At 44.7% G+C, this 57,164-nt stretch carries 57 protein-coding genes and 1 other annotated feature (2 of these 58 running past the window's edge); of the genes, 15 read left to right on the top strand and 42 right to left on the bottom strand.

The genetic code is table 11. The features are described from left to right. The 4 genes from mbcS to CDO84_RS13985 form a co-directional block, all read right to left on the bottom strand. Positions 1-842, bottom strand: partial view of an acyl-CoA synthetase MbcS gene (gene mbcS / locus CDO84_RS13970; RefSeq protein ID WP_014664988.1) — the 5' portion only. It extends 748 nt beyond the left edge of the window; the window shows 842 of its 1,590 coding nt (coding positions 1-842); the start codon lies at positions 840-842; the stop codon falls past the left edge of the window. A 178-nt stretch (positions 843-1,020) separates the two neighbouring features. Then, positions 1,021-1,230 carry an alpha type acid-soluble spore protein SspA gene (gene sspA, locus CDO84_RS13975; protein ID WP_003223491.1) on the bottom strand — a complete coding sequence of 70 codons (210 nt, stop codon included), beginning with the start codon at positions 1,228-1,230 and terminating at the stop codon, positions 1,021-1,023. Between the two features lie 93 nt (positions 1,231-1,323). Continuing rightward, positions 1,324-2,529: a tRNA uracil 4-sulfurtransferase ThiI gene (thiI, locus tag CDO84_RS13980; RefSeq protein ID WP_014664989.1), complete on the bottom strand. Its 1,206-nt coding sequence runs from the start codon at positions 2,527-2,529 to the stop codon at positions 1,324-1,326. Positions 2,530-2,532: 3 nt separating this feature from the next. Beyond that, a complete protein-coding gene (locus CDO84_RS13985; protein ID WP_040082136.1) occupies positions 2,533-3,678 on the bottom strand; it encodes a cysteine desulfurase family protein in 1,146 nt (381 codons plus the stop codon). 201 nt (positions 3,679-3,879) lie between these two features. Here CDO84_RS13985 and brnQ point away from each other — a divergent pair, with 201 nt between their 5' ends. After that, the gene (gene brnQ / locus CDO84_RS13990) at positions 3,880-5,217 is read left to right on the top strand and encodes a branched-chain amino acid transport system II carrier protein (RefSeq protein WP_040082135.1); all 1,338 of its coding nucleotides are present in this window, start codon (positions 3,880-3,882) and stop codon (positions 5,215-5,217) included. 104 nt (positions 5,218-5,321) lie between these two features. On the opposite strand, the gene ezrA is transcribed toward brnQ, so the two are convergent. Continuing rightward, positions 5,322-7,025: a septation ring formation regulator EzrA gene (gene ezrA / locus CDO84_RS13995; RefSeq protein WP_040082134.1), complete on the bottom strand. Its 1,704-nt coding sequence runs from the start codon at positions 7,023-7,025 to the stop codon at positions 5,322-5,324. A 196-nt stretch (positions 7,026-7,221) separates the two neighbouring features. Here ezrA and hisJ point away from each other — a divergent pair, with 196 nt between their 5' ends. Further along, positions 7,222-8,028, top strand: coding sequence for a histidinol-phosphatase HisJ (gene hisJ / locus CDO84_RS14000; RefSeq protein WP_040082132.1), 807 nt, complete (start codon positions 7,222-7,224; stop codon positions 8,026-8,028). On the opposite strand, the gene refZ is transcribed toward hisJ, so the two are convergent. Continuing rightward, positions 8,025-8,648 carry a transcriptional regulator RefZ gene (gene refZ, locus CDO84_RS14005; RefSeq protein WP_040082131.1) on the bottom strand — a complete coding sequence of 208 codons (624 nt, stop codon included), beginning with the start codon at positions 8,646-8,648 and terminating at the stop codon, positions 8,025-8,027. The genes hisJ and refZ overlap by 4 nt on opposite strands. A gap of 126 nt (positions 8,649-8,774) precedes the next feature. Between refZ and CDO84_RS14010 the strand changes: the two genes are divergently transcribed. After that, positions 8,775-9,266, top strand: coding sequence for a GAF domain-containing protein (locus tag CDO84_RS14010; protein ID WP_014664995.1), 492 nt, complete (start codon positions 8,775-8,777; stop codon positions 9,264-9,266). A gap of 37 nt (positions 9,267-9,303) precedes the next feature. On the opposite strand, the gene CDO84_RS14015 is transcribed toward CDO84_RS14010, so the two are convergent. Then, on the bottom strand, positions 9,304-11,043 hold the full coding sequence (locus CDO84_RS14015) for a diguanylate cyclase domain-containing protein (RefSeq protein WP_040082129.1): 1,740 nt from the start codon (positions 11,041-11,043) through the stop codon (positions 9,304-9,306). 294 nt (positions 11,044-11,337) lie between these two features. On the opposite strand from CDO84_RS14015, the gene rpsD reads away from it, so the two are divergent. Further along, positions 11,338-11,940, top strand: coding sequence for a 30S ribosomal protein S4 (rpsD, locus tag CDO84_RS14025; RefSeq protein WP_014664997.1), 603 nt, complete (start codon positions 11,338-11,340; stop codon positions 11,938-11,940). 21 nt (positions 11,941-11,961) lie between these two features. Here rpsD and sr7p read toward each other — a convergent pair whose 3' ends face one another. The 3 genes from sr7p to acsA form a co-directional block, all read right to left on the bottom strand. After that, positions 11,962-12,090, bottom strand: coding sequence for a small protein SR7P (gene sr7p / locus CDO84_RS21845; protein WP_041521401.1), 129 nt, complete (start codon positions 12,088-12,090; stop codon positions 11,962-11,964). Between the two features lie 131 nt (positions 12,091-12,221). Then, positions 12,222-13,490, bottom strand: a complete 1,269-nt coding sequence (tyrS, locus tag CDO84_RS14030; protein WP_040082128.1) for a tyrosine--tRNA ligase — start codon at positions 13,488-13,490, stop codon at positions 12,222-12,224. A gap of 50 nt (positions 13,491-13,540) precedes the next feature. Beyond that, positions 13,541-13,778, bottom strand: a binding site (T-box leader). A gap of 54 nt (positions 13,779-13,832) precedes the next feature. Next, positions 13,833-15,551, bottom strand: a complete 1,719-nt coding sequence (gene acsA / locus CDO84_RS14040) for an acetate--CoA ligase (protein ID WP_014665001.1) — start codon at positions 15,549-15,551, stop codon at positions 13,833-13,835. A 159-nt stretch (positions 15,552-15,710) separates the two neighbouring features. On the opposite strand from acsA, the gene acuA reads away from it, so the two are divergent. The 3 genes from acuA to CDO84_RS14055 are packed head-to-tail and all read left to right on the top strand — an operon-like array spanning position 15,711 to position 18,174. Continuing rightward, positions 15,711-16,343 carry an acetoin utilization protein acetyltransferase AcuA gene (gene acuA / locus CDO84_RS14045; RefSeq protein WP_040082127.1) on the top strand — a complete coding sequence of 211 codons (633 nt, stop codon included), beginning with the start codon at positions 15,711-15,713 and terminating at the stop codon, positions 16,341-16,343. Positions 16,344-16,369: 26 nt separating this feature from the next. Further along, complete coding sequence (locus CDO84_RS14050; protein ID WP_014665003.1) at positions 16,370-17,014, top strand: acetoin utilization AcuB family protein; 645 nt, start codon at positions 16,370-16,372, stop codon at positions 17,012-17,014. Next, positions 17,011-18,174: an acetoin utilization protein AcuC gene (locus tag CDO84_RS14055; protein WP_040082126.1), complete on the top strand. Its 1,164-nt coding sequence runs from the start codon at positions 17,011-17,013 to the stop codon at positions 18,172-18,174. The genes CDO84_RS14050 and CDO84_RS14055 overlap by 4 nt, the downstream gene beginning before the upstream one ends. Before the next feature lie 10 nt (positions 18,175-18,184). On the opposite strand, the gene motS is transcribed toward CDO84_RS14055, so the two are convergent. The 13 genes from motS to CDO84_RS21455 all read right to left on the bottom strand — a co-directional run bounded on the left by motS (position 18,185) and on the right by CDO84_RS21455 (position 30,266). After that, on the bottom strand, positions 18,185-18,913 hold the full coding sequence (gene motS / locus CDO84_RS14060) for a flagellar motor protein MotS (RefSeq protein ID WP_014665005.1): 729 nt from the start codon (positions 18,911-18,913) through the stop codon (positions 18,185-18,187). Continuing rightward, complete coding sequence (gene motP, locus CDO84_RS14065) at positions 18,903-19,721, bottom strand: flagellar motor protein MotP (RefSeq protein WP_040082125.1); 819 nt, start codon at positions 19,719-19,721, stop codon at positions 18,903-18,905. The genes motS and motP overlap by 11 nt, the downstream gene beginning before the upstream one ends. A 62-nt stretch (positions 19,722-19,783) precedes the next feature. Further along, positions 19,784-20,788 (bottom strand): catabolite control protein A, encoded by a 1,005-nt coding sequence (gene ccpA, locus CDO84_RS14070; protein WP_014665007.1) that lies wholly within the window; start codon positions 20,786-20,788, stop codon positions 19,784-19,786. Positions 20,789-21,063: 275 nt separating this feature from the next. After that, positions 21,064-22,140, bottom strand: a complete 1,077-nt coding sequence (locus CDO84_RS14075) for a bifunctional 3-deoxy-7-phosphoheptulonate synthase/chorismate mutase (protein WP_040082124.1) — start codon at positions 22,138-22,140, stop codon at positions 21,064-21,066. A 236-nt stretch (positions 22,141-22,376) separates the two neighbouring features. Further along, positions 22,377-22,703 carry a bacillithiol system redox-active protein YtxJ gene (ytxJ, locus tag CDO84_RS14080; protein WP_014665009.1) on the bottom strand — a complete coding sequence of 109 codons (327 nt, stop codon included), beginning with the start codon at positions 22,701-22,703 and terminating at the stop codon, positions 22,377-22,379. A gap of 23 nt (positions 22,704-22,726) precedes the next feature. Further along, positions 22,727-23,179, bottom strand: a complete 453-nt coding sequence (locus CDO84_RS14085; protein ID WP_040082123.1) for a YtxH domain-containing protein — start codon at positions 23,177-23,179, stop codon at positions 22,727-22,729. 30 nt (positions 23,180-23,209) lie between these two features. Next, positions 23,210-23,632: a DUF948 domain-containing protein gene (locus tag CDO84_RS14090; protein WP_014665011.1), complete on the bottom strand. Its 423-nt coding sequence runs from the start codon at positions 23,630-23,632 to the stop codon at positions 23,210-23,212. Between the two features lie 161 nt (positions 23,633-23,793). After that, entirely contained in the window at positions 23,794-25,092 is a 1,299-nt protein-coding gene (gene murC, locus CDO84_RS14095) for a UDP-N-acetylmuramate--L-alanine ligase (RefSeq protein ID WP_014665012.1), read from the bottom strand. A gap of 249 nt (positions 25,093-25,341) precedes the next feature. Continuing rightward, complete coding sequence (locus tag CDO84_RS14100) at positions 25,342-28,182, bottom strand: DNA translocase FtsK (protein ID WP_040082122.1); 2,841 nt, start codon at positions 28,180-28,182, stop codon at positions 25,342-25,344. 159 nt (positions 28,183-28,341) lie between these two features. After that, complete coding sequence (gene ytpR / locus CDO84_RS14105; protein WP_014665014.1) at positions 28,342-28,947, bottom strand: YtpR family tRNA-binding protein; 606 nt, start codon at positions 28,945-28,947, stop codon at positions 28,342-28,344. 15 nt (positions 28,948-28,962) lie between these two features. Further along, a complete protein-coding gene (locus CDO84_RS14110; RefSeq protein ID WP_080478262.1) occupies positions 28,963-29,772 on the bottom strand; it encodes a DUF1444 domain-containing protein in 810 nt (269 codons plus the stop codon). A 14-nt stretch (positions 29,773-29,786) separates the two neighbouring features. Further along, entirely contained in the window at positions 29,787-30,110 is a 324-nt protein-coding gene (locus CDO84_RS14115) for a thioredoxin family protein (protein WP_014665016.1), read from the bottom strand. Positions 30,111-30,149: 39 nt separating this feature from the next. Then, positions 30,150-30,266 (bottom strand): hypothetical protein, encoded by a 117-nt coding sequence (locus tag CDO84_RS21455; RefSeq protein ID WP_156122882.1) that lies wholly within the window; start codon positions 30,264-30,266, stop codon positions 30,150-30,152. Between the two features lie 78 nt (positions 30,267-30,344). Between CDO84_RS21455 and CDO84_RS14120 the strand changes: the two genes are divergently transcribed. Then, positions 30,345-30,791, top strand: coding sequence for a YtoQ family protein (locus CDO84_RS14120; protein WP_040082121.1), 447 nt, complete (start codon positions 30,345-30,347; stop codon positions 30,789-30,791). 56 nt (positions 30,792-30,847) lie between these two features. On the opposite strand, the gene CDO84_RS14125 is transcribed toward CDO84_RS14120, so the two are convergent. Beyond that, entirely contained in the window at positions 30,848-31,921 is a 1,074-nt protein-coding gene (locus CDO84_RS14125; RefSeq protein WP_040082120.1) for a M42 family metallopeptidase, read from the bottom strand. A gap of 158 nt (positions 31,922-32,079) precedes the next feature. Here CDO84_RS14125 and CDO84_RS14130 point away from each other — a divergent pair, with 158 nt between their 5' ends. Beyond that, a complete protein-coding gene (locus tag CDO84_RS14130; RefSeq protein WP_014477682.1) occupies positions 32,080-32,397 on the top strand; it encodes a PepSY domain-containing protein in 318 nt (105 codons plus the stop codon). A 51-nt stretch (positions 32,398-32,448) separates the two neighbouring features. Here the strand turns inward: CDO84_RS14130 and CDO84_RS14135 are convergent, their stop codons facing one another. The 3 genes from CDO84_RS14135 to trmB all read right to left on the bottom strand — a co-directional run bounded on the left by CDO84_RS14135 (position 32,449) and on the right by trmB (position 35,788). Then, positions 32,449-34,149, bottom strand: coding sequence for an NAD-dependent malic enzyme (locus tag CDO84_RS14135; RefSeq protein ID WP_040082118.1), 1,701 nt, complete (start codon positions 34,147-34,149; stop codon positions 32,449-32,451). 82 nt (positions 34,150-34,231) lie between these two features. Next, positions 34,232-35,077: a YtnP family quorum-quenching lactonase gene (locus CDO84_RS14140; protein WP_014665022.1), complete on the bottom strand. Its 846-nt coding sequence runs from the start codon at positions 35,075-35,077 to the stop codon at positions 34,232-34,234. A gap of 69 nt (positions 35,078-35,146) precedes the next feature. Continuing rightward, positions 35,147-35,788 (bottom strand): tRNA (guanosine(46)-N7)-methyltransferase TrmB, encoded by a 642-nt coding sequence (trmB, locus tag CDO84_RS14145; RefSeq protein ID WP_014665023.1) that lies wholly within the window; start codon positions 35,786-35,788, stop codon positions 35,147-35,149. A 206-nt stretch (positions 35,789-35,994) separates the two neighbouring features. Here trmB and CDO84_RS14150 point away from each other — a divergent pair, with 206 nt between their 5' ends. Further along, entirely contained in the window at positions 35,995-36,273 is a 279-nt protein-coding gene (locus CDO84_RS14150) for a YtzH-like family protein (RefSeq protein WP_003237926.1), read from the top strand. Here CDO84_RS14150 and CDO84_RS14155 read toward each other — a convergent pair whose 3' ends face one another. From CDO84_RS14155 to thpR, 5 genes are all read right to left on the bottom strand, one after another. Then, on the bottom strand, positions 36,274-37,071 hold the full coding sequence (locus CDO84_RS14155; protein ID WP_009967993.1) for a phosphotransferase family protein: 798 nt from the start codon (positions 37,069-37,071) through the stop codon (positions 36,274-36,276). Between the two features lie 179 nt (positions 37,072-37,250). After that, the gene (gene pulA / locus CDO84_RS14160; protein ID WP_040082115.1) at positions 37,251-39,407 is read right to left on the bottom strand and encodes a type I pullulanase; all 2,157 of its coding nucleotides are present in this window, start codon (positions 39,405-39,407) and stop codon (positions 37,251-37,253) included. A 25-nt stretch (positions 39,408-39,432) separates the two neighbouring features. Continuing rightward, positions 39,433-40,362, bottom strand: coding sequence for a YegS/Rv2252/BmrU family lipid kinase (locus CDO84_RS14165; RefSeq protein ID WP_040082114.1), 930 nt, complete (start codon positions 40,360-40,362; stop codon positions 39,433-39,435). A 48-nt stretch (positions 40,363-40,410) separates the two neighbouring features. Beyond that, positions 40,411-41,325, bottom strand: coding sequence for a hypothetical protein (locus CDO84_RS14170; protein WP_040082112.1), 915 nt, complete (start codon positions 41,323-41,325; stop codon positions 40,411-40,413). A gap of 25 nt (positions 41,326-41,350) precedes the next feature. Further along, the gene (gene thpR / locus CDO84_RS14175) at positions 41,351-41,902 is read right to left on the bottom strand and encodes an RNA 2',3'-cyclic phosphodiesterase (protein WP_040082110.1); all 552 of its coding nucleotides are present in this window, start codon (positions 41,900-41,902) and stop codon (positions 41,351-41,353) included. 148 nt (positions 41,903-42,050) lie between these two features. On the opposite strand from thpR, the gene cysK reads away from it, so the two are divergent. After that, complete coding sequence (gene cysK / locus CDO84_RS14180; protein WP_040082108.1) at positions 42,051-42,986, top strand: cysteine synthase A; 936 nt, start codon at positions 42,051-42,053, stop codon at positions 42,984-42,986. A 33-nt stretch (positions 42,987-43,019) separates the two neighbouring features. Here cysK and pepV read toward each other — a convergent pair whose 3' ends face one another. Then, positions 43,020-44,411 carry a dipeptidase PepV gene (pepV, locus tag CDO84_RS14185; protein WP_040082107.1) on the bottom strand — a complete coding sequence of 464 codons (1,392 nt, stop codon included), beginning with the start codon at positions 44,409-44,411 and terminating at the stop codon, positions 43,020-43,022. Positions 44,412-44,507: 96 nt separating this feature from the next. On the opposite strand from pepV, the gene pbuO reads away from it, so the two are divergent. Continuing rightward, complete coding sequence (gene pbuO / locus CDO84_RS14190) at positions 44,508-45,806, top strand: hypoxanthine/guanine permease PbuO (RefSeq protein ID WP_014665030.1); 1,299 nt, start codon at positions 44,508-44,510, stop codon at positions 45,804-45,806. Positions 45,807-45,845: 39 nt separating this feature from the next. Here the strand turns inward: pbuO and CDO84_RS14195 are convergent, their stop codons facing one another. Together CDO84_RS14195 and CDO84_RS14200 are read right to left on the bottom strand one after the other, a co-directional pair. Further along, positions 45,846-47,003, bottom strand: a complete 1,158-nt coding sequence (locus tag CDO84_RS14195) for an ABC transporter permease (protein WP_040082105.1) — start codon at positions 47,001-47,003, stop codon at positions 45,846-45,848. Next, positions 47,000-47,710: an ABC transporter ATP-binding protein gene (locus CDO84_RS14200; protein ID WP_040082104.1), complete on the bottom strand. Its 711-nt coding sequence runs from the start codon at positions 47,708-47,710 to the stop codon at positions 47,000-47,002. Before CDO84_RS14200 ends, CDO84_RS14195 begins: the two co-directional genes overlap by 4 nt. 288 nt (positions 47,711-47,998) lie before the next feature. Between CDO84_RS14200 and CDO84_RS14205 the strand changes: the two genes are divergently transcribed. Next, a complete protein-coding gene (locus CDO84_RS14205) occupies positions 47,999-48,220 on the top strand; it encodes a DeoR family transcriptional regulator (protein WP_003152337.1) in 222 nt (73 codons plus the stop codon). A gap of 118 nt (positions 48,221-48,338) precedes the next feature. Here the strand turns inward: CDO84_RS14205 and CDO84_RS14210 are convergent, their stop codons facing one another. Then, the gene (locus CDO84_RS14210; RefSeq protein ID WP_040082103.1) at positions 48,339-49,058 is read right to left on the bottom strand and encodes a pseudouridine synthase; all 720 of its coding nucleotides are present in this window, start codon (positions 49,056-49,058) and stop codon (positions 48,339-48,341) included. Positions 49,059-49,126: 68 nt separating this feature from the next. Continuing rightward, on the bottom strand, positions 49,127-50,761 hold the full coding sequence (gene murJ, locus CDO84_RS14215; protein ID WP_040082102.1) for a lipid II flippase MurJ: 1,635 nt from the start codon (positions 50,759-50,761) through the stop codon (positions 49,127-49,129). Between the two features lie 202 nt (positions 50,762-50,963). Here murJ and CDO84_RS14220 point away from each other — a divergent pair, with 202 nt between their 5' ends. Continuing rightward, entirely contained in the window at positions 50,964-52,226 is a 1,263-nt protein-coding gene (locus CDO84_RS14220) for a BaiN/RdsA family NAD(P)/FAD-dependent oxidoreductase (protein ID WP_040082530.1), read from the top strand. Between the two features lie 189 nt (positions 52,227-52,415). Further along, positions 52,416-53,951, top strand: a complete 1,536-nt coding sequence (gene opuD / locus CDO84_RS14225) for a glycine betaine transporter OpuD (protein WP_014665036.1) — start codon at positions 52,416-52,418, stop codon at positions 53,949-53,951. A gap of 38 nt (positions 53,952-53,989) precedes the next feature. Here opuD and CDO84_RS14230 read toward each other — a convergent pair whose 3' ends face one another. From CDO84_RS14230 to rmgQ, 5 genes are all read right to left on the bottom strand, one after another. Further along, the gene (locus CDO84_RS14230) at positions 53,990-54,172 is read right to left on the bottom strand and encodes a sporulation protein Cse60 (RefSeq protein WP_003223398.1); all 183 of its coding nucleotides are present in this window, start codon (positions 54,170-54,172) and stop codon (positions 53,990-53,992) included. Positions 54,173-54,239: 67 nt separating this feature from the next. After that, entirely contained in the window at positions 54,240-54,908 is a 669-nt protein-coding gene (locus tag CDO84_RS14235) for a YesL family protein (RefSeq protein ID WP_040082099.1), read from the bottom strand. 20 nt (positions 54,909-54,928) lie between these two features. Next, positions 54,929-56,215, bottom strand: coding sequence for a Gfo/Idh/MocA family protein (locus CDO84_RS14240; protein ID WP_040082098.1), 1,287 nt, complete (start codon positions 56,213-56,215; stop codon positions 54,929-54,931). Between the two features lie 11 nt (positions 56,216-56,226). Further along, positions 56,227-56,730, bottom strand: a complete 504-nt coding sequence (rmgS, locus tag CDO84_RS14245) for a rhamnogalaturonan transport/degradation protein RmgS (RefSeq protein WP_082032953.1) — start codon at positions 56,728-56,730, stop codon at positions 56,227-56,229. Further along, positions 56,727-57,164, bottom strand: the 3' end of a protein-coding gene (gene rmgQ, locus CDO84_RS14250) for an unsaturated rhamnogalacturonyl hydrolase (RefSeq protein WP_156122881.1). It continues 684 nt past the right edge of the window; 438 of the gene's 1,122 nt are visible here — the last part of the coding sequence; the start codon falls outside the window, past its right edge; its stop codon occupies positions 56,727-56,729. Before rmgQ ends, rmgS begins: the two co-directional genes overlap by 4 nt.

The raw sequence follows: 57,164 nt of genomic DNA on the forward strand, positions 1-57,164 counted from the left end.
AAGCCTTCGACCTTCGCCATTAAGCGGTATTCTGTCGGCGTACAGCAGAAAACATTGATTTTGTAGCGGTTTAAAAGCTCTAAATATTTTTCTGCTTTGAATCTGCCATGATACACAAAACCCGTTGCTCCGCTGCCTAACACCGCTAAAAATGGACTCCACACCCACTTTTGCCAGCCAGGGGCAGCAGTCGCCCAGACGATATCCTTTTCAGAAATATCAAGCCAAGCGCCGGCAGAAGTTTTTAAATGAGCAAATGCCCATCCGTGTGTATGTACAACACCTTTCGGCTGACCTGTTGTCCCGGAAGTATAAGATAAGAAAGCCATATCATCTCTTGTTGTGTCAGCTGTTTTAAATTGGCTTCCGTCCGCTTCAATTGATAAGAGATTTTTCCAGCCGGCATCATTCTCACCAATAGACAGTGTAATCAGTTTGTCAGCCGTACTGACATCACGGAAAGCGCCGATAAATTCGGAATAGACAATGGCGCCTTTTACCTCTGCATGTTCAATTCGGTATTCAAGATCCTTCGCACGAAGCATTTCAGAGCACGGAATGACAACCATTCCAGATTTCAGGATAGCCAAATAAACTGCATAGGCTTCTAGCACCCGCGGAACCATTACAATCAGCTTGTCTCCCTTTTTAAAGCCAAGATCAGCTAAGACCGCTCCGATTTTATTTGTTTCTTCCATCAGCTTTTCATACGACCATGATTCTTGCTTGCCCGACTCGTCCTCCCATAGAAGAGCGGTTTTTTGTCCAGCGGCACTGAACTTTTCCATTTCATTCACTAAATTATATTGCATAGGGGCAATTAAATCTTCACGTTTTAACACGAACAACTCCTCACTTTCTCCACCCATTATACATAAATACAGGCTCTTTCCGTAAGGATATGCCTAAAAACAACCTCTGTAAACATAGATTTTATAGGCCGCTGGTCCTTTTTTATATGTAAAAAATGAAAAGGAGTGGGGATTCCCCCACTCCAAAGCCATTATGTGAAATTGTAAATTAGAATTGTCCTCCGCCCATGTTTTGTTGAGCAAAAGATACAAGACGTTTTGTGATCTCTCCTCCAACAGAACCGTTAGCGCGAGAAGTTGTGTCTGCTCCAAGGTTTACACCGAATTCAGAAGCGATTTCTAATTTCATTTGGTCGATCGCTTGAGCAGCTCCTGGTACTAAAAGGTTGTTGCTGTTACCTGAGTTATTGTTAGCCATGTGTCTCACCTCCTTGTGAGTATAGAATGTGTTAAAACACATGGCTTCATTCACAAAAACTTTGGTAATTGTATACAGGAGCTAGAAATGGCTTTAAAAGAGTTCAGCGAATTTATCGTTAGCCTCTTGTTCGCTATACAGGGTCATTGTCTCAATGTTATCAACCGCTTCTTGAATATACGGCTCGAAATCAACAAAGCTTTCAAAGTGTTCAATTTTCTCTTTTTTTGGGCGTGTTTTCGGGCTTGGCGGCGTAAAGATCGTGCAGCAATCTTCAAACGGCTGAATGCTTGTCTCATAAGTGCCGATTTCCCGTGATTTTTCGATGATTTCTGTTTTATCCATGGCGATTAACGGGCGCAAAATCGGTGTTGACGTCACCGCATTAATCGCATACATGCTTTCAAGCGTTTGGCTCGCTACCTGACCGAGGCTTTCTCCCGTAATGATGGCAAGCCCGTTTCTCTTTTCTCTGATTCTGTCGGCGATCTGGAGCATAAGGCGGCGGGTTGCCGTCATCGTGTAATTTTCAGGAATTTGTTTTTGGATGAGCTCTTGCGTTTTTGTAAATGGAACGATATGAAGCGTCATGCTTCCCCCAAAACGGGACAGGCATTTTGCCAAATCCATTACCTTTTGCTTTGCGCGCTCACTCGTGTATGGCGGGCTGAAGAAATGAACAGCTTCTACCGACAGCCCCCGTTTCATTGCATAAAAACCGGCCACAGGACTGTCAAAACCGCCGGAAAGCATGAGCATCGCTTTTCCTGCTGAACCAACCGGCAGCCCGCCTGCACCTTTTTCATCACGAATTGTCAAAAATGTTGCTTCTTCCCTGATTTCGATTCTGAGCGGGATGTCTGGGTTGCGGACATCGACCGTCAAGCCTTCTGTATTTCGCAAAATATGACCGCCGATTTCAGCGTTCATCTGGTTTGTATCTAATTCAAATTGTTTATACGCTCTCTTTGTCGCAACTTTAAACGTATCACCTGGTTTATACTGATCCTTGATAGCCTGCAAAGCAGTTGCCTTAATATCATCAAGGCGGCTGTCACACTTAATCGCCAGGCTGAAGCTTTGAATCCCAAACACCTGCTTTAAATGAGGAAAAAGAGCCTCAGGGTCCTCACCATTTAATGTAATCGTCATGCGATCCCTATTGGAAAAGTATTTCAAATTCGGATAGTCTTTCAAAACGAGTCTCACGTTTTGTTTTAAGCGCTCAATAAAGCTTTTTCTGTTTTTGCCTTTGGTCGAAATTTCCCCAAAACGAATTAATATATGATCGTAATTCATGTTCTACCTCATCATTTCCCTTAATTTTTTGATGCCAGGACGAAGCGCGTTTATAAACGGTTCTGCCACATCGCTAGTCTGGCTGTAATTTAAACTGATTCTGATGCTGCTTCCGGCAATCTGCTCTCCTTTGCCCATCTCTAAGAGAACCTTGCTGGGCTTATGTTCTTTTGCTGAGCAAGCAGACGTTGTGGAGACGAATATATCCTGTTCTTCAAGCATGTGTAAAAGCACTTCTGCTTTCATCCCCGGAACAGAGAAATTAATAATGTGCGGTGCGCTATTCATTTGAGGCGTGTTGATAACGACGCCCTCAATTTCACTCAGCCTTTTCATAAACAATTCCTTTGCGGCAGTCATCGTGTCAAGCCGTGCAGCAAAATCAGCAGCGGCAAGATTAATGGCCTTGGCAAGCGAAACCGCACCCGCAGTATGTTCCGTTCCGGCCCGTATGCCTTTTTGCTGAGAGCCTCCCGTTATGAGCGGAATAAGGCGTGTTCCTTCTTTTACAATAAGTGCGCCTGTCCCCTTTAGACCGTGAAATTTATGCCCTGATATTGAACATAGATCAATACCGGCCTTTTCAATTGCCAAGGGCACTTTATAGATGCCCTGCACATAATCAACGTGAAACAAAATGTTCGAGTGCTCTTTCAGCACTTCTCCTGCCTCTTCAATCGGCTGCACGGAACCGACTTCATTGTTCACATGCATCATGCTGACTAGGACGGTATCGGGACGGATGGCTTTTTTTAGTTCTTCAATAGAAACAAATCCGTCTTCATTCACTGAAAGATAAGTAACATCAAACCCGAACAACTCTTTCAACTGTTCTAACGATTCCGTAACGGATGGATGTTCAATAGAAGTGGTAATGATATGTTTGCCTGTTTTTATTTTTGACAAAGCGGCTCCTTTTAAAGCTGCATTATTGGCTTCTGTGGCGCCTGACGTAAATACAATATCATATTTTTTTAGGCCTAAGGACCTTTTGATTTGATTTTTGGCTGCCTGAAGCAGCTGTTCCGTTTCGGCTCCATATCGGTGCAAAGATGAAGGATTGCCAAAATATCGGCTGCTTGTCTGTTCATACACGTTCAAGACTTCATCATAAGGCTTCGTTGTTGAACTATTGTCTAAATATAACATCATTTTACTCCTTTAATATGAAAGCGATACAAAACTAATTTTATATGTTACCATAACAAATTACTGCTGAAAAAGTAAATAAAATTACTATTGACTTCTTCATGCATTCACCTATAATTAGATTTGTTACTTTCGTCATATTATCTGACAATTAATTGACAGAATATTCTACCATAGTAAAATTAGGAGGACTTATACATTATGAAATCATCACTATCAGCCAAGGAAACGATCGCGATTGGGCTTATGCTCTTTGCACTGTTCTTTGGTGCAGGAAATATGATATTTCCGCCGGAACTTGGACAAGCAGCCGGGGAAAATGTTTGGAAAGCGATGGCTGGCTTTCTCGTGACGGGTGTCGGTTTGCCGCTTTTAGGTGTTGTAGCTGTCGCTTTAACAGGGACGGATGCCAAAGGCCTTGCTGATAAAGCACATCCAGTCTTCGGAACAATTTTTACTGTCGTTCTTTATTTAACAATCGGACCGCTGTTCGCGATTCCGCGGACAGGCACAGTCTCTTATGAGATTGCCGCTGTACCGTTTGTAAGCGGGATACCTTCTTGGGTCGCGCTGCTTGTTTTCACATTTATTTTTTTCGCTATTACGTACTATCTGGCTTTAAATCCTACAAAGCTTGTTGACCGTATTGGAAAAGTTTTAACACCTATTTTGCTTGCTGTTATTGCTATATTAGTCATCAAAAGCATCGTAACGCCGATGGGGGACATTCGGTCACCGCTTGAAGCGTATGCTTCCGGATCATTGTTTAAAGGATTTTTAGAAGGCTATAAAACAATGGATGCACTTGCTTCTATTGTGTTCGGAATTGTCGTTGTCAATGCTGTTAAGGACAGAGGCATCACCAGCCGTAAATCAGTTGCTTCTGTATGTATTAAAGCGGGACTTGTTGCAGCAGCGGGACTCGGTCTAGTTTACGTTTCACTCGCCTATTTAGGAGCAACAAGTACAGATTCTGTAGGACTCCTCGGTTCAGGAAGCAAAATTTTATCTGAATCTTCACAGCACCTGTTCGGATCATTAGGAAATATCATTTTAGGCGTCGCTATCCTATTCGCGTGCTTGACTACAAGCATTGGCCTTGTCTCTTCATGCGGAAATTATTTCTCAAAGCTGATTCCTTCTTTATCTTATAAAGCCGTTGTAACGATTGTCACTGTGTTCAGCTTTATTATTTCTAACTTTGGGCTGTCAAATATCATTTTGTTCTCAGTTCCTATTTTATCAGCTATTTATCCGTTAGCAATTGTTATCATTCTGCTTTCATTTATTGAAAAATCATTTAAAGGCAGACGTGAAGTATATATTCTTTGTTTGATCGCAACTGGTATTTTTAGCATTATCGATGGCCTGAATGCCGCAAGCATTCCTCTCGGTTCTTTAAATAAAGTTCTCAGTCAATCGCTGCCGCTTTACAGCTTAGGATTTGGCTGGGTCCTACCTGCAATCATTGGAGGCGTTGCCGGTTATCTGATTTCTCTTGTTACAGGTTCGAATAAAAAACCAGCTAATATCAACTAGCGAAAACCAAAAAGCCTTATTGGATACACATCCAATAAGGCTTTTTTATATTCTGAATACATATAAAAGGCCGAGCATGTATGCGCCGGCCTTTTATATACTCTTTATTGGTATTGATGCTCTTTTGTCTTTTGCGATTCTATTTTTCGGACAGCACCCGGTGCGGCTTTTTCAACTGCGGCTGCTGCTATTTCATACGCTTCACTGTAATCATATTCGTAAAAACGTCTTTCCGCTTCTTTCAGCTGTTCAGATAAAATATGATTCTGGCTTCTGAACCGGTTTCCGAACTGAATGATTTTTTCAATGAGGATGACCTGCTCGACAAGTTCTTCTGATTCCCGGCTTGCCCTGTTGACGATATCTTCTGCTTGCTTCAAATGGGCTCCGGCTTCTTCCATATTTAATGGAAGTTCGTTTAGTTGATTGACTGTCTCTTGAATGTGATGATGCGCGTTCTCCAGCATCTCTTGAATATGGCCCGGAATGCCTGGAATGTTGCTAGTCTTCAGCAGTCTTGCTGTCTCAGAAATTGTTTTTTTCAAATTGCTGAGCGTCTCCCTCGCCTGAAGCTCTTCTTTTCTGAGCGCTTGCAGATTTTCACGATACTCGGCATGCTCTTTTTTCACTTCTTCAAGCTGCTTCTCTATTGAAGTAACTTCATCTACTAAAAGTGAGTAGGCGACATGCTCTGCATCGAGCTTATCTTTAACAGATGATAGCAGCTTGCCAATTTCATCAAGGCGCTTTTCAAAAGCCTGCTGTTTGCCGAGCTCGCCGGCTGTCAGCCTGTAGCTTTCCTTCACCAGCTCAGTTTCCGCCCTCGTATGCTCTTTCTCTTCTTTAAGCTTGTCATAAGCAATAATCAATTCAGGCATTTTGCTTAGTACAGATTGACCGGCTTCAACTTCGCCCTCCAGCTGCTGATAAACAGATTGAATATTTTCATCAATAAGCTGCAGAATTGCGGACGCTTCATCAATATCCAGCTCAGTCATCAGGACATGCTCCGCCCGTTTTAACTGATTTGACAGATTTTCTAATTCCTTATCAAGCTGGATATGTTCAAGCTTGTACCCTTTTTCTTTCATCTCGGCATAGCCGTCCTTAAGCTTTGCAATCTGGCCTGGCACCGTCTGCTTACAATCAGCTAACAGCTTCGGCACGTCATCTATGTATGACTGAAGCCGATCAAGATTGCGGTCCTGCTCAAGCAATACTTTTCGTGCAGTAATATAGTTTCCGCCTTCTGTTTCTTCTTCAAATTGTTTGATGCCGCTCCAAATTTCGTCCAGATCCTTTTCAAGACTGTCATAAAGGTCCCCGTAAAGGTGGCTGTATGCCAGCAGGTTTTTTCGAGATTTCGAATAGCGCTCCCTCACCTGTTCAATCTCTTCACGGCTCTTTCCCTCACTTGTGACAAGGTCGCTGATTTCCCGAAGAATCTTTTCAATGCTTGATTCCGCCGCTGTCAGCAAGTCGTCGATATGAACGAGCACTTGATTGGCCTTTTTAAACCGGTATTTGTCTGCATTTTCCTCGGCATCATAAAGGAGCTCTTCAACTTTCGGCATGTGGGCTGTGACAATCTCATCCCATTCTTCACGCCACTTCTCAAAGAACTCTTCTGTCTGACCCGTCATTTTTAAATGTTTAATTTTGGACATTTCTTCCACGATCGACCGATTCAGAATTTCAATCTTCCACGATTCCAGCCGGTCGATTTCGGCGTAGATTTTTTTCCTGAAAAAGTAGCCTGCCGCAAACAGCGCAAGCAGTACAATTAATAATCCAATGACAAACTCCATAATGAGCCCCCTTGCTGTTTACCTTAATCTGTCAGGGTGTTTTATTTATTCAGAAAGATTTCAGGATATGTATTGAGAAAAACTGTCGTTTTCATTGTTATTATGATACCATGTAACAAACATTTTTTGACCAGAAATCAAAAACTTTTTGTGCAAAATCGGCAGGATTTGACTATTTTTTCATGGGGTGACATCAATGCAAAAGCGAGACGGACATATTCACACACCATTTTGCCCTCACGGCTCCAATGACACACTCAGACAATATGCAGAAGAAGCCTTAAAAAAAGGGTTCGAATCGATTACTTTTACCGAACACGCCCCATTGCCGCCCTCTTTCACCGATCCCACCCCGCTGAAGGACAGCGCGATGGCGCAAGCTTCTTTGGAACGCTATATTCATGAAATTTCCGGATTAAAAAAAGAATATGGCGGACAGCTTTCTATCCGGACGGGGCTTGAAGTCGATTATATTGCTGGATTTGAAGATGAAATTACATTATTCCTGGATACATACGGGCCATATTTAGATGACAGCATCTTATCCGTTCATTTTTTGCGCACAGGCTCTTCCTATCTGTGCCTTGATTATGACGAGCATACCTTTAAAGAGCTGATTTCAGCCTGCGGAAGCATTGAAGCTGTATATGAACAATATTACCGGAGTATCTATTCTTCCATTGTAGCATCACTCGGCGTCTATAAGCCAAAAAGAGTCGGTCACATCACACTCGTCCAAAAATTCATCAAGCTGTTTCCGTATAGCATGTCAGAGCATATTCGCGGTATCGTTTCTGAGTGTCTGGATGCCATTGAAAAAAACGGAATGGAGCTCGACTTCAATACTTCCGGCTTAAGAAAAATGTACGCTGGCGGTATTTATATCGAGGATTGGATGCTGAATGAAGCGAAGCAAAAGAAGATCCCGCTTGTGTTTGGGTCTGATGCCCATCAAGCGGGAGATGTCGGATATGCGTATGAGGCGTTTTTGGAACGATGCTAATTGGTGAGCGCCACGTCTCCTGTCCGGAAGACGCTTTTGATCCAAATCTTGATCTCTTCAAAATACATTTTATAAAAATATGGCTCGTGCGGCTGCATGTAGAGCACTTCTGAAATATATTGAGGCTGGAGATAGGGCATCATCAAGAGAGATTTTAATTGAAGAATAAAATGAGGCAGCGGCAGTGTTAAATGTTCACGCTGTTTTTCTCCTTCCTCAATGATCAGCTGGAAGATATACTTTTCCTTCATTAAATATGTCGACATAATTTCCCTGATTAACGTGGAGTCAATTGTGACTTCCCGGTAGACAAAACGAGTTAATTGACGATGATTATGCTGATAGGATAAAATATCGAAAACCAATTGGAGAAGCTGTTCCTGCGTGCTTTGAGAAGAGATATTGCTTGCCGCTGTTTCAAGCGTTTTGCTGTAGCCTTCGTAAAACTCTGAAACTAAGTGTTCCATCAAGCCTCCTTTGCCTTTAAAATAGTAGGAGATGTGCGCAACATTTACATCAGCTGACTTTGCGATTTCACGGACAGACGTGCCAGAAAATCCTTTTTGGTTAAAAAGCATGACAGCAGATTCAATAATTTTGTCTTTGGTGCTTACTTTCATACGGCTCACTCCTTCCTCTTGATATTATTCAAGCAGGAAGCCGCTGTTCCTGTAAGAACTTATCGACAAATGCCGGCAGAAAAGCCGGAACTTTGTTTTATATTATAGAAAAAGTGAGGGTTTTCCATGTTCCATGTCGAAAAACAATCTGGAGATAAAGAAAAAGACTATCAGCTTCTGCTAAAACAGCTCGAAGCCATGACCGAAGACGAAACAGATCCAATAGCTAACTATGCAAATGCCTCAGCATTGCTGTATCATTCGCTCCCTGAGGTCAACTGGGCTGGTTTCTATTTTGCCAAAGAAGAGGATGGACAGCTTGTGTTAGGTCCATTCCAAGGCCTTCCGGCATGTGTTCGGATTCCTTTCGGCAGAGGGGTTTGCGGCACAGCGTACGCAAACGGAAAAGTGGAGCGTGTGGAGGATGTAAACGCGTTTCCGGGACATATCGCCTGCGATGCAGCGTCTCAATCAGAAATTGTGCTTCCGATTCGTGTAGACGGAAAAATGGTCGGCGTCTTAGACATCGACAGTCCAGTGAAAAACCGTTTCGACGAAATTGATGAAAAATACTTAACTCAATTTGCCGAAAAGCTAGAAAAAGCGTTAGCGCAGTAATATAAAAGCCCAAAACTGACATCGTTTTGGGCTTTTTTCATTTTATTGAATTATGAATCATCAAGCGGTTTTTCCCGCTCCGTTTCGCGCTATAGAGCGCTTCATCAGCCTCATGCACAAGCTCTTTCAGAGACTTTCTTGTTTCTGTCGTCCAGCATGAGATACCGCAGGAAATGGTTACCTTGGGTTTCGTATTTTTTCTGACCGCATAAACCAGCCGCTCGGTAATCCGTTTCCCCACCGCAACCGGCACATTGGGCAAATAAACCGCAAGCTCCTCGCCTCCCCAGCGGGCACCGACATCATGCTTTCGGATGTTGCTTTTAATCACTGAAGCAACTTGAATTAAAATCTCGTCCCCAGTCTGATGGCCGTACGTATCATTTACATTCTTGAAATTATCAATATCAACTAGAATAAAAACACCCTTTTGGTGGATTTTCATGCTGTATTGAATTTTTTCATCTAAATACGCCCGTGAATACAGTTCAGTCAGCTGATCTGTTTTTACGAGATGCTCCAAACGGTCGCGAAGCATTGAATTGGTTACAGCCAGTGTCGCGTGATGAATCAGCGCCTGAAACAGCTTGTACATTTCAAATGTAAAAGCATACAGCTCCTGTTTCAATAAAACCGCAAAGCCTAAAAGACGGTCGTTTTGAATCATCGGAGCAGCCATCAGCGAGCCGTACCCCGCCTGCCCAAAAACAGACTGGCCATTCCCGATGAAAACCCCTTTTTCACCTTCATACAGCTTTTCTTTCAGCTCATTATAAAAGTCTGATGGCTTCGCTTCTTTAAAAAATGCTGTGCTTCCTGGGAGCAATGCTAGATTTTCAAAATGGTCGATATGAAAAAATCCCACTTCTTCTGCCTGAAACGATTCTGCCATTCTCACAGCCAGATCATTCATTGTATCAGTCAGTGTCAGCCGCTGATTCAAGCGGCGTGATGTTTCATTGATCAATTCCAAATTTGCGATGCTTGCTTTTGATTGTTCGTAGAGCTGGGCATTTTCAAACGCTTTTCCCGCCGCGTTTGCTAACAGCGACATTTCATCAAGGCAGGAATCAGTAAGAAAGCTGTCGCCCGTTCCCTCAGCTTTCAAAACCCCATATGTGCCCTGCTGTCCTTTGATCGGAATATAGGCGGCCGATTCATTTTTCCGCAAAATATCCCCGGACAAATACACTTTGAGCGCAAAGGAATCGGATTTTTCCCCTTCCATATACAGCTCTTTTGCAGGAACCCCTAAACATTGGTCTTGATCGTGCGATATAAATAAAGAAAACTCAAAAAGAGAAAATGTGCTGGTCAAGCTTTCTAAAAGCTGCTTCAGCACATCTGTCTGATCAAGCAGTGAATGGAACAGCTCTGTCATTTTGTATATTTTTTTTTGGTAGATCGTTTTGTTATAGAGTCTTTCTTGTTTCATCGACTGGTTTAAAAATGAAGCAACTACATCCGGAAGCCCTTCAGGAATCTCTTCATCCTGCCTGCATGCAAGATGGAAACGCCTGCCTGAGCCGTCCTCTATCAGATAACATGAAGCGTTTATTTTTGAAACGGAAAAACGGGCTTCACCATCTGCCAGTTTTGTCACAAAGTCTGATGATGACGGTGTAAGCGAAACACAAAGGGTTGAAAAATAGGTTTGAATAGCCGAAGTCAGCCATATGAAAGAGTCGGTGAATGTGACTTTTTCCGATTTGGTTAATAAAAAATCGAGCATATGATAATGAAAGGCGGATAATTGATCTTTAGTTTGTTCTACCATGTTTTTATCACCTAAAAGTTTACCACTAATTTTTGTTTATTATATCATAAACGGTGAAGCAATAATGGAGGAATGGTTGACTTCAAAACAAATAAATTATATAATGACCTTTGTGTGAAATATTGCAGCCTTTTTGTTCAGCTTCTATGTTTTCATTTTGTTCCTTATCCATAAGGTGTATCGTGTAACTCTCTGCTGCTGGAGCGAGGATACATGAAAACAAAATGTGCATGGTCGAATAGAGCAGACGGTTTTTATTTTCCACAAAAATAAAACCAAAGGAGGAGTCACATTATGGCTCGCTATACAGGTCCATCTTGGAAACTGTCCCGCCGTCTAGGAATCTCTCTTAGCGGTACAGGAAAAGAATTAGAAAAACGCCCTTACGCTCCAGGTCCACACGGCCCAGGACAACGTAAAAAATTATCAGAATACGGTTTGCAATTGCAAGAAAAGCAAAAGCTTCGTCACATGTACGGTGTAAACGAACGCCAATTCCGCACTTTGTTTGACAAAGCTGGCAAACTAGCTGGTAAACACGGTGAAAACTTCATGGTTCTTTTAGATTCTCGTCTTGATAACGTTGTGTACAAGCTAGGTTTAGCACGTACTCGCCGTCAAGCTCGCCAATTGGTTAACCACGGTCACATTCTTGTAGACGGAAGCCGCGTTGACATCCCGTCTTACCAAGTAAAGCCTGGTCAAACAATCGGTGTTCGCGAAAAATCAAGAAACCTTTCTATCATCAAAGAATCTGTTGAAGTGAACAACTTCGTTCCTGAATACCTTACTTTCGACGCTGAAAAGCTTGAAGGTACTTTCACTCGTCTTCCTGAGCGTTCTGAACTTGCTCCGGAAATTAACGAAGCGCTTATCGTTGAGTTCTACTCTCGTTAATCGTTTTAAAAACCCCTGCCGCTATGCGGTTGGGGTTTTTTTATCGTCTGTTTCGTCTTTCGCCTCTTGCTGGCCAACACTATCTTGCGCCTGCCGCTCCCAATAATCCCGCTGTATCCGTTCTTTAGCAATCGTGCACATGAGATTCACGCTTTAGCGCTCCTTTCTTTTAAAAGGTGATGTGGTTGATCGTGTTTGCCCTATCTAATATACTCTTTTCCTTTCATTCCTATGCGGTAAACAAAAAGATCCTTTGCCTTCAGTGGCAAAGGATCTTTTTCTTATTTATATGTCACAAGGAAGTATTTTTTCTTCCCGCGGCGCAGAACAGTAAATTGATTTTCGATACGGTCTTCAGCCGATAGGGTATAATTTATTTCTGTCTGGCGTTCGCCGTTAATGTAAACAGCTCCGTTTTGGATGTCTTCACGCGCTTGACGTTTAGAAGGAGATAATTTAGATTGCACCAACACATCTACAAGTGAAAGCTCTTGGCTGCTGTCAACTTCCATAGAAGGAACATCTTTAAAGCCTACCTTTACGTCTTGAGCGGAAAGCTCTTTAATATTGCCGCTGAACAGCGCTTGGGAGATGTTGATGGCTTGCTCCAGCGCCTCGCGTCCGTGAACAAGCGATGTCACTTCTTCTGCCAGGCGTTTTTGCGCTTCACGTTTTTCCGGCGCTGTTTCTGTTTTTTCAGCGTATGCTTCAATTTCCTCTTTTGATAGGAACGTAAAGTATTTCAAGTATTTGATAACATCACGGTCATCTGTGTTGATCCAGAATTGATAGAATTCATATGGTGATGTTTTTTCCTTATCAAGCCAGATCGCGCCGCCTTCCGTTTTTCCGAACTTCGTGCCGTCTGCTTTTGTGACAAGCGGAATCGTAAGGCCGAACGCTTTTGCTCCTTCTTCTTCTGATTTTCTGATCAGTTCAAGACCCGCTGTGATGTTGCCCCACTGATCGCTACCGCCGATTTGCAGTTTACAGTTTTTGTCTCTGTAAAGATTTAAGAAATCATAAGATTGAAGAATCATGTAGCTGAATTCCGTGTACGAGATGCCGGATTCGATTCTTGAGCTGACCGTGTCTTTTGCCAGCATGTAATTGATGCCGAAATTTTTACCGACATCACGAAGGAAATCGATCACATTCATTTTGCCGATCCAGTCAAAGTTGTTTGCGATGACAGCTGGGTTTTCTGCTGCGTCAAAATCTAGAAATCTGGACAGCTGGTTTTTGATTTTTTGGGACCATTCGGAAACGATGTCAGCAGTGTTTAAAGTACGCTCTGCTTTTTTTCCGCTTGGATCACCGATGAGGCCCGTAGCGCCGCCAACAAGTGCAATCGGATGATGCCCTGCAAGCTGAAAACGGCGAAGTGTTAAAATAGGCAGCAAGTGTCCGATATGCAAGCTGTCTGCTGTCGGATCAAAACCTGAGTACAAGCGGATCTTTTCTTCACTCAGCTGTTTATTTAATCCTTCTTCATCTGTCATTTGCTGAATCAATCCGCGGAAGGATAAATCTTCAAGTAAGTTTGTCATAAGATAAAGCTCCTTTTTTGATTAAAATAAAAAACGCCCCTTCGTTTACACGAAGGGACGATTGATTATCGCGGTACCACCCTACTAATAAGAGAATGCAAAACATTCGTCTTATCACTTTGCCTGATAACGGATCAGGTCCGTTCTTTCACTACTGAAAGCCTGGCCGGCTTTGTTTGCAAAAGCGGTTCATGAGTGTATTCGATATATCCGTCTGTGCTGATTTTCACCGGCCATCAGCTCTCTGGAACGTAAGGATATTCTACTTGTCTCAATCTTTACCTTTTCATATGAAGCTATATCATTTTTAACATAAATAAAATCCCGTGTCAACGCCGCCTTTTAATCCTCCATCGTTGACAGATCACCGGCTGGGAGATTAAGCTCCCATGCCTTCAGCACGCGTCTCATGATCTTTCCGCTTCGGGTTTTCGGAAGCTTATCTTTAAATTCAATTTCACGCGGAGCCGCATGGGCTGCAAGACCCTGCTTTACAAATAGGCGGATCTCTTCTTTCAGTTTGTCAGACGGCTCAAATCCTTCCCTGAGTGCAATAAAGGCTTTAATGATTTCTCCCCGTACCGGATCAGGCTTTCCGATTACACCAGCTTCTGCAATGGCCGGGTGTTCGACAAGCTTGCTCTCCACTTCAAATGGACCTACGCGCTCACCGGAGGTCATGATGACGTCATCTACTCTGCCTTGGAACCAGAAGTATCCCTCTTCATCCATGTAAGCAGAATCACCAGACACATACCAGCCGCCCGGCATGAAATACGATTCATACTTTTCAGGGTTATTCCAAATGGTATGCATCATGGAAGGCCAGCCCTTTTTGATAGCGAGATTGCCCATTCGGTATGGCGGAAGCTCATTTCCTTGATTGTCAACAATCGCAGCCTCCACTCCCGGAATCGGCTTACCCATCGAACCGGGTTTAATATCCATGCAAGGATAATTGCAGATGAGCTGACTGCCCGTTTCGGTCATCCACCATGTATCATGGATTCGTTTGTTAAAAACTTTGTGTCCCCATCTGATGACCTCCGGATTTAGCGGCTCACCAACACTGAGTACATGCCGGAGTGAGGTTAAATCATATTTCGCAGCCATTTCATCTCCCGCTCCCATCAGCATCCGAAAAGCGGTCGGCGCGCTGTACCAGACATTGACGCCAAGCTGTTCAATCGTTCCATACCAGCTTTCCGGGCTGAAACGTCCGCCGACGATGACATTTGTCGCCCCGTTCAGCCACGGTGCAAAAATGCCGTATACCGTACCTGTCACCCAGCCTGGATCAGCTGTGCACCAATAAATGTCTTCTTCCTTTAAATCAAGGACCCACTTTCCTGTTTGATATTGCTGAATCATCGCTTCATGGACATGCAGCACGCCCTTTGGCGTTCCAGTGGAACCTGATGTATAGTGAAGCAGAAAACCATCTTTTTTATCCATCCATTCGATATCCAGTCTTGTGCTCTCCTGTTTCGCTGCTTCATCATAATTGATGAGGTTTGTGCCGCTCTCAGCCTCTCCGCCGACTACGAATATATGCTGCAAGTGAGGCAGTTTGTCTGCCGGTATCCTCTCCAGCAGCTCAGGCGTTGTGACAACAACCTTTGCCTCACTGTTTTCAAGCCGGTCCTTCACCGCTCCCTCCATAAATGCTTCGAACAGCGGCCCGGCGATGGCGCCAATTTTGATAGCGCCAAGCATAATAAAATAAAGCTCGGGTGATCTCGGCATAAAAATAAAAACGCGGTCCCCTTTTTCCACATTTCCATACCGTCTCAACACATTCCCGGCTCTGTTTGATTCTTCCTTCATTTCTTTAAATGTGTATTTTTCATCCCGTTTTGCGTCTTTATAATAAAGTGCTACTTTGTTTTTTCGAAACGATTCGGCATGGCGGTCAATCGCTTCATACGCCGCATTCAGTTTCCCTGTCTCATGCCAAGAGAAATGTTTCTCTGCCTCGGCCCAATCAAAATGCCGGTACGTTTCTTCATAGTTTTTTAAGTTATGATCCCCCTCTATTGCTGGTAACGCTTTCAAATTCATGCCCAAACATCCCCCTTTGCTGAAGTTGTCACAATTATTATAGTATAAATTCATATTCTTCTCAATTTTTAAAATATAAACCATGTTGAAAACGCTTTATATTTTGGTATTCTTAAAGAAGGCATGTATTTTTATAAGAATTGATGGGACGGTGAATTAGTGGAACATCATAAAACATACCATTCAGCAAACATCAAAACAGCAACCGGCTCTTTACTGATAGAAGGGCCTGTCTCTCCAGAGGATTTGGCAGGTTATGAGTTTCATAAAGATTTAACCGCATTTCGCCCGCCTCGCGAGCAGCATGAAGCGCTAGTCGATATTGCAGGCCTTCCAGAAGGGCGCATTATTATTGCCAGAGACGGCCGAACCATTGTCGGCTATGTCACGTATTTATATCCTGACCCGCTCGAAAGATGGTCTGAAGGAAATATGGAGGATTTGCTTGAGCTCGGAGCCATCGAAGTAGCGCCGGACTATCGGGGATGCGCTGTCGGAAAGACCCTTCTGGCCGTCAGCATGATGGATGAACAAATGGAAAACTACATTGTGATGACGACAGAATATTACTGGCATTGGGATTTAAAAGGGATGAAAAAAGATGTGTGGGAATACAGAAAGATCATGGAAAAGATGATGAATGCAGGCGGATTGGTCTGGTTTGCAACGGATGAGCCGGAGATCAGCTCCCACCCTGCAAACTGTCTGATGGCCCGCATCGGAAAAAACGTCAGCCAAGAATCAATTGAACAATTTGACAGGCTCCGTTTTTATCATCGTTATATGTATTAACTGACACTGACAAAGGGGAAAAAATAATGATTGTTGAGCAAATCATGAAAAGAGATGTCATTACATTAACGAAGACGGATACGCTTGAAACAGCAATATGCAAACTGAAGGAATTCCATATCAGGCATCTGCCTGTTGTAGATGAAGAACGACACGTGATCGGCATGATTACAGACAGAGACATGAAACAGGCGAGCCCCAGTATTTTTGAAGAAAACAAACGAAGCCTATTTCTCACACGAAGCGTAGATTCAATTATGAAAAAAGAGGTCGTCTGCGCCCACCCGTTAGATTTTGTCGAAGAAATATCTGCGGTGTTCTACGAGCATGGCATCGGCTGCCTTCCAGTCGTACAGCATCAAAAATTAGTAGGCATTTTGACAAAAACCGATTTGCTACGGACGTTTGTCAAATTGACAGGCGCTGACCAGCCGGGCTCGCAAATTGAAATAAAAGTAAACGACATCACCAAAAGCCTCGCTGAGATCAGCAGCCTTTGCCAAGACCTTCAAGTGAAAATATTAAGCGTGCTTGTTTATCCGCATGACGATCCCGGTGTAAAAGTGCTCGTCTTCCGTGTAAAAACGATGAATCCGCTGCCGTTTTTGCAGGAACTGCAAAGAAATGGGCACCACGTCGTATGGCCGTCAGAGCAAAGGGATCTGCTATGAGAGACAGTGTATTTATCTATTCTCCATCCTATCAAACCTACATGTTTCATCAAGAGCATCCCTTTAATCAGCAGCGGGTTCTGTTAACATATGATTTGCTTCAGTCGATCAATGCCTTTGATGATGGAGACATTGTCAGTCCAAGACTCGCTTCAGAAGAGGAGCTAGCCCTTGTCCACACCGATGATTACATTCAAGCCGTAAAGCTTGCGGGCGCCGGAAAGCTTCCCGCTGAAGAAGGAGAAAGCTACGGGCTCGGCACTGAAGATACACCCGTCTTTGCCGGCATGCACGAAGCGGCATCACTCTTGGTCGGCGGCACTTTAACGGCCGCAGACTGGGTCATGTCAGGACAAGCCCTGCATGCGGCAAACCTTGGTGGAGGGCTTCATCATGGCTTTCGCGGGAGAGCCTCAGGATTTTGCATATACAACGACAGCGCTGTGGCGATTCAATATATCCAGAAAAAATACAGCGCCAGAGTGCTTTATATTGATACAGACGCCCACCACGGGGACGGTGTGCAATTTACATTTTACGATAATCCTGACGTATGCACGCTGTCCATTCATGAAACAGGAAGGTATTTATTCCCCGGAACCGGCCAGATCCAGGAAAAAGGCAGCGGAAAAGGATATGGCTATTCCTTTAATATCCCGCTTGACGCTTTTACAGAGGATGATTCTTTTCTTGAAGCTTACCGGACAGCAGTTTCAGAAGTCGCCGCGTATTTCGAGCCCGATGTCATTATCAGCCAAAACGGCGCCGATGCCCATTACTACGACCCGCTGACGCATTTATCAGCAACAATCAATATATACGAAGAAATTCCCCGGCTTGCACATACTTTGGCTCACCAATATTGCGGAGGGAAATGGATTGCAGTCGGAGGCGGCGGATATGATATTTGGCGAGTTGTCCCCCGCGCCTGGGCCAGAATATGGCTTGAAATGAAGGGGATTGATCCGGGACACGAGATCCCGCCGGAATGGATCGCTAAATGGCAAAAACAATGCCCCGTCGCCCTGCCGTCCAGCTGGAGCGATCCGGCTGATTTATATCCTCCGATTCCCCGCAAACCTGAAATTACAGAAAAAAATGCCCAAACCGTCAGCAAAGCATTATATGCGATACGGTCCGAGCAACAACGAACAAAGTAAAAAACGACCTTCACGAAGAGGTCGTTTTTGATTTTTTGATGACGATTTCCACACGTCGGTTTTCTTTCATGTGTTCGTTTGTCTTATTGTCCTTTACAGGCTTTGTATCCGCATAACCGACAGCAATAAAGCGCTTCGAGGGAAGTTTCTCTTTTGATGTGAAGTATTGAATCACTCCGCTTGCCCGTGCTGCTGATAGCTCCCAGTTCGACGGATATCGGTATGTCGAAATGTTTCGGCTGTCTGTATGGCCTTCGACTTGAATGTCATTTGGAATGGTTTGAAGAAGTACGGCGATTTGGTGAAGAAGTGTTTCAGCATTTTTCAGCACCTTTGCCTCACCTGTATCAAACAGCACCGCCTCCTGCAGAACGAGCACGACACCGCGTTCATCCCGTTTGGCTGTCATTTGGGCCTTCAAGTGATTGTCTTTTATATATGTATTTACTTTCTTGAGAAGCTGATCCTGCTGATCCGCTTGCTTCTTCGCATCGGATGGAGGTGTTTTCTTTTTTTCTATGGACGTTTGGTCCGGCTGAAGCCCGCCGCCATCCTTCTGAATCGAATCGACTGCCGCTTTAAATTTTTGAAGATCGATTTGGGACATCGAAAAAAGCAAAATAAAGAACACAAGGACCAGGGTGATCAAATCTGTAAAGGTAACCATCCAGCTGGATGAAGATTGACTGTTTTTCCCGTTTCCGTTCCTTCTTTCAAAACGTTCTCTTCTAAGCTTCATGTATAGATCCCTTTTTTGTTTTTACTTGATTCGGCTGTTTCTGCCATTCTTCCCGTGAACTGAAAACGACCAGCTGGCTTTCAAGGTTGCGCGGGTTTTTTCCGGATTGAACACCGATAATCCCTTCCACCATTACCTGTTTGATGAAAATTTCACTTTCTGTTTTCTCTTCAAGCTTTGCCGCGATTGGGTTGAAGACCATATTGGCCAGTAATGAACCATATAAAGTCGTCAGAAGCGCAACTGCCATATTCGGTCCGAGCATATGCGGATCATTTAAGTTTTTGAGCATCAGCACGAGCCCGACGAGTGTTCCGATCATTCCCCACGCCGGAGCAAATTCTCCCGCTTTTTCAAAAACACGCCGTCCTTTGCGGTGCCGTTCCTCCATTGCTGCGATTTCTGAATCCATGACAAGCCGAATCGTTTCTTCATCCCAGCCGTCAATTGCTAAAAGCAGCCCTTTTTTCAAGAATGGATCTTTGATTCCCCGAGCCTGATCATCCAATGATAAAAGCCCATGTTTACGCGCGTGATCGGAAAGGGAGACAAAGGTTTTCACAAGATCTTTCACATTGTCTTCCTGGCGGATGAATGCCTGCTTTAATACAGAGGGCGCTTTTTTCAGCTCTCTTGGCGGAAAACTGATAAAAACAGCGGCGCATAGTCCCCCTGTTACGATGAAGAAAGAGGTTAGATCAAGAAAAGAGCGGAAACCGCTTACTCCCGATCCCGAAATAATCCCGATAACAATAATAATCGTTCCTAACACAAATCCAACAGGTGTAAGATAATCAAAACGTTTCATCATTTCTCCCCATGAAAAAAGCAAGAATTCACCATGAAGGTGAAGCTTGCTCTTTGTTTTTCTTATGACTTGGTTGACTTTCTTAGTTCGATACGGTGCGGCAGTTCGACGATATGCTCTTCAACCGGCTCTTTATTCATGAGCTTCGTCAGCAGTCTCATCGCAACGGCGCCAATATCATATGTCGGCTGAACAACTGTTGACAGCTGCGGACGAACCATGAGGCTTAATCTTGTATTATCAAAGCCGATAATGTCGAGATCCTCCGGAATGGATAAGCCCTGATCCTGAGCGGCATGGATAATGCCGAGTGCCATTTCATCAGTTGCAGAAAGAATGGCTGTCGGTTTTTTATCCAGGCTCATCAGATGCTGCAGCGCTTCGAGTCCGGAATCATATGTGTAATCCCCTTCAGCTATAAATTGTTCATTAAACGGAAGGTTCGCTTCTTCAAGCGCACGTTTGTAGCCTTGGAGTTTTTTCGAGCGGTTGATCGGCTCTGTCATTGGTCCGGAAACGAATGCGATATCTTTATGTCCTTTATCAACCAAAAGCTTCACTGCGTCATAAATCGCCTGTTCGTAATCGATAGCGACTGACGGTGTTTCCTCCTGCTCTTCTACAGAAGCGGCAAGTACAATCGGCACTGGGGAACGCTTAAATTCCGCCACATGCTCGTCCGTAATGTTTCCGCCCATAAACACGATGCCGTCCACTTGTTTGCCGAGCATTGTGTTTAACAAGTGCAGCTCTTTCTCCATGTTTTGGTCAGAGTTGCTCAAAATAATATTGTATTTATACATTGTCGCGATATCTTCAATTCCGCGCGCAAGCTCTGAATAGAATATGCTTGAGATATCGGGAATGATGACACCTACAGTTGTTGTCTTTTTGCTTGCCAGCCCTCTTGCCACCGCGTTTGGACGGTAGCCGAGACGGTCAATGGCTTCCAAGACTTTTTTCCGTGTTGTCGGTTTTACATTTGGGTTGCCGTTCACGACACGGGAAACGGTTGCCATGCTTACATTAGCTTCTCTCGCTACGTCGTAGATCGTAATATTGCTCATCCTAAAACCACTCCTTTTACTGGATACACTTATCCTTATCTATAGCATAAACACTTTATGTAGAGAAATGTCATAATGTCCGAATTTATGTCGTTTATGATTTGTAAGCGTAAGTCAGTAGTGTACATTATTTTTCATTATTCATCAAATTTAATTACTTCTCATGAAATTATACACGTTTTTATAGATGATGAAAACGTATACTTGGATTTTATAACTAAATAAACGAGAAAGCATAAAAAAAGGCCGCAGGCGCGGCCTTTTGGATTGTTCAATTAAGCGTTGACTTTCACCATTGGCTTCAGTTCATTCAGCCATTTTTCGAATTCAGGAATCGCCATTTGCTGAGCAGAATCAGAAAGCGCGACTGACGGATCAGGGTGAACCTCAGCCATGACACCGTCTGCACCGATCGCTAAAGCAGCTTTAGCTGTCGGAAGCAAGAGGTCACGGCGGCCTGTTGAATGCGTAACATCAACAAAGACCGGCAAATGCGTTTCTTGTTTCAAAATCGGCACAGCTGAAATATCAAGCGTGTTTCTCGTTGCTGTTTCGTATGTTCTGATTCCTCGCTCACAAAGGATAATTTGGTCATTTCCTTGTGACATGATGTATTCAGCAGCATTGATGAATTCAGAGATCGTTGCTGCAAGGCCGCGCTTCAGAAGCACTGGTTTTTTCACTGCACCGGCAGCTTTCAGCAATTCGAAGTTTTGCATGTTGCGCGCTCCGATTTGAATGACATCAATGTAGTCAAGCGCTTCTTCGATATGAGCCGGCGTTACGATTTCACTGATAACCGCCAGATCATATTCATCCGCTACACGTTTTAAAATTTGAAGGCCTTCTACGCCAAGCCCTTGGAAATCGTATGGGCTCGTACGAGGCTTAAAGGCTCCACCGCGCAAAATTTTAATGCCTTGTTTTTTCGCAGCTGCAGCCACTTCAGCTACTTGCTCATAGCTCTCTACCGCACATGGGCCGACAATGAATCTTTGCTGGCCGTCTCCGATTTTTTCGCCTTTGATATCAACAATTGTATCTTCAGGTTTTTTCTTGCGGGAGACAAGCAGCGCTTTGCTGTGATCTTCTTCTTGAAGCTCTAAACCGGCTTTGAATATCTCTTTAAAAATGTGCTGGATGGTTGAATTTTCGAACGGACCGTCATTGTTTTCAATGATATTGTTTAACATAGTGCGTTCTCTGACAGGGTCAAATCGGTTGACACCCTGTGCTTCCTTCGCTTTACCGATCTCTTTTACAACATTTCCGCGTTCGTTGATTAATTTTAAAATTTGTAGGTTTAATTCGTCTGCTTTCTGCCTTAAAAGCTCTAACTCTGTGTTGCTCATTTTTTTCATCCTTTCCCTGCACATTCATTTTTTATTTTGTAGTTATCATGCATCTTACTATAAGTAATTCCAAATGGAAATACTGAAATACAAAAAATTTTATAAAAACTCTACTTTATTACCCAAACGCTTTTAAGTGATAAAGTAATCTATGAAGCTATCCTACATGATGTGAGGGCAATGTTCAAGGGTTTTTCACAAAAAAAAAGCGCCAGAAGATATCTGGACGCTTTTTTCTATGACAAATGCTGCTCAATGGCGGCCTCTGTAATTTGTGAATGTGAGGTATGCCATTTCACTTCACCGTTCTGAATGATGAATACTTGAGGGCTTTCATGCTTTACCCCATATGTTTCTGCGATGAAATTTGACAGCGGCCGGGCTTCTTGTACTTGAAGATAGTAAGCCGGCACATCCTCATGCTGATTTGCAAAGGCATCAAACTCATGAAATGCTGCCTGGCTGATCGGGCATGTGGTGCTGTGTTTAAAGAAGACAAAAGCGCCTTCCTGTTCTGCAATCCGTTTAAATTCTTCTTCAGATTGAATAAGCTGTTTAGCCATGATTCAAGCTCTTCCTTCCCTGCTCAGCGATTCATATGCTCAGCCTGTTTTTGTGCATCTTTCAGTTCGTCTTTTACATCTTCTTTCGCCTGGAGGACTTGATCTTTTGTTTCGCCAGCTGCCTGCATTGCTTCTTCCTTCATATCTTGCATTGTTGATGAATCCGTTTTGTCAGATTTGGAACGGTCTCTTAAATCCTTTACCTTGTTCATGATCTGCCCAGACTGATCCGCTACAAGCTGTGTGATGTTGGAAGTTTTGTCTTTTGCGATGCTGACATATTGCGTGCCTTTTTCCTTCGCATCAGCCGTCATTTTATCTGTTTTGTCCCGTAATGCAACCGCTTGGCTGCCGAGATCGTCGCGAAGTTCTTTGCCTGATTTAGGCGCTAGAAAAAGAGCTGTAGTGGCACCGATGATTCCCCCGATTAAAGTTCCGATTAAAAAATCTTTACTATTAATTCCATCTTTACTCATCATTATTCCTCCTCTAGGTATTTTTTTCTCTTACAGAGCTGATTTTTTCTTTTGCTTCCATTTCTCCCAAATTTCCATTGCTGCTTGGCTCCATGTGACAACTTGATTGATCTTGTCTTGATTTTCTCTAACTGATGCCGATACAGACCCTGCCGCCTGTTTCATGGATGTATTGAACTGCTGTACAGAAGTTCCCACCCCTTGAACAGCATGAACGACCGTGTTCAGCTTTTCTGATTTTTCCTGAATATCTTCAGCCAGGCGGTTAGTCTTATGTAAAAGCTCGGCTGTTTCAGTTGTGATGCCCTTCATTTGTCCCTCCAGCCCTTCAAGAGTGGATGCGACGTGTTTTAGTGTCAGCTGCAGTGACTTCAATGTTTTAGACAAGTAGATCACTAATACGAGAAATGCAATTGCGATGAGTGCAACGCTCAAATAAAGAATAATAATCATCTCAAACCTCCTTGCTGCAGGATATACTGCTGTTTACCCGTTTTCTTCAATCATAAACATGTGTACTGGGCTGTATACATACTATTCTCCGTTATGTAAGAAAATCCTTTAATAAGCTTTCTCGTCAGATAAATAAAAAGCAGTGAGATCACTGCTTTTTATTATGCCATGACGTTTTCGTAGGCTCTCATATACTTTTGGATATCTCCTGCCCCCATGAAGATGAGAACGGCTTTATCATGAGCTTTTAAAACAGAAGTGTCATCTTCTTCAATCAGCTTGGCATTATGAATTTTCCCCTGCAGATCGCCGATCGTCAGCTTTCCAGCATTTTCACGGGCTGAGCCGAAAATATCGCATAAATACACACAGTCAGCGCCGCTCAGGCTCTCTGCAAATTCGTCAAGGAATTGCTGCGTTCGCGTAAATGTATGAGGCTGAAATACCGCAACAATTTCACGATCAGGATATTTCTGTCTTGCCGCCTCAATTGTCACTTTTATTTCTGTCGGGTGATGAGCATAGTCATCAATCAGCACTTGATCCCCTAGCTGCTTCTCATTGAATCTGCGTTTGACGCCCCCAAAGGATTTGAGAGCATGCTTAATGATGCTGGAATCAATTTCTTCATAATGGCATAACGCAATGACCGCCAATGAGTTTAATACATTGTGGTGACCGTACGCAGGAATATAAAACGTATCGTAGAACGTATTGCGGACAAAGACATCGAAAGTTGTCCCTTCCGTGCTTTTTACGATGTTTCTGGCTTGAAAATCATTTTCTTCCCCTGTGCCGTAATACACAACCGGGACGTTCGCATGGATTTTCGGCAGATGCTCATCGTCTCCGCAGGCGATAATGCCTTTGTTGACTTGAAGAGCCATCTCTTGAAAAGCGTCAAATACATCGTCAATGCTTGAGAAGTAATCAGGGTGATCAAAATCAATATTCGTCATGATCGCGTAGTCTGGCTGATAGCTTAAGAAATGGCGGCGGTATTCACACGCTTCAAACACAAAGTATTCGCTGTTTTCATTTCCCTGGCCTGTTCCGTCTCCAATTAAGAAAGACGTCGGTTTTGCATTTTGGATCACGTGAGCCAGCAAACCCGTAGTCGACGTTTTGCCATGTGCACCTGTAACGGCAACACTTGTGAACTTTTTCATGTAGTCGCCTAAAAACTTATGATAACGTATCACCGGAATTCCGTCAGACATCGCTTTTTCTATTTCTGGATGCGTGTCTGGGAATGCATTTCCGGCGATAACTGTCATGCCGGGCTTAATATTTTCCGCGCTAAAAGGAAGAATCGTAATATTTCTTTTTTCAAGCGCTGTTTGCGTAAAAATAAATTTTTCGATATCCGATCCTTGGACAGTATATCCATTATCATGAAGTATTTGGGCAAGCGGACTCATACCTGTCCCTTTTATTCCAACAAAATGATAAACAGTCATAATTGTACCTCCAACAAACGTCTATCTGTTCCCCAGTATATGACGCTCATTTCAATTTGCGACCGCGGCGGGTGAAAAGCCTCCCTTAGCGGCGTATTTTATATGTTTTGTTATGTTCAGTATCCGGTTATTTCTTTCCGATTAAACCTAGATATCAAGATTTGTCTATGCGCAGCTGCTGTAAAGCGGCATAGCTGTTAAATGCTCTAAACACTATCATACCATGTTTGGTGTGAAAATGAACCCATATTATTCGTTTATTAAATCACTTGCGGTGATCAGCACCTCACGGGGTTTGCTTCCTTTTGCCTCTGAGATCATGCCTTCCGCTTCCATCATATCGATCAGCCTTGCCGCCCGGTTGTAACCGATTCTGAATCTTCTCTGCAGGCTTGAAGTGCTTGCACTGTTTTGCTCTACAACAAACTCACACGCTTCGTAAAACAGTTCATCCTCTTCTTTCAGGGCTGATCCTTGTCTTACGAGCTCTTCTTGTTCAAATAAATAGGTTGGCGGCATTTGGTTTCTGACGTGAGAAACAACGCGGTCGATTTCACGATCCGACACAAAGTTACCTTGCAGACGGACCGGTTTTCCCGAGCCGTTTTCCAAAAAGAGCATATCCCCTTTTCCGAGAAGCTTTTCTGCACCGGCGATGTCAATAATCGTTCGGGAATCAACCTGGCTTGAAACAGAAAAGGCGATTCTCGTCGGGATATTCGCCTTAATCAGGCCTGTAATGACATCTACTGACGGACGCTGAGTTGCAACTAGAAGATGGATACCGCATGCTCTTGCTTTTTGGGCGATCCGCGCTATGCTTTCTTCCACATCGTTTGGCGCTACCATCATCAGATCTGCAAGCTCATCAATAATGACAACTAAATACGGCAGCTTTTCACCCATTTGGTGTTCCCCGGTTAATTGATTAAAGCGGTCAATGTCACGGACACCTGAATGGGCAAACAACTCATAGCGGCGCTCCATTTCCTCAACCACCCATTTCAAAGCAGCTGTAGCCGCTTTAGCATCAGTAATGACCGGGCTGACGAGATGAGGAATTTTATTGTAAGGAGCCAGCTCGACCATTTTCGGATCAATCAGCAGCACCTTTACCTCACTCGGATCAGCTTTATAAAGCAGGCTGACTAATATTGTATTGATGCATACGCTTTTTCCCGAGCCTGTGGCGCCGGCAATCAAGCCATGCGGCATTTTCTTCAAGTCGATAACGACAGGATTTCCCGAAATATCTAATCCCAGCGCAGCCGTGAGCGGTGACTTGCTTGTCCTGAAAGCTGAGCTGCGAATCATTTGGCGCAAATCAACCACCTTGCTCGTGCGGTTCGGCACTTCAATCCCGATCGTGTTTTTCCCCGGAATCGGCGCTTCAATCCGAATATCTCTTGCTGAGAGACTGAGCTTAATATCATCAGACAAGTTGGTGATTTTATTCACCTTTACACCTGGTTCAGGATGCACTTCGAATCTCGTGACAGACGGCCCCTGGGTTACATGGACGACATTGGCGCGGACATTGAAATTTTTCAAGGTCAAATCAAGAAGCTGACGCTGTTCTTCGATCCACGCAGTATCATCTTGGACCTGCGCTGGCGGGACATCTAGCAGTGCAACATTCGGAAATACATAGCTGCCGCGGCGTTCCTCTGCTTTTTGCTGTTTATGTGTATCTCTTTTCAGCATCATGACATTAAAAGGAACGGATGGCCCTTTTTGAGAAGGTGCGTTTTGTTCGGGCCTGTTCTCTTGCACACCAGGCCTTGGTTTCGGCTCTTTTGAAGCTTCGTGAGGTTTGTCTGCCCGGATTTCCTGCCGGTTTTCATGGGTTGCAGAAAGCGGTTTGGAAGCTTGGTCCATCCGATCAGTTTCCTCAAGCTCTGTCTGGCTGTCTGGCTGAACATCTATCTTCGTTTCCTTAGATTCTGCCGGAATGTCATACTGATTATTTATTATGCTGTCTGATGGCTCTTCTGATTCTTCCGCCTCGGTTTCTGTTTGATCCAGAGCTCCAGATGAATGCTCGTCATCAGTAAATAATGAAGGTTCTTGCTGATGAAATTCCATTTGTTCTTCTTGAACGAACGGAGACTCAGCACCTTCTGCCGCGTTTTCGTGATGATTGTATACTGTGCTGTCTGACGGCTCTTCTGATTTTTCATCCTCAGATGCTGCCTCTGCCAGAGATTCAGGAGCTGTTGGCTGTTCATCAAGTTCAGCGGAGAAAACAGGCTCTTCAAATTGCTCTGCCTGCTCTTCCCTTTGTTCTTCCTCAGCCGATGCAGGCATGATGTCTTCGCGGCTTACTTCACTGCCTGAAAGGCCATCTTCCGCCGTATCTGTGAGTATCTCAGGCGTTGGCCCTTCGGCATGTTCAGCTGGGAAGAAAGACTCCTCTTTTTGCGGCTGTTGAACGCCTGATTCAAATGGCACTTCGTTACCTGGCGCCTCATCATGCTCTGTATCCTCTCTGTTTAAAACGCCAGAAGGCTGTTTTTCAAATTGGGTATCCGGAAAGAAAGGATTTTCTTTTTTGGAGTGCGCCTGTGTGTCTGAAGCAGGATAGCCGCGTTCACGTTCGATCTCTTCTGACAGCAATGTTACCTTCTCTTTTACCGGTTTATCCGGTTCGTTCAATGTTTCAGAAGGCTTTTTCGGCACATCCTTTTTAACGGATGGTTTTTGATTGAATCCATAGATTGGCGAAGGGATATTTGTCGGTTTAAACGGTTTCTTCGCCGGCTCTGATGATTGATATGTATGCTGCTCTTTTTCATTGCTGGGACGCTCTCTGTAAGGTGCAGCGCTTGGACGAGGCGCGGATTTCGGTTCGACCGATGGTTCGCGGCGCCTTCTCAGGTCATGATTTTTGTATCCATCAGGCACGACTGGAAAACGGAACTTGCCTTTTGGATATTCATAATATATTTTAGGATCTTCCAATCTTTTTAATTGTCCTTCAGGATGATGCACCTCTTGTTGCTGCGGAATTTGAGCGGGTTTTGTCTCCCGTTCAGCATCCTCTTCGCTCTCGCCTAAAAACAAATCAAAAAATTTATGAAGCCAACTCATAATTTATCTCTAACTCCCTTATAGTTTTCTGGGACGGTTTTTAGTATACCACTGCTGGTCGGCCCAGAAAAGATTAAGCTATCAGCAGAAACAAAGCCGCTAAACAGGGGCTTAGCGGCTTTTCACATGATTCGTTTTTTTGGGCGGATTTATGGGAGTCTAAAACTGAAATGCCTCTCCCGCCTCATAATCTCCTTCTAACACAAGGATGCCTTTTTCAGCAGGGGCGTCAGGCAAATCAAGCTCTTTCGCTGAGCAGATCATTCCGCTTGACGGAACGCCGCGAAGCTCTGCATCCTTAATGACAAGTCCGCTAGGCATCACAGCGCCGACTTTGGCAACGACAACTTTTTGTCCTTGGTCAACGTTAGGCGCGCCGCAGACGATCTGAAGCGTTTCTTCTCCTACATTGACTTTACATACGCTTAATTTATCGGCATTCGGATGTTTTTCTTTTGATTCTACATAACCCACAACAAACTTCGGAGATAAATCAACGACTAATGTTTCTTCAACGCCGTTTCTGTTTAAAATCTCATTCACATCTTGCACGAATGTTTCTGAGAGCGCAACAGGGCCGTTTTCATCAATGGTCAAGTAAGTAGACGCATTGAAAATGTTGAAGCCCGTTGTTTCTTTTGTTTCGTTATTGAAAATTTTGACGACGTCGCCGTGTTTTTCATAGCCTAATTGTTCACGTGTCACATCTTGAAGAGAGATCAGGAGCGTGTCTCCCACACCTTCTTTATTATAAAAAGCGTTCATAAGTAAAAATCCTTTCTAATCCTTTTTCGGACGGCTTTTCGCCAGGATAAACACCGGTTCCAGCTTTCCTTCATTGTACAAAAATGAAAGAGCGGTAATCGGAACGGTGCCGCCTGCAAAGAAGCTCATCGACATTTGTCCTAGAATATCATACCCTGATTCATTCCGGATGTCAGCAAGAATCAGAACGTCCTGATGCGGAACAGAGATCGCCAGCTCCCCTTCTGCACGCTGCTTGTACTCATTTAAAATCGCCTCGTTCAGAATCCGGCTGGCGTCGTATCCATCGTTTGCCCTGAAGAAATAGAAGTAATTGCCGGCAACCGTATCCTCTTTGACAACCGTCGGCAGAGAACGGAGATTAAATGCGGCCGTCTCTCTGATCCGCTCTTTTGTCCAGTTTTCTTTCTCAAGCATGCGCTGGTCAATTAAACGGTATGTTTTCCCGAGATCGAGCGCGTAATAAATTCTTGTCTCTGCGGTATGATCATCATAAATGAGCGGGATATCTTCGCTGGACTTGTCCGGGAAGGAAGTCGAGCGGATGACCGGATAAATGCGAGTTTCTTTCCCGGTCATTTCCTGAGCCTTCCCTTCCATTGCCGTCATTGCTTCGGAAACATAGTACACGATCTCATCAATGGCTTCGTCTTTTTTCAGTTCCCATTTCGCAATAATCGGCGGCAAATCGAGCGTAATCCCTTTTTTTGTCGTTTGATCCTCAACACGGAGAGTGTCTTTTTCTCTGTCAAACAGAAAGGAGCGATTCTCGTGCTGAAGGCGCTGTTTCAGTATATCTGACAGCTTCCTTGAGGTCATTTTCAAACCGATGTCCTCCTTTACGCTTTAGCGAGAGAATCTGTTAAAAACTGTTCGATTTCTTCTTTTGTTTTGCGGTCTTTGCTCACAAAACGATTTACTTCTTTTCCTTCATTAAAAACAACAAAGCTTGGGATTCCGTAAATTTCCCACTCTGCACATGTATCAATGAATTTGTCACGGTCTACGTAGTAGTAAGTGAATTCAGGGAAATCCGCTTCCAATTCAGGCAGGAAAGGCTCTACAAAACGGCAGTCCGGGCACCAGTCGGCAGAAAACATAAATACAGCCCAGTCATCCTGTACCGCTTTTTCCAGCTCTTGAGTTGATTCAATTTTTTTCATTTCATATCCCTCCAGTTGTTTATGTTCTTACATGTTTGTTTATCGATACTCGTCCATTTGGATCATACCAAACTGCTTGAGGCAAAACCACTTATATGCAACGAATGAATATGTAAGATAGGCTTTCCCATTATCATTATCATATTTTATTTGCATTATCAAGCTCGTTTCGTTTAACATCGTGTACATGAGGGTAAAATTTACAGCTGGACATACATAAGGAGGGATTTTAGTATGGAGTTTATCGTCTATTTAGCAGGAGAAATCCACAGCAATTGGCGCGAGGAAATCAAAGAGAAAACAAAATCGCTGAAGCTGCCGATTACGTTTGTCGGCCCGATGGAGAATCATGACCGCTCAGACAATATTGGTGAAGACATTATGGGCGTACAGCCAAATGCCGTTTTGAAGGATGACAAAGCCTCTGACATCAACAACTTCAGAACCGCCATCCTGATGAATAAAGCAGACTTTGTGATCGCCCTGTTTGGCGAAGAATACAAACAGTGGAACACGGCAATGGATGCATCATATGCGATCGCAAAAGGAAAACCTCTGATTATCATCCGGCCGGAATCACTCCACCATCCATTAAAAGAGCTTTCCAATAAAGCGAATATAACAGTGGAAACCGTCAACCAAGCCATCAAGGCCCTTTCCTATCTATTTGAAACAGAATAAGAAAAAAGCTTGTCGAACCGGGCTCACTGCTCGTTCAACAAGCTTTTATATAAATTCTACATATTCTTCTTAATTGCATCTACCGTCTGTCTATCGCAGGCTGTTACAAGTTTGATGAGCATTTCCTTAGCAGCAGCATAATCATCAATATGAATGATACAAGCGTTTGTATGAATGTAGCGGGAACAAATTCCGATAACCGCTGACGGAACGCCGCTGTTCGAAATATGAACCTTGCCTGCATCTGTTCCCCCGCCGGATACAAAATATTGATATGGAATATCATGCGTTTCAGCCATATCAAGAACAAATTCCCTCATTCCGCGGTGCATGACTGTCGTTCTGTCAAGAATACGGAGCAAAAAGCCTTTTCCAAGCTGGCCAAATTCATTTTTGTCTCCGCTCATATCGTTTGCCGGACTGGCATCAAGGGCGAAAAATAAGTCCGGTTTAATCATGTGAGAAGCCGTCTGTGCCCCCCTTAGCCCGACTTCTTCCTGAACCGTTGCACCCGCATAGAGCGTGTTTGGAAGCTCTTTGCCGTGTAATTCCTTCAAAAGTTCAATGCTCAAACCGCATCCATATCTGTTATCCCATGCTTTTGATAAAATTTTCTTTTCATTCGCCATCGTCGTAAACGGACAGACAGGCACGATCTGCTGTCCCGGTTTTATGCCGATTTTGATGGCGTCTTCCTTATCGTCCGCTCCAATATCGATCATCATGTTTTTGATATCCATCGGGCGGTTTCGCTGTGCATCTGTCAATAAATGCGGCGGTATGCTTGAAATCACACCCGGAACCGGCCCGTTATCTGTTTGAACTTCAACCCGCTGCGCAAGCAAAACCTGACTCCACCAGCCTCCGAGCGTCTGGAATCTGAGCAGCCCGTTGTCTGTGATGGATGTCACCATGAAGCCGACTTCGTCCATGTGCCCGGCTACCATAATTCTCGGTGCACCCTCTGCGCCTTGTCTGACTCCGAAAACACTTCCCAGTCTGTCCTGAACGATGTCATCGGCATATTTGGCTAGCTCCTGCTTCATAAAAGCACGAACCTGATGCTCGTTGCCCGGCGCGCCGGGAAGCTGCGTCAGTGTTTGGAAAAGCGCTTTCGTTTCTTGATTCATGTTTTCCCCTCATTTCTATGTAGTCCTTTTATTTTATTAGAAACAATCAAGTTTTCCAAGCACCCTGACCGAATCTGCTCAATCAGCCGCGTATTGCTTAACAGGTTTTGGCTGTTTCTGTATAATGAAAAGTACGATCAACCAGGAGGTGCTTTATTTTGAAATTGCGTCATCTTCTTTTAGGAGCAGGACTTGGAATTTGTACGGCTGTCGTTGTGAAACAATATGTGATGAAGCCTTATATTTCTTCAGAAAAAGCGCTTCGAATTGTAAAATCCGCTTTTAAGCAGCGGGGCCCGATTGACGGATCATGGATTTACACCCAGCCGGAGCCTTACAATATTAACGGAGAAACGGTACAGGTATACAAAACCGGCATTACACGATCAGCTTTCGGAGAATTAGAACAATATGAAGTCATGGTGGATGCGAAAACGGGGGAAATTGTAGATGTCATTGATACAATCGCTTCTTAACACCGGACAAGCATAAAATAGAAGCCGCTGCCTACGCAGCGGCTCTTTTTATTATATCGCGCGAATCGGTTTGTATACCGGATACCACATCGCATCCTGCACAGCCTGTATAATGTCTTCAGGCTCTTCTGTCGCAACGCCTTCCTTCATTGCGGTTTTTGCAACTTCAACCGCAACGGTTGCCGATACAGTCCGCAAATCCTCTACTTTCGGAAGCATCGGCGCGCCAGGCACCCCGACATTGACCATACTTGCGATCGCCCGGGCGCATGCTTCAAACATGCTGTCTGTAATTAATTTTGATTTGGTGACAATCGTTCCAAGACCAAGCCCCGGGAAGACAAGCGCGTTGTTCGCTTGGCCGATATGATACGTTACGCCATTATACTCCACTGGCGGGAACGGGCTTCCTGTCGTGATCAGCGCACGGCCTTCTGTCCATTCGATTAAATCCTCCGGCTTTGCTTCAGAAAGAGTTGTCGGATTTGACATTGGCAAAATCGCCGGCCGTTTCACATGTGACGCCATTTCTTTGACAATTTCTTCAGTAAAAGCACCTGAAACCGTAGACGTCCCGATCAGGATTGTCGGTTTCGCCTGACGGACCACTTCAAGGAGATCAATGCCTCCGCCATCTCCATTCCGCTGATAATCCTTCACTTCATCAGCCGAACGTGCATACGGCTTTTGGAAATCAAGAAGCTGATCCATATCATCTGTCAACAGTCCGTTTCTGTCTATGCACCAGAAGCGCTGATATGATTCTTCCTCACTCAGCCCCTCACGCACCAATGCTTCGCGCAGCTGTTCGGCAATTCCGATTCCAGCCGTTCCTGCTCCGAATATAACAACTCTGTGATCCCTCAGCGGAACTTTAGACGCTTTTGCACAGGATAAGACTGCCGCCAAAGAAACAGCGCCTGTCCCTTGGATATCATCATTAAACGTACAAACTTTATCTTTATAGCGTTTCAAAATGCTTCGCGCGTTTTTCGCTCCGAAATCCTCCCAATGCAGCAATGCATTCGGAAATGTCTCTCTCGCCAGCGCAACGTAGTCGTCAATAAATTGGTCATAGCGTTCCCCGCGCACTCTGGAATGCTGGTTGCCGACATAAAGCGGATCGTTCAGGAGGCTCTCCTGATTTGTCCCCGCATCTAAAACAACAGCAAGCACTCTGCTCGGATCAATGCCGGCAGCCGCCGTATAAACCGCCAGCTTGCCGATAGAAATCGCGATTCCTCCGACGCCCCAGTCACCGATTCCTAAAATTCCTTCCGCATCAGTTGCAACTATTAAATCGATCGTATCGCTTTGATCTTTATACTGTTTAAAGGCTTCTTTCATACCGTCCGGGTCATCGATTGACAGATAGAGCCCTCGTGGTTTTCTATATTCATGGCTGTATCTCTGGATGGCCGTTCCAACTGTCGGTGTGTAGACAATCGGAAGCATTTCCCCTAAATGGTCATTTAACAGGCGGTAAAACAGCGTTTCATTCCGATCGTGCAGCGCCGTTAAATAAACATTTTTGCTCAAATCGTCTGGCTGTGCGGAATATTGCTCATACGCTCTTTTCGCCTGATCATCAATTGTTAATACCTTAGGCGGCAGAAAGCCTTTTAAACCAAGTTCTTTTCTTTCTTCCTCAGTAAAAGCGACACCTTTGTTCAAAAAAGGAACAGAGAGCACTTCAAGGCCTCTTAATGTTGTTTGAATGTCTCCTTCGTTTGTTACTTTGAATTGTTTCACCCTGCCTCTTCCTTTCTGAGCATAATTAGTACTAGGTTTGCATTATTAGCCGGAAAACATGCAGGGTAAACATAAAAATATGCTATTGCTTCATTCGCTTGACTGACTCTTTGATGCTTCCGTCCTCCTCCCATTGAAGGGCGCGATACTCGGCATCATGATAAAAAATAAACCAAGCGTCTTTTTCTGCTGCGAACGCCTGCCATTTCTGCTTTTGCGGAATAGAGGTCATCGGGTAATCATCATAAGCCAGAACCCAAAGCGGATTGCGGTGGGCATGCGTTGGCATTAGATCTGCCATATGTACAGCAGTTTCACCCGCATCCTCGCATATCAGGACACTGTGCCCGTCGCTATGGCCTCCGGTGTGATGCATGGTAATCCCCTCTGTGATGGTTAAAGAATCCTCAAAGGTTTTGACTTGGCCGGCTACAGCCTCCCAATTTTCCTTCCAATACGTATTTTTCGACCGGATATTCGGATGGCGCATTTCATCCCATTCGACAGCTGATGTATAAATCACCGCATTCGGAAAGACAGAGACGAGCCGTTCACCTTCATATTCCGTTAAACCGCATGCATGATCAAAATGAAGGTGTGTCATTGCGATCACATCTATATCGGCAACGTTTAACCCGAGTGCAGCTAATGATGGTTTCACATTCGACTCTTGTGTCACGCCATAGTTTCGTTTTTGTTTATCAGTCAGCTTGCCTGATCCAATTCCGGCGTCAACGATGATATTAAGCCCATCCTTTTGAATCAAAATGGGGTCTGTCCTTAGTTCAATCTGGTTTTTTTCATTGACTGGGTATTTTTTAGACCAAAGCGGCTTTGGAACGACGCCGAACATCGCCCCTCCATCCATATGCGTCACGCCTCCGTCAAGCCAGGTCAACGTGATGTTTCCAATTTTCATTGTTTCCATTTTCATCCCCCCTGTCATCATGGTAGCAAACGGGCCATAAAAAAAACAGACTCCTGTCAGAGTCTGTCTTTACGTTCTCCATTCAACCTCAGCCCGATAGATCGGCTGGCCGAGTGCAGAGAATTTTTCTTCATATTCTGTCATAATATTGCCTTCCAGATTGCTGTTATGCAAATCGAGACTGACGTATGTCAGCAGCAGGCCGTACTCAGAGAAGCTCTTCAAAGAGTACTCAAACAAACCTCGGTTGTCGGTTTTAAAATGAATCGCTCCGCCTTTTCCCATTACTTCTTCATATTTTTTGAGAAAGTGGGAGTATGTCAAGCGGCGTTTTTCATGCCGTTTCTTCGGCCAAGGATCAGAAAAGTTCAAGTAGACCCGTTTCACTTCACCCGGCTCAAACACATCCGTCAGCGTGTCCGCATCTATATTCAGAAGCCTTACATTCTGCGCTTCGCTGTCTTTTACTTTTTGGACGGCTGTCACGATGACGCTTTTAAATAACTCAATACCAATATAATTGATGTCGGGATTTTGTTTGGCCATCCCAGAAATAAATTGACCTTTTCCTGTACCAACCTCGATATGGATCGGATTGTCGTTGCCAAACACTGTGTTCCATTTCCCTTTATAATCAGCAGGGTTGCTGATGGCAATATCTGCGTTTTCAGCCAAAAAGTCATCAGCCCAAGGCTTGTGGCGCATTCTCATATGATTGACACCTCTATCTATTATTTCGACTAACAACATACCATGAATTAAAAAGACCCGCAAGCTCGTTTTTCCAGTGTATCTCTCTTAAGGCCGAGTGCATAAAAAAAGAGGGTCCCGTCTGCTGGAACACTCCATTCACATGTATAAAAACGCTCTGTTTTGAACAATTTAACCCGTATGATACTGAAGGGATGTGTACCGTTATGGGTTTACATTATGAGCATCAAGTTCATTTATTGAAGGATATCTTGACTGACCATCAATTGGACTGCTGCGGAACAGTCGCAGAGTACGAGCAGCTTGAGCGTGTGATTAAATCACTGATGGCAAACACCGAGCTTGATTCAAATTTTAAAAACGTGCTTGAGGATGTTTACCGCTACAGCCAATCAGGAATATCGTCCAAATCCATCGACTCACACATACAAGAGCATCAGAACAGCCTGTCTCAATGGGTAGAGCAAATGGATTCGTATTCCTGATTAGTCAACAATTCGTTTCATGAGGATATGCAGTTCTTCCATTGCATCATGAAATTCCTTGTCATTGCCTTTTGCTTTATGCCAGGCAATGAAAGTGATTGTTTCAGATAACACATACCAAGCCATTCGCAACCGAAGGCTTTCTGTCAACTCTATGCCGTACATGCTCAGCCAGCTCTCCCAAGCTGGCTTTTCGACATAGTGGTACAGCAAAGGTCCGAGGTCCATCGCCGGATCAGCGATCATGGCGCCGTCCCAGTCAATTAAATACAGCTGGTTGTCTTCAGACAATAGCCAGTTATTATGATTGACATCACAATGGCAAACGACTTTCTCACCGAAATGCACTTCATGCAGGTGTTCTTCCAAATACTTGATCCCTTCTTGAATCAGCGGCGAAGATTGCTGCACAGCAAATACAGCCTGCTTCAGCTGAGACAAAAGAGCCCCCGGGTTCAGCGGTTCTTTTCCAAGTCTCTTCAGCATGTCCAGCAAGGCTTTTGATGTGTGTATTTTACGAAGCAATTCAGCAACGGGCCGTCCGCTCATGTCTTTAGGCTTCAGCTCTCTGCCGGTCATCCAGTGCTGGGCCGTAATGACGTCCCCATTTTCCATCCGTTTTGTCCAAACCAGCTTCGGAACAATGCCTTCGGCGGATAAAACAGCTAAAAAAGGTGAGCTATTACGTTTTAAAAAAAGCTGCTGCCCGTTATGTTTCGCATAATATGCATCTCCTGTAGCTCCTCCGGCGGGGAAGATCTCCCAATCGCTACCTAGTAATTGTCCCAACCAGTTCATATCAATGTTCAACCCATCATTTCTTAAAATATTTTAGAATAAAGGCGAATCGTCTCTAGTCTATCCAGCGAGCGCCTTTTTCGTACGAATCGTATGAAAATAAAAAAGACAGCTATTGAGAGTCTCATATGCTAATCAATAGCCGTCCTTTAAATTTTAGCGCTATAGCACAAACTTCGTCAAGCAAAACTCTTAAGATCTGATGCTAAATATAAGATAACTGTTCCGATGCCGTTTACTGCAACCGTTTTCTTAATTTCTGCCGGGTCTTGCTGAAATCCTGATGGATCACATAAAAGCCGATATGGTTTATCGTTTGGCAGCCTCCACTCGACAGAGTTCGGACTCGCATGATGGATAACAATGATATCTTTCCATTCGTCAACCTCGTCGAGATCATAAAGCCTGTATGCGATAAAGTGTTCTTTTAGCGTCAAACATTCAAGATGGCGCCGGATGTCTGCAGCGGACCTGAGACGGAATGCGGGATGCGCTTTTCTCAGCGAGATCAGCCTGCGGATATAGTCAACATCTTCTTTGAACGTTTCACGCCGATCCCAGTCCAGCTCGTTAATGCTGTCACTGGATTGATAGCTGTTTTCCACTCCCTGCTTCGTCCGGAAAAATTCCTGGCCGCTATGAATAAACGGCACCCCTTGGGCTAGCAAAATAATCGCGGCGGCAAGCCTTTGCCTGCTTCTCTTTCGGCTGTCATTTTCTTGAGGAAGCGCGAAGCTCATTTTATCCCAAAAGGTGTGATTGTCATGTGATTCAACATAATTGATGGACTGGCTTGGTTCCGGAACAATCGGGGCGAATGCCTTCCATCCAGAAGAGCCGGCAATCCCGTGCATAACAGCTTGCGCTGATTCACCGCTGCCGAGTGCAAACCCTGCTGCCATGAGGTGAAAGGTGTTCCCTTTTACAGCGTCACGAAACATATCATTAAAAAAACCGATACCGGGCATTCTTGGTGCGTTTACCAAAGTAGCTTTCTGTTCATGCGGCAGCGGTGTAGCCAGATCCCATCCTTCTCCAAAAAGCAGGATTCCGGGCTTTGCCTTAGTTGCTTTCTCTTTCATATAAAGCACGGTGTCAATATCTAAAATGCCGAGCAGATCGAAACGGAAGCCGTCGGCATTGTATTCTTCAAGCCAATAGACCACGCAATCCGCAATAAACTTTCTCGCCATCCTTCTTTCTGATGCAATATCATTGCCAACGCCAGTGCCGTTTGACGGCATCCCAAATTCGTCATGCCGGAAAAAATAACCGGGCACTGTTTTTTCAAAGGGTGAATTCTCGCGATGATACACATGGTTAAAAACAACATCCAGAATGACTCGCAGACCGTGCTGATGCAGGGTATTGATCATTTGTTTCAGCTCTGTTTTTCTCGTTTGAGGATCATGAGGATTTGAGGCATAGCTTCCCTCCGGGGCAAAGAAATGAAGCGGGTTATATCCCCAATTATAAGCATCAAGCGGCTTCTCTTCATCAACTCCGGCAAAATCGTTCACCGGCAGTAGCTCGACGTGTGTAACACCAAGCTCTTTTATATACGCCAGTCCAGAAGAACTGCCATTTGCGGTCTGTGTATCAGTTTCCGTTAATGCTAAGTATTTTCCCTTGTTGATCATGCCGCTGTTTTCATGGATGGAGAAGTCGCGAAGGTGCGTCTCATAGATGACGGCATCCACAGGGTTTGAGAATGGCTTAAGCGGAGCAGTCCATTTCATTTGATCCGGGCGCAAGACGACGCCCTTCTCTCCATTTACTGTCACGGCCTTTGCATACGGGTCAACGGTTTCCGCCCAATCTGAATTGTTGCAGATGCAGAACACATACTCGTACCCGTGAAGGTCACCCATGACCGTAACAGCATAGACGCCCTTTTCCAAGCGAGTCATTTGGAATGTGCGCCCGCCTTTATTGGGGTGTGAAAGCTTGACTGCAGCTGAGGTTGCAGCAGGCGCCCATACTTTAAATACGGTATGATCCGCAGTATAAACGGCGCCGAGCTCTCCGCCATAATAAAATTCGTCATCAAATGCAGCCGTCCGGATGACCGCGCCGATTTGGAGATCGGTTTTGTGGCCGCTGGATGCACTGACGAAATGGATTTTTCCAAATGTCACAGGATGGTCGGATACGCAGATGTACTTGTATTTCGCTTCAAGGGAGTATTCCTCCCTGACAGCCAGAGGAAAATCTGTTGTTTCTGTCTCAAGCCGAAACGGCGGTGTCATGATTTCTTTTTGTTCAGCAGGAATCAGGACGGTAATGATATTCATGTCATCGACATACGCTTCGAAGCTGCGGCGGATGCTGACCATCGGAAGCTCTCTCCTCCAAACACGTTTATGTTTTGATCCTGAGGGGTGCAGGACTAGATGCCAGACGAAACGGGGTAGTGCCCATGATTTCTCCGTCAGCATGAAACGGGATTTTGTCCTTCGTGTAAAACGTAACGTCTTTTGCTTTAAACATCGTAACGCCATCCATCTTTGTATGTTTTCCAAATGCCATCAGACATAAAAGCCAATATTTTTTCAAAAACGGCTGATTTTCAACGATTACGATGTCAAATGTCTTCTCGCGGGGATTTGCTAGCGGCGCCGCCTTCATGCCTCCCCCGTAAAACGGATGGTTGGATACAACCGCAAACCAGACATCATGAAATTCATGCGTCTCCCCTTCCGTTGTACAAGCTAACGTAAACGGCTTAAAGGTTGCTGAGGCGTGCAAATGAGAAAGCGGATACACTAGAAATCGAAGGCGGAGAAAAAGAAAAATCCGTCTCAACGGAAATTCCATCGCCTTTTTATTGACATATGCGTCAAAACCAATCCCGATATGATTCATAAAATAAAGAATTTGTGATTTATCCTGAAGGAAATTGACGCTCCCTAAATGAAAGGTTCTTGTTAGCGGACGCTTTACCTTCTTAATTTCCTGTATCAGGTCGATTTTTTTAATAGAAAATCCCCGTGAGAAATCATTATACGCGCCCGCTGGCACAAAGCTCAGTTCAATATCGTCTACATCCTTCAGGCCGTTGACAACTTCATGCATGGTTCCGTCTCCGCCAATGACGATCAGGCGCTTCAGCTTATATTCCTGTATCGTTGAAATCTGTCTGGCGAGCACCTCGGCGTGTCCCGGATGTTCAGTTAAAAACGAACGGTGCTCAACCTTTCGTTTGATCAATTCCTTTTGAATGGACTTCCAAACACGCAGGCCGTTTCGATGTCCTGCTGTCGGATTAATAATAAAAAACCAATGGCTCATCTTTCTCACCTGCTTATGTTATGAGAAAACCGCTCAAATCGTTCTCTTTTACTCCAGCCACTCTTGTCTGCGATGGGAGTCAGACATGCAGTAAGACAATAGAGCCTTCGCAGCCTTTACCTGATGGTGTTTGATCGGAGCAGTGTTTTTCTTCTGCCGCTCAATCCATTCTTCCGCGCTCCGCTTATCCGCAATTTCTAAGCCATATGGCGGCTCAGGGTAATCGATGTACGACGTTCTGCTCAGAAGCAATTTTCGAACCGGAATCTCGGCCTGTTTTTCCTTTACGATCTTTGACACAACAGAGTCCGTTCGAAACAGGCTCAGCCCTGGATTTAACACTGATGCAGTCTGAGAGGCTGTTTTCTTGTCCCAAAAACGATTTTTAGACCCTATGTAGACACTGTCTTCCTCGGCCTCTAAAATAGAAACGCAATAAATTTCCAGAGGAGAAATAATCACAATGCTTAATTCAACCGCCGCCTGCTGAATTCTCAGCACAGGCTTATACATAATGAAATAAGAATCGGGCAGCTGTTGGGTCAGATAACGCAAAATGCGGTCCTGCTTCACCTGGTTTGAGAGTTGAGATATTTCTGAAAGAGTAGAGCTTGCCCATTTGAGCTGAAAATCATATAAATGTCTTTTATAAAAAGAAGCAAGCGCCATCCTGCTCTTTGGGAGCCTTACATGAATATCTTCTTCATCCTCAAACCATTGGTGTCTCTCTTCTTGTATATCGGCTTTTATCTCTTCTTTTCTTCTTTTCAATGAAAATTTTTTTCGTTTTTGCGCCGGTTCCGGTTCTTCAGCACTGGCTTGTCTTTCTTCTTGCTGGCGTTCCGCCGCTTCTACCAGTGAAAGCCAGCGCTCTTTTTTCAGCCGTACAAACTGGTTGATATAATGGTACGGATCAAGCTCGTATCTCGATATATAATCATGAATTTTGATGATTTGTGCCATGTTTGTTTCTCCACTCCGCAATGAATTAAGATAAATGAAATTTGAATATTTCCTCGTATTTTGGTGATTGGTTCAAGTGTATTTGAAAGAGCGAAAACCGCTCAGCCCTCATCGAAACCTCGCCGCTTTCAAACGGAACATGAGCCGGAAATCCTTCTTCGCCTGTCCATTTTCTCGCCAGCGTCATATGAGGATGATACGGTCTTTTTTCCACTTGAAAGCCAGCCTGGAGCACAGCCTGCTTTGTATGTTCCCTCAGCCTTTCAAGCGTGTTGTTTTTCTTAGGCTCCAGGTGTAAAACGCGCGGCCTTCTGCGGTCGCCGAATACATCTATCTTGCCAAACTCAATTAAAAACGGATCGATTTCTGAAGCAATCTCGGCTAGCGAACCTTCAAGCTTCTTTATTTGTGTCTCATCCGCCGCTCCGAGAAAAATTAACGTGATATGATAGTCAAGCGGGTGCACCCATTTTTGAAACGTCAATAGCGGCTCGTTTTTCGCAGCCTGGTAAATCGGGTTTGCAATTCCCTCAGGTATGGGAACGCCGATGAAATAATGAGGCCGTATATCTGGCATCCGTCTGACACTCCCTTCTTTAATAGCTATTATTTTATCAATAAAGAGGCTGTGCGGATAGAGGAACAGCGTATGAAAACACTCTCGCACAAACGTTTATTATGTTAGGATATTATATGACACTTGTTTTATTCAGAAAGGAATGACAATGTTGAAAATCGTTGAAAACACAGCTGATCTGATAGGAGATACACCGCTAGTGAGATTGAATCGGCTTCAGCCGGAAAATGCGGCACAAGTCTATTTAAAGCTTGAATTTTTCAATCCGAGCGGCAGTGTGAAAGACAGAGCAGCTTATCAAATGATCATAGAAGCTGAACAAAACGGTTTGCTAAAGCCGGGATCAGTTATTATAGAGCCGACAAGCGGAAATACCGGAATCGGGCTCGCTATGAATGCGGCAGCACGCGGATATAAAGCAATCTTAGTCATGCCTGATACGATGACGAAGGAACGGATCAACCTGCTTAAAGCTTACGGCGCAGAGGTTGTATTAACTCCCGGAGAGGAAAGAATGCCGGGCAGCATTAAAAAAGCGAAGGAGCTTGCCGAACAAATTCCGAACAGCTATATTCCAATGCAGTTCGATAACACTGCCAATCCTGATGCGCACCGGAAAACAACGGCGCCTGAAATTGCCCGGGCTATAGAGGAAATTGGAAAACCGCTCGGCGCTTTTGTAGCCTCTTCTGGAACGGGCGGAACCATTACCGGAACAGGTGAGGCGCTCAAAGAGCTTTTTCCGGATATCACGGTTCATGTTGTTGAGCCAGCGGGTTCGCCTGTATTATCCGGCGGAAAACCCGGAGCGCATAAACTTGTAGGAACGAGCCCAGGCTTTATACCGCCGATTTTAAATGAAAACGTTTATGATGAAATTATCAAAATCTCTGATGAAGACGCATATACAACGACAAAACGGCTTGCTGCTGAAGAAGGAATTCTTGTCGGCCCTTCATCAGGCGCTGCCTGCTTCGCGGCAATCGAAACAGCGAAACGCCTCTCTCCTGACAAAGTTGTCGTCTGCATGACAGCCGATACAGGAGAACGGTACTTATCAACTGATTTATGGTCATTTATTTAAAAAAAGGACTGGCTTCAGCAGAAGCCGGTCCTTTTATTTTGCAAGCTCGTAAATGGCCTGCGCATATAATGCTGTCGATCTAAGAAGGTCATCAATTTCAATATATTCATCCTTTTGATGTGCGCTGTCAGGGCGTCCGGGGAACAGCGGGCCGAAGGCGACACCGGCTTTTAGCGATCTGGCATACGTCCCTCCGCCGATTGAGATTAAGTCAGCTTTTTTACCCAGCTGGCCTTCATAAACCTTTTGCAGGGTTTTGACTAGCGGATGATCTGCTGACACGTGATGCGGCTTGCTGTCTTTGAATTCGCCCAGCTCAAATTCAGTTGCGCTTTCGAATGCATCCCGGATTGCTTTGCTTTCTGCTGTCACAGGATAGCGGATATTGATCCCGAGCTCGCCTCCTTGCCCTTCTTTATAGCGCAGTGTTCCGACGTTTAATGTCAGCTCACCGCTGATTTCATCCTCACAGTCGATGTTCAGTTTCTTTCCTCTTGTATCACCTGAGAATTTGTCTGTCACCACTTGCACAAACCGCAGGCCTGCATCGTCAAGCTCAGTCTGCTGCAGAAATTCGCACAATAAAATGCCGGCATTGATCCCATTGTTCGGTTCCATCGCATGGCAGGAAAGCCCGTACATACGCAAAATGAGCTGTCCGTTCTCTATTTCAGCTCCTCCTTTTTGATCCGTCGTGCGGAGCATGTCTTTAAATGAAGACAGAATCTCTTCTTTTTTCGGCCCTTCAATGACGGCTTCAGCAGCGTCAGGCACCATGTTCAAACGGAGGCCTGACTGAAACGAGACAAGCACTGCCTTTGGCTCGGCTTGGTTTGAGACATGCGGGATAAGTAAAGAAGCATCGATAATCCCTTTTTCCGCGTTAATAATCGGAAAATCGGCGTCAGGCGCAAAGCCAAGTGTTGGCATTTCTTCATGCTTGAAGTAATGCTCTACGCATCTCCAATCGCTTTCTTCATCTGTTCCGATAATCATTCTGACTCGCTTGGACAGCGGCAAATTCATGTCTTTTACGATTTTCAGCGCGTAGAATGCTGCCATTGTCGGGCCTTTATCATCAATGGCGCCTCTTGCATAAATCCGCCCATTACGGATTTCAGCTGAAAACGGATCACTCGTCCACCCGTCTCCCGGCGGCACGACGTCAACATGGCAAAGTACGCCGACAATGTCATCGCCCTCGCCCCATTCAATATGACCTGCGAAGCCATCAAGATTTTTTGTTGTAAAGCCTTCTTTTTCTCCAAGCTCCAGCAGTGAAGTCAGGCTGGCGTTTACCCCTTCTCCAAACGGTTTGCCCGGTCCGGCGGTTGTTTCGTCCATGACACTGTTGATTCTCAAGAATTCCTGCGTATCACGAATTAAATCCTCTTTTCTTCTGATCACTTCAACTTCCCAGTTCATAATGATCCCCTTTCCGCAAGAAATGACTTGCAAAAACCAAATAAAACGAATAATATTAATGGTGTTTTGTTAAAACGTTCGTAATTGGAGGATACTATGTTTCATCTAAAAGAGCAGCAAACATCCATAAAGCAAGAAATCATAGCAGGGCTGACGACCTTTTTCACAATGGTCTATATCGTCGTGGTCAATCCGGTCATTTTGGCTAACGCCGGGGTTCCTTTCGACCAGGTTTTCACCGCAACGATCATTGCCTCCATTGTCGGAACGCTGTGGATGGCCCTGGCAGCAAATTATCCGATTGCTATTGCGCCCGGCATGGGCTTGAACGCATATTTAGCCTTTCATGTCGTAAGCGCAAGCGATGGCGGCATCACATACGCAACAGCTTTCAGCGCAGTATTTACAGCAGGGGTTCTCTTCATTATTCTATCGTTAACGCCTTTAAGAAAACAACTTATAGAAGCGATTCCAAACAATTTAAAATACGGGATCACAACAGGGATCGGGCTGTTTATTGCTTTTATCGGTTTGCGTCAAGCGGGAATTGTGGCAGCTGATGAATCAAACCTGGTTACTCTCGGCAATCTGCATTCACCGGGTGTCATTTTAACACTCGTCGGCCTTTTGATCAGCGTGGTCCTGATGGTGCTGAATGTAAGCGGCGCTTTATTTATCGGAATGGCAGCTACCGCTTTGATCGCCTTTTTTACCGGACAGCTTCATTTTTCAAAGGGATTTATGTCGTTTCCTCATTTGCCGGAAGGATTGATGATCTCAAATCCATTTACCGCTTTTGGCGACGTCATTCATCACGGCCTGTACGCTGTCGTCTTTTCTTTTCTATTGGTCACCATTTTTGATACGACAGGCACAATGATCGGAGTAGCAGAGCAAGCAGGGCTCATGAAAAACAATAAGCTGCCGAACGTGCGAAAAGCGCTGCTTGCTGATTCAACCGCGACGACAGTAGGAGCTGTGTTCGGCACAAGCCCGACGACGGCATTTATCGAATCTTCCGCAGGCGTCGCAGCTGGGGGAAGAACGGGGCTTACAGCTTTGACTGTGGCGGTGATGTTTGCGGCATCAATGTTTTTCAGTCCGCTTGTCAGCGCCTTGTCCGGCATAGCTGCCATCACCTCGCCTGCTTTGATTATTGTAGGCAGTCTGATGATGGGCTCAGTTTCCAATATGAACTGGAAAGAGATGGATGAAGCATTCCCAGCGTTTCTCGTCATTTTGGCTATGCCTTTGACATCAAGCATTTCTACAGGAATCGCCCTTGGCTTTATTTCGTATCCGATTGTAAAAGCGGCACGGGGAAAATGGAGAGAGATTCATCCGCTCGTTATCGTTTTCGCCATACTGTTTTTCATCCAGCTGTTTATTTTATAAAAAATAAAGAAAACCCAAACGCTCAGTCGTTTGGGTTTTTTATGTCAATAATAAAGAGACGGCGGCCGCAAAAAAACAGCAGGCGGCAAACGCATAGTGCAGAGTGTTGATACAGCTTTTTCTGGCCCGGTAATATTCATCACTTTCCATATCGGTTCCAATTAAAAAAGGGGCATCCATGACCTTATCAAAAATAAGCGTCAGGATATAACGGCAAACACCTGTATAAACCAGAAGCGCTATCACCTTCAGCCAAATCGGGGAGACAAAAATCAAAATCGTAAAGGCCGACAAAAGCATGTACATTTCCCTCATATACTCGCCATTCCTCAGCATGACTTTGAAAAACAATTCCTTATAGCCAGTGCAGATCGTTCGCCTTTTAAATATCCTTTTTGAATTGCGGTATAATAACGGTTTTCTTCTCATCCTGTCTTTTACTTTCGGCATTCCCGCCTCCTGGCTCATCATCATCACAAGTCCTGCAAGGGCAAGCCTTCTTTTTTTCTCTTCAGTCACCTCAGCTTCAAAAGCCGTAAACGTGGCTGTCTTTTTCAAACTGCGGACGGCTGAAAAAAGCAAAAATAATATGCCTAAAAGCGCAAGCAAGTGCCACTCAGTCAAAACAATCAGGACAGCAGAACCAGCAAAAAGAATAGCTCTGACAAAGATATCGCCAATCCATCTCGAAATGGAGCGCGGCTTTCTGATCCTGTCTTGCTTTAAGGATAAAAAGAATGTATGAAGGCCAAACAAATAACACAATAGAGCAGTGCTTTCTGCGAATGTGATGTGAACAGAATGACGGATTAAAGGAAAAACAACGAAAAAGAGCAACAGCCATTTGGCCAGCGTGACCAAAAAAGAATACAAAAGCGCATACCGTTTTAACTGATAGATTATTTCTTTCTTTTGCAGCAAAAACACTTTGTCCGCTTCCATTAAAAATGTGCGAATCGAGCCTGTAAACATGATCAGCACACACACAGCATACAGCCATCTCCATTCCGCCACTTCAGACCACTCATAAAGAAGGCCTCTTCCGTTCATCAAATCAATATACTGATAGACGACAAAAGCAAAAGCCGGCAAAACGATATAGAGAGCGACTGTCCAGTCAATAACGGCATGCAATACCTTAAACTGATACCTGTAATAGTCAAACAGCCTCCGAACAAAGAGCGTACGCCCGTTCATGGCCGATCACCTTGAACTGCCTTATAAAAACAGTCAAGCAATGACTGCCCCTCTAATCCGGTCTTGTCCTGAATATCTTTTAACGTGCCTTGGAGAAATAAAGAACCTTTTTCAATCATGTAAAACCGGTCACAGATCTTTTCCGCGGTATCGAGCACGTGTGTACACATGAGAATGCCGGCTCCCCGTTCTTTTTCAGCTTTAAGCATGTCCACAAAACGTTTCGTCGATATCGGATCAAGCCCGATAAACGGTTCATCAATCACATAGATATCAGGCTTAGAGAGAAAAGCCTGGATAAGCATCAGTTTTTGCTGCATGCCTTTTGAAAAGGTGACAGGCAGCTCATGCCTGACATGATCAAGCGAAAATGTCTGCAGCAGGTTTTGGGCCCGTTGTGCAAATTCACTCTCTTCAATGCCGTGGAGTGTGCTGATCAGATCCAAATGCTCCCACAGCGTCAGTTCTTCGTAGAAGGACGGATGCTCCGGAATATATGCAAATGAACAGCCGTTCCAGGCAATTTGCCCTTTAAAATCTTCTGAGAGGCCGAGTATCGCCTTCATTGCGGTGCTTTTTCCGGCGCCGTTAGCACCGATCAGCCCGACCAGCTCCCCTTTTCCGACTTCCAGAAAAATATCGGTGAGCACTTTTTTACGGCTTGTATACCCCGCGTGTTCTATTGAAGTTTCAAGTAAATTTGTCAAACTCACCCACCTCCAAAATTTACTACGAAACAGAATAAAAAAAGTTTCTTTAAGCATAATAATATTGAGCCGAAATACATAGTAATCCAACAAGGATGGCTGCCCAACGAGAATTGGAAAAAATTAATAGGAGTTATCCCTAGATTCATTGCTGCAATATCGTGTATAATGAGGGCGAATTATTTTAACAATTACAGATGTCTGCCTTTGTTGCTATTTCGTACGCAGTTGATAGTCGTGAGTTGTGGTTAGTCAAGTCCATCCGATCTTATGATAGGGAGTGGTTTTTTGAAACCTTCAACAAACCGTATGCTAACTCGAATCAAATCAGTTTACATGTTTATCCAAGAAAAAGGTCTTGTGACAACGCAGGAACTGGTTGACGAATTCGGCATTACACCTAGAACGATTCAAAGAGACTTAAATGTGTTGGCATATAATGATCTTGTTCATAGTCCAAGCCGTGGCAAGTGGGAGACAACGAGAAAGAAAGTAAAGATTACCTCATAAATTGAAAAATTACATAGGGCCGCCTGTGAGCGGCCTGATAGATACAGGGCGAAGAAACTTCCGAGCCTTGTTTTTGTGTGCTTATAAATAAAACCCCGCATTCGTATGCGGGGTTTTTTCATGCTTGCGTTTCATTGAGCCAATGAAGTTCTTCCTCCGTAAGCTCCCGGTATTCTCCGGGTGCCAGAGCGGGATCCAGGGAGACGCGCCCCATCGAAAGCCGCTTCAGATAAACCACTTCATTGCCGACAGCCTTTGCCATCTGCTTGACCTGATGGTATTTTCCTTCGGTAATTGTCAGGTATATCACAGTATTGCCATTGTCGTTTGTTTTGATTTCCGCTTTTGCCGGCTTTGTTTTATAGCCGCCTTCTATGTAGACACCCGTTTCCAAATCGGAAATGTTTTCCGGTGAAATCTGTGATTTTAAATGGACTTCATACGTTTTTGGAACATGCTTTTTAGGAGAAAGGAGCCGATGTGCGAGCTGGCCATCATTTGTGAGCAGCAAAAAGCCCTCTGTATCTTTATCAAGCCTGCCGGCGGGAAATGGCTCAAATCTCATCTCCTCCGGCGTCAGCAGATCGATCACCGTTTGCTGCCGGCTGTCCTCGGTCGCCGACAGCACGCCTTGCGGTTTATTCATCATAAGATAAATGAACTCGCGGTAATCAACCGGTTCCCCGTATACGGTAACCTCCTGTGTATCAGGATCAACGTGCGCCTTTACATCTTTGGCCGGTTTGCCGTCGATCATAACGGCTCCCGCCTTCACAACGGCTTTGACTTCTTTTCTGGAACCATACCCGCTGTTGGCAAGCAGCTTATCAAGTCTCATTTCTCATCTCTCCTTTATAAAAGAAAGCCCGCAGCATGCGAGCCCTCTGTTTCATCATATCTTGTTCATCAGCCCGCATGTCTGCCTTTCTTTAAGAAACCCGGCAAACGGCGGCCTAAAATTTTCTGCAAAAATCCTAACCGGTAGCCGCAATACAGGTAAACAGCACCGCCAACAGCAGCCGCAATTACCACAACAATCGCAGCTTGCAGTTGGCCATCCTGATAGGAAATAAAGAAGCTTAATACCCACTGTACGATTTTCACGGCAATACCCATAATAGCTGATAAGACCAGCATCAAAACAGTTCGTTTAACCAGTATCTTATACGAATAGCCTGCATGGCGCTTAATCATGATAAATCCATATAAAAGTGAAGCGATATATCCAAGAGCCGTCGCTAAAATCGCTCCGTCAGCCTGCATCAGCTTGATTAGCGGAACATTCAGCACAAGCTTGATCACGACACCGATCACAAGGCTGACAACCGCAAATTTTTGTTTATTGATGCCCTGCAGAATGGCTGCATTGACCGTAAACAAAGAGAACAAAATCGCGACTGGCGAATACCAAAGCAGAATGTTTGCTCCCAGTTCAGGATGAAGGCTCTCTGACCCGTAAAAGAACGTATACGTCGGTCCTGACAATAGAGAGATCCCGACAACAGCCGGAATAATTAAAAACAGGATCGTCTGCATCGTTTGGTTAATCTGCTGATTTAACAGCTTATAGTTTGCGCTTGTAAACGATTCAGTAATCGTTGGAATTAATGTCAGTCCGAAAGCTGTTGCAAGGGAAACCGGGATCATCACGAGCTTCTGCACATACAGGGTTAGAATCGCCAGCATGTCCTGGCTGATGGCTTGATGGCCGGCTTCAATCATCGCTTTGTTAAACGTATTTGTATCAATATAGTTATACAAAGGGATGGCTAGTCCGACAAAAACGTACGGAGCAGCATAGCTGAACAGCTCGAAAAACATTTTCTTGTAGCTTAAGTTTGCTGTCGGACCCGTATTCGGCATCATCGCCAGCAGGCTGCCCTTCCGTTTGTTCCAATAAATATACAGCACGACCAGCCCTCCGAAGGCACCGATCAGCGCTGCGAAGGTCGCATAGCCGACAGCGATGACAAGGCCGCCATTGAAAACCTTCAAAATCAGGTATGTCGCACTCAATAAAAAGATGATGCGGACAATCTGTTCAACGACTTGGGAAACAGCTGTCGGACCCATCATTTGGTGCCCTTGAAAGAATCCGCGGACAAGGCTCATAATCGGTACGACCAAAAGCGCTAAGCTGACCATGCGGATGACATAAACGACATGATCAATTGTCAGGCCGTTATTATCCTTGCCTCCCAGCGATATTTCCGCAAACATCGGAGCGGATAGATACAGAATAAAAAAGGCAATCATTCCTGTAACGAGCATAACCGACATGCCCGCCTTGAGCATTTTTCTGCTTGTCTCATAATCCCCTTTGGAATTATATTTGGACACAAATTTAGAAACAGCGGCCGGAAAGCCCATCGTAGCAATATTCAAAAATAAAGTGTATTGGTTGTATCCGTATTGAAATAATGCACCGCCTGTCGCCCCGACCATAATGCTGAAGGGAATTAAATAGACCATTCCCAGAATTCGCGATATATATGTACCGAGCGTTAACACAAACGTGCCTCTTAACAGTTTGCTTGACATGTTTCTTCATCACCATTTTCTACGAAGATTCAACTTTTCTATTTTACCACAACTGGGCATTTAGACGGTAATAAATACAAAAGCAATCCTGTGAACATTCGTATCCGCTGCAAAAGACGTTTAAGGAGCGGCTTTCTTTCGCTATAATAGTACTGCGGACGGGATGTCCGCATACGAAACGAAAAGAAAGTTGATGATAAAGATGAAACAATATGACGTAATCGTAATTGGCGGCGGCCCTTCAGGCTTGATGGCTGCGATTGCAGCAGGGGAGCAGGGCGCTGGCGTTTTGCTGATAGATAAAGGAAATAAATTAGGGCGGAAACTCGCGATTTCCGGGGGCGGCCGCTGCAATGTGACAAACCGCCTTCCTGTGGAAGAAATTATTAAGCACATCCCCGGCAACGGGCGTTTTTTATACAGCGCGTTTTCTGAATTTAATAATGAAGATATTATCAAGTTTTTTGAAAACCTTGGCATTCAATTAAAGGAAGAGGATCACGGCAGAATGTTTCCTGTGACCGACAAAGCCCAAAGCGTTGTTGACGCGCTGTTAAACAGGCTGAAGCAGCTCCGTGTAACAATCAGAACGAACGAGAAAATTAAATCTGTTATATATAAAGATGGACAGGCGGCAGGGATTGTGACGAATAATGGCGAAATGATCCATAGCCAGGCTGTCATTATCGCTGTCGGCGGCAAAAGTGTGCCTCATACCGGAAGCACGGGAGACGGCTATGAATGGGCTGAAGCCGCAGGCCATACCATAACAGAGCTGTTTCCGACAGAGGTACCCGTCACTTCTGGCGAACCGTTCATTAAGCAAAAAACACTTCAGGGCTTATCACTAAGAGATGTAGCCGTCAGTGTGTTAAATAAAAAAGGCAAACCAATCATCACACATAAAATGGACATGCTGTTTACCCATTTCGGCCTCTCAGGCCCTGCCATTCTCAGATGCAGCCAATTTGTCGTGAAAGAGCTGAAAAAACAGCCCCAAGTTCCGATCAGAATTGACTTATATCCGGATATCAATGAAGAAACGCTTTTCCAAAAGATGTTTAAAGAACTGAAGGAAGCACCGAAAAAAGCCATTAAAAACGTACTGAAACCCTGGATGCAGGAGCGCTACCTCCTATTTCTGCTCGAAAAAAACGGCATCTCTCCGAACGTATCGTTTTCTGAGCTGCCAAGGGACCCTTTCAGACAATTTGTAAAGGACTGCAAGCAGTTTACTGTTCTCGCAAATGGCACACTGTCGCTTGATAAGGCATTTGTCACGGGAGGCGGGGTATCTGTAAAAGAAATCGACCCGAAAAAGATGGCCTCTAAAAAAATGGAGGGGCTTTACTTTTGCGGAGAAATTCTGGATATCCACGGCTACACAGGAGGATACAATATCACCTCCGCCCTAGTAACAGGAAGGCTTGCGGGGCTCAATGCCGGTCGCTTTTCCCGCTCCTGACCAGCCTTTTCAAATTTTTACAAAACGCTGAACATTTGAAAATTCTCCGCATTCATGGTAGGGTGAGACTTGTTTTGTTTCACCTGATTGCGGGGTAATTTTAAGAGAGGAATGATCTGCCAGCGTACGACCATACTAAGCCTGCGAGCAGATATAGGCGTACACAAAAAATTTAGAGGGTGAGAATATTTGAAAAATATATCTAGTGTATTTTGGATTGTGATTGTGATCACAGCTGCTGCTGTATTATGGGGCGTTGTTTCTCCAGACAGCCTGCAAAACGTATCCCAATCCGCACAAGCGTTTATCACCAATACGTTTGGTTGGTATTATCTTTTAGTTGTCTCATTGTTTGTCGGGTTCTGTCTCTTTTTGATTTTCAGCCCGATCGGCAAAATTAAACTAGGAAGACCCGATGAAAAACCGGAATTCGGGTTATTATCATGGTTCGCCATGCTGTTCAGCGCAGGCATGGGAATCGGCTTGGTATTCTACGGTGCGGCTGAACCGATCAGCCATTACGCAATTAGCTCTCCATCAGGTGAAACAGAAACCCCCCAAGCCTTTAGAGATGCACTCCGCTATACGTTTTTCCACTGGGGTCTGCACGCTTGGGCCATTTATGCCGTCGTGGCATTATGCATTGCCTATTTCCAATTCCGAAAAGGCGCTCCAGGATTAATCAGCAGCACGCTGTCACCGATTCTAGGCGATAAAGTTAACGGTCCGATCGGCAAATTAATTGACTGTATTGCTGTTTTTGCCACAGTCGTCGGAGTAGCCACAAGCCTTGGTATCGGGGCGACTCAAATTAACGGCGGATTGAGTTACTTATTTGGCATCCCAAATAACTTTCTCGTTCAATTTATTTTGATTGCCATTGTTACTGTGCTTTTCTTGATTTCTGCGTGGAGCGGACTTGGAAAAGGCATTAAGTATTTGAGCAACACCAATATGGTATTAGCTGGACTGTTAATGCTGTTTGTGCTGTTTGTCGGGCCTACCGTACTGATTATGAACTCATTTACAGATTCTATCGGACAGTATATTCAAAACATCGTGCAAATGAGCTTCAGACTGACACCGTACGATCCTGAAAAACGCGAATGGATTAACGGCTGGACGATTTTCTATTGGGCATGGTGGATTTCCTGGTCTCCATTTGTCGGCATTTTCATCGCCCGGGTATCCAGGGGACGGACGATCCGTGAATTTTTGATCGGTGTCTTGGTAACACCATGTATTCTCGCGTTCCTATGGTTCTCTATCTTTGGCGTATCGGCTATGGATCTTCAGCAGAACGGCACATTCAATGTAGCGAAGCTGTCTACGGAAACGATGCTGTTTGGAACACTTGACCATTATCCGCTGGCGATGGTGACATCTATTTTGTCACTGATCCTGATCGCTGTATTCTTTATTACGTCTGCTGACTCTGCAACATTTGTGCTCGGCATGCAGACGACCTACGGCTCATTGAACCCAGCCAATTCAGTAAAATTCAGCTGGGGCATCATTCAATCTGCCATGGCTGCTGTCCTCTTGTATTCCGGCGGTCTTTCCGCTTTGCAAAACACAGCCATTCTGGCAGCGCTGCCGTTTTCTATCGTCATCCTGCTGATGATTGCCGCTCTCTATAAATCGCTCTCAAAAGAACGAAGAGAGATCAAAAGAGCGGAGAAAATCGACAAACCGAGAAGTCCAAGAGTGAAAAAGGCATATTAACAAAAAAGATCTTTCCGCGCACGCGGGAAGATCTTTTTTTATTTGCGGTATAGAATAAGGGCGGAAAAACAGTAAAGCTGCTCACCGTCTGGGTCGCACGCCGCCGAAACCGTATATTTGATATCAATCAGCTGCTCCTCCGATATCCCTTTTAAAAATGAATTGATTTCCGTCTGTAAGTCTTTTTCATGTTCTTCATCAAATACTGCCACCTTCAGCATCTTATCCGCTCTCCTTTCTCTATCAATCTATTCCGTTTGGAACAGCGTTATGATAGAGAAATAATGATCACCTCATCTCCGGATAAAAAGCTTTCTTTGTATGGTGTTTCTTCTGCGGCACACCGTCTTGGTTCTCCACTTTCAACAGTACAGCATAAACCATTCGCATATGGCAGTAGCTGATCAGGCTGACGCTGAAAAAAGGGACAATGCCGGGCAAGTACGCAAGCAAGAAAAAGAGAGCCACAGTCAGCGCAAGCATCGCAAGCGTATATTGCAAATATGCTACACTGAGCAAGAGCGAAAACTTCACGTACAGACGTTTTTTCCAGTCAAAATGGACAAGCAGCGGAAACACATAAAAAAGCATGGATACGAACAAAAAGCCAAATATCATAATGGCGAAGCGCAGAACATGCAGAAGGAAATGGCTCGGATAAATAAAGGCCAAATCGATATAAATAATCAATCCGATGATCGCCAATACAGCGCCAATCAGATTTGAACGAAAAAACTCAGCCTTGTATTCCCGCCAAAACGTTTTGAGCACCGAAACGTTGTCCTGCCCTTGAATCCACTTCCGCATGACAGCGAATAAAGCCGCGGTCGCGGGCATGATGCCAAACACACCGAGACCGAGCAATACAAACAACAGCCACAGCAAGTTTGTATACGCGAATCTCATGATCCATTCGCAAAAGCGCAGCATCCGCCCCAGTGAAACATCATGTTCCATGGAGGTCCCTCCTTTTTGCACTATACATTCTGCATCTGAAAAAGCTCTTTAATCCCAATTGGCCTCTTTTCGGCAACCGAGCGCCACATTCCCTCACCAACCGCGATGGAGTAGGCTCCGGCTTCAGCCCCGGCTAAAATATCATAGCGGCGAAGCGGGTCTTTCCCTAAAAAAAGATCCTCAAGCAAAAGCGGATCGCCTCCGCCATGCCCTCCCTCATTTTTAACCACTTGTATCGTCTGCTTTGATTCAAAAAACGGATAGTATTCGATTGTCTGCTCAGGAAAAGCAAACGGAATTCTGGAAGGTTCGTGAAATTCATTTGATTCGATCCGCCCTTTTGTGCCGTTGATCGTCAGCCGGTAGCCTTCATACGGGGCCGAAAATAAAATCGAATAGCTTAATAGTGCACCGCCATCATATTTGACTGTCGCCACGTACGTATCCTCGATGTCAATTTCTTCGTCAAAAATACACGCGTCAGGCCTGTATGCAGTATATAAGCTGGACTGGTCTCCTGCTTGGAGATGATCATCCTTTACAGAAGCTTTGGAGGAACGGGGATGCCACCTAGAATAGTAATGGCACTTTTCTTTGACCCGGCATGTCCCGCAAAAACGCCCGTCTTCTTCCGGCAAGGGGTTCCACTCACTGTCCGGCCCATAGTAATTCAAGGCGCCGTAAGCAAACACCTCCTCCGGATTTTGCCCGAGCCACCAATTGACGAGATCGAAATGATGCGTTGATTTATGGACCGAAAGACCCCCGGAAAGCGGTCGCGACCTGTTCCAGCGTTTAAAATAACTGGCGCCATGATACGTATCAATATACCAATTTAAATCAACGGAAGTGACCCTGCCTATTTTTCCTTCCAGAATCATTTCTTTTATTTTCCGATGAAACGGGCTGTAGCGATAGTTAAACGCGACGGTGACTTTTCCTTCGCTTTTGGCCTCCGCTTCAAGCACCCGATTCGCATCCTGCACTGTCGTCACCATTGGTTTTTCAGTAATCACATCTGTATTCCACTGAAGGCTTTTTACAATATATGTGACATGCGTATCGTCCCTGCCTGCTACAATGACGATATCAGGCTTTGACACGCGCATCATCTCGTCAAAAGCATCTTCGTTAAACTCGGGCACGTGGGCCAGCTCGGGAAATTTCTCCTTGCAAACGGCAAAACGTTTCGGATCGGCATCCAGCAATCCGGTAATCTCATAATGAGTTGAAAACCGCTCCATCAGCGGCTTGATAAACATACTGAGAGCTCTGCTGCTCACTCCGCAAATGACGATGTTCTTCAATGTTCTCACCTCTATCGGGCTTCAGTTAGTTGGGAAATCAGCTGCAGCGCTTCCTCTGTTTTTTCAGCATACACAGGGATAAACGCCGCCATATCGCGATTCAATCGAAAAGAATAGCCGTTCAGCTGTTTTTCCCCTTTTTCGATCTGAACGGCATAGATTGTTTTCTCTCCTGTTTTTTTATTAACCGTTGTATAAGGAGATGTTTTTTCAGGAGACAATCCGTTTAACGGCTGAAAATTTTCTGGATCATCGTAAGCCTGAAACATGTCTTCAGGCACGATGAAAACATCTCCCTCATGGGCGGTAATTTCAGTCAGCAGTTTTTCCTGAAAAGCTGGAAAGATATCGACCTTCCCGGCATTCTGCCCAGCGGCCATTTTTATGTTTTCCTGTACGCCAGCCTTCATATCAGAAAAGAGAATGACATGCATTCCGTCCGGCCTGCTTGAGCATGATGCCAAAAAGAGCACTAAGACGATTACCCACAAAGCCGTACGTATCCTTTTTGTCATTTCCCCGCTGACCTAAATAGAGGCTCCAGCTCTGTCATGGCCAAAATAAACGCGCCGGCTCCGTGCAGATCGTTTGTGCTTCTTTCGCGGCTGACATAATAGTCATAGAAGCCGGCTGATGTTCCGACACATATGTCTTTGACAAGAAACGCTCCGTCTTCTGTTGTTTCGGTTTTATGCTGAATCAAGCCTTGATACGCTTTTAGTAGTGTTGTTTCGTAAGCTCTGTCTAGATAGCCTTTATTGATTCCTTTCGCAAGTGCGTACATGTACAGGCAGGACCCTGAGCTTTCCAGCCAGTTATCAGACCTGTCTCCCTTATCAATGATCTGATACCATAGCCCTGTCTCCTTGTCTTGATAGCGGCAGATGCTTTCCATCATGTCCTGCAGCGTGTTTTTCCACACATGACGGTTTGGATGCTTCTTCGGCAG

This window comes from Bacillus sp. MD-5, from assembly GCF_002201875.1.
GTDB lineage: Bacteria > Bacillota > Bacilli > Bacillales > Bacillaceae > Bacillus > Bacillus stercoris.

Excerpts from the sequence above, each read along its gene's own strand:
- sspA (WP_003223491.1), bottom strand. The coding sequence starts at position 1,230 with ATGGCTAACAATAACTCAGGTAACAGCAACAACCTTTTAGTACCAGGA.
- thiI (WP_014664989.1), bottom strand. The coding sequence starts at position 2,529 with ATGAATTACGATCATATATTAATTCGTTTTGGGGAAATTTCGACCAAA.
- CDO84_RS13985 (WP_040082136.1), bottom strand. The coding sequence starts at position 3,678 with ATGTTATATTTAGACAATAGTTCAACAACGAAGCCTTATGATGAAGTC.
- brnQ (WP_040082135.1), top strand. The coding sequence starts at position 3,880 with ATGAAATCATCACTATCAGCCAAGGAAACGATCGCGATTGGGCTTATG.
- ezrA (WP_040082134.1), bottom strand. The coding sequence starts at position 7,025 with ATGGAGTTTGTCATTGGATTATTAATTGTACTGCTTGCGCTGTTTGCG.
- hisJ (WP_040082132.1), top strand. The coding sequence starts at position 7,222 with ATGCAAAAGCGAGACGGACATATTCACACACCATTTTGCCCTCACGGC.
- refZ (WP_040082131.1), bottom strand. The coding sequence starts at position 8,648 with ATGAAAGTAAGCACCAAAGACAAAATTATTGAATCTGCTGTCATGCTT.
- CDO84_RS14010 (WP_014664995.1), top strand. The coding sequence starts at position 8,775 with ATGTTCCATGTCGAAAAACAATCTGGAGATAAAGAAAAAGACTATCAG.
- CDO84_RS14015 (WP_040082129.1), bottom strand. The coding sequence starts at position 11,043 with ATGGTAGAACAAACTAAAGATCAATTATCCGCCTTTCATTATCATATG.
- rpsD (WP_014664997.1), top strand. The coding sequence starts at position 11,338 with ATGGCTCGCTATACAGGTCCATCTTGGAAACTGTCCCGCCGTCTAGGA.
- tyrS (WP_040082128.1), bottom strand. The coding sequence starts at position 13,490 with ATGACAAACTTACTTGAAGATTTATCCTTCCGCGGATTGATTCAGCAA.
- acsA (WP_014665001.1), bottom strand. The coding sequence starts at position 15,551 with ATGAATTTGAAAGCGTTACCAGCAATAGAGGGGGATCATAACTTAAAA.
- CDO84_RS14050 (WP_014665003.1), top strand. The coding sequence starts at position 16,370 with ATGATTGTTGAGCAAATCATGAAAAGAGATGTCATTACATTAACGAAG.
- CDO84_RS14055 (WP_040082126.1), top strand. The coding sequence starts at position 17,011 with ATGAGAGACAGTGTATTTATCTATTCTCCATCCTATCAAACCTACATG.
- motS (WP_014665005.1), bottom strand. The coding sequence starts at position 18,913 with ATGAAGCTTAGAAGAGAACGTTTTGAAAGAAGGAACGGAAACGGGAAA.
- motP (WP_040082125.1), bottom strand. The coding sequence starts at position 19,721 with ATGAAACGTTTTGATTATCTTACACCTGTTGGATTTGTGTTAGGAACG.
- ccpA (WP_014665007.1), bottom strand. The coding sequence starts at position 20,788 with ATGAGCAATATTACGATCTACGACGTAGCGAGAGAAGCTAATGTAAGC.
- CDO84_RS14075 (WP_040082124.1), bottom strand. The coding sequence starts at position 22,140 with ATGAGCAACACAGAGTTAGAGCTTTTAAGGCAGAAAGCAGACGAATTA.
- ytxJ (WP_014665009.1), bottom strand. The coding sequence starts at position 22,703 with ATGGCTAAACAGCTTATTCAATCTGAAGAAGAATTTAAACGGATTGCA.
- CDO84_RS14085 (WP_040082123.1), bottom strand. The coding sequence starts at position 23,179 with ATGAGTAAAGATGGAATTAATAGTAAAGATTTTTTAATCGGAACTTTA.
- CDO84_RS14090 (WP_014665011.1), bottom strand. The coding sequence starts at position 23,632 with ATGATTATTATTCTTTATTTGAGCGTTGCACTCATCGCAATTGCATTT.
- murC (WP_014665012.1), bottom strand. The coding sequence starts at position 25,092 with ATGACTGTTTATCATTTTGTTGGAATAAAAGGGACAGGTATGAGTCCG.
- CDO84_RS14100 (WP_040082122.1), bottom strand. The coding sequence starts at position 28,182 with ATGAGTTGGCTTCATAAATTTTTTGATTTGTTTTTAGGCGAGAGCGAA.
- ytpR (WP_014665014.1), bottom strand. The coding sequence starts at position 28,947 with ATGAACGCTTTTTATAATAAAGAAGGTGTGGGAGACACGCTCCTGATC.
- CDO84_RS14115 (WP_014665016.1), bottom strand. The coding sequence starts at position 30,110 with ATGAAAAAAATTGAATCAACTCAAGAGCTGGAAAAAGCGGTACAGGAT.
- CDO84_RS21455 (WP_156122882.1), bottom strand. The coding sequence starts at position 30,266 with ATGCAAATAAAATATGATAATGATAATGGGAAAGCCTATCTTACATAT.
- CDO84_RS14120 (WP_040082121.1), top strand. The coding sequence starts at position 30,345 with ATGGAGTTTATCGTCTATTTAGCAGGAGAAATCCACAGCAATTGGCGC.
- CDO84_RS14125 (WP_040082120.1), bottom strand. The coding sequence starts at position 31,921 with ATGAATCAAGAAACGAAAGCGCTTTTCCAAACACTGACGCAGCTTCCC.
- CDO84_RS14140 (WP_014665022.1), bottom strand. The coding sequence starts at position 35,077 with ATGGAAACAATGAAAATTGGAAACATCACGTTGACCTGGCTTGACGGA.
- trmB (WP_014665023.1), bottom strand. The coding sequence starts at position 35,788 with ATGAGAATGCGCCACAAGCCTTGGGCTGATGACTTTTTGGCTGAAAAC.
- CDO84_RS14150 (WP_003237926.1), top strand. The coding sequence starts at position 35,995 with ATGGGTTTACATTATGAGCATCAAGTTCATTTATTGAAGGATATCTTG.
- CDO84_RS14155 (WP_009967993.1), bottom strand. The coding sequence starts at position 37,071 with ATGAACTGGTTGGGACAATTACTAGGTAGCGATTGGGAGATCTTCCCC.
- pulA (WP_040082115.1), bottom strand. The coding sequence starts at position 39,407 with ATGGTCAGCATCCGCCGCAGCTTCGAAGCGTATGTCGATGACATGAAT.
- CDO84_RS14165 (WP_040082114.1), bottom strand. The coding sequence starts at position 40,362 with ATGAGCCATTGGTTTTTTATTATTAATCCGACAGCAGGACATCGAAAC.
- CDO84_RS14170 (WP_040082112.1), bottom strand. The coding sequence starts at position 41,325 with ATGGCACAAATCATCAAAATTCATGATTATATATCGAGATACGAGCTT.
- thpR (WP_040082110.1), bottom strand. The coding sequence starts at position 41,902 with ATGCCAGATATACGGCCTCATTATTTCATCGGCGTTCCCATACCTGAG.
- cysK (WP_040082108.1), top strand. The coding sequence starts at position 42,051 with ATGTTGAAAATCGTTGAAAACACAGCTGATCTGATAGGAGATACACCG.
- pepV (WP_040082107.1), bottom strand. The coding sequence starts at position 44,411 with ATGAACTGGGAAGTTGAAGTGATCAGAAGAAAAGAGGATTTAATTCGT.
- pbuO (WP_014665030.1), top strand. The coding sequence starts at position 44,508 with ATGTTTCATCTAAAAGAGCAGCAAACATCCATAAAGCAAGAAATCATA.
- CDO84_RS14195 (WP_040082105.1), bottom strand. The coding sequence starts at position 47,003 with ATGAACGGGCGTACGCTCTTTGTTCGGAGGCTGTTTGACTATTACAGG.
- CDO84_RS14210 (WP_040082103.1), bottom strand. The coding sequence starts at position 49,058 with ATGAGACTTGATAAGCTGCTTGCCAACAGCGGGTATGGTTCCAGAAAA.
- murJ (WP_040082102.1), bottom strand. The coding sequence starts at position 50,761 with ATGTCAAGCAAACTGTTAAGAGGCACGTTTGTGTTAACGCTCGGTACA.
- CDO84_RS14220 (WP_040082530.1), top strand. The coding sequence starts at position 50,964 with ATGAAACAATATGACGTAATCGTAATTGGCGGCGGCCCTTCAGGCTTG.
- CDO84_RS14230 (WP_003223398.1), bottom strand. The coding sequence starts at position 54,172 with ATGCTGAAGGTGGCAGTATTTGATGAAGAACATGAAAAAGACTTACAG.
- CDO84_RS14235 (WP_040082099.1), bottom strand. The coding sequence starts at position 54,908 with ATGGAACATGATGTTTCACTGGGGCGGATGCTGCGCTTTTGCGAATGG.
- rmgS (WP_082032953.1), bottom strand. The coding sequence starts at position 56,730 with ATGACAAAAAGGATACGTACGGCTTTGTGGGTAATCGTCTTAGTGCTC.